Origin of the sequence: Bartonella sp. AP1QHHD, assembly GCF_042196265.1 — a bacterium.
Classification (GTDB): Bacteria; Pseudomonadota; Alphaproteobacteria; order Rhizobiales; family Rhizobiaceae; genus Bartonella.
The window spans coordinates 57,672-115,342 of record NZ_JBHIPW010000054.1 but is presented as its reverse complement, the minus strand read 5'-3'; the positions used below and the strand labels follow the sequence as shown (position 1 = coordinate 115,342).

Below are 57,671 nucleotides of genomic sequence, written 5' to 3'. Positions count from 1 at the left end.
AGGAAATATCAAAAACACCTTGAGAAGAATTTTGGAATTGATAGGTCACGTGATGAAATTGTATGGCGCCTTTAACATTTTGGAGGGAAGGAAGATTTTGCGGTTCGTTGATATGAAAGGTTGAGTCTTCCATTTCAAAAAATTCTTGCAGTTTTGCTTGTGAGGATATTGCACAATTAATAAAACTGCTCATTTGGTCTAGGCGGCTAATCATGAGTTGTGCAAATCCAACAAAAGCAACGACTTCACCTACTCGTAATTGATCTTTTGCAACAAAAAAAGCTCCAAGGAGAAGAACACAAACGATTGAAATTGTTGAAGCCATTCGATTTAAGCCACTGGCGAGCGCCCACCAATTGAGAACAGGATTTTGTGCTTTAAGAAGAGCATTTGTATGTTGATGCAGTATGGAAGTTTCTTCTTTTATTCGGTTATAACTTTGTACAATGGAAACATTAGAGATTGAATCACTGACATGCTTAAAAAGGTTATGATGATAGCATTCTACAGCGGCTTGTCCGTCTTTTGTTTTTCGCATCACTAAACGTGCAATTAATACATAAATGATGGCAAGCACAACCAAGACTATTGAAAGACGCCAATTCATATTAAACGCTATGGGGATGAGAACCAATAAGGCGACAAGCGTTGAGAGGTGTTGGCGCATAAAATCAAGCCATATGGTTGACATGGAATCTATTGCGCGCAAAAGTGTATGGAGTGCGTTGGAAGTTCCACGTTGTTGATGCCAAATTAAAGGCATGGCAATGATACGTTCGAAAGATTCCGTTAAAACCGTTAAGCGGCGTCTATGGGCTAAGCGGTCAGCACCGCGAGCAACAAGGACATAAGCAATAATATGTGAAAGTCCAAAACAAACCCAAATGGCAAGAGTAGAGATGATACCTGTTTTTTCTGTAATAGAATCAATAACCTGTCCAAATAAAATAGGTTCTGCAATAGTGATAATAGCTAATATAACATTAGCGGTACAGATTAAAAGGGATGCATTTTTTTCTCTATTTAGGTAAGTGAGAACACGTGCATAGGTTTTGAATAAGGACACGGTTAATTATCTCCATTCGCTATTAAGCGTAAAGGCTGTTGATTTTTACAACGCTTAGTTTTTAGCTAATAAAATTTGGACGTTAAGAAAAGGAAATTTTGGATACTAACTGTAATATGGTGTGATAAAACCAACTAAAATATGAATTTTTGTGTTTATAAAGGCGCAAAAATAGATCAATAAAATTATCAGGTAAGGGAATTTTCATGGCAGGCATAGAAATAAAAAAAGTTGAGGCAGATGAAAATGGAATGCGCTTAGATCGCTGGTTTAAAGTGCATTATCCAGGACTTGGTTTTGGAGCTTTGCAAAAATTGTTGCGTTCTGGTCAGATACGGGTTGATAGTGGACGTGTTAAAGCCGATACGCGTCTTTGTATAGGGCAAGCTGTTCGTATTCCACCTCTCCCTATTAATGACAAGGAAAATCTTTCAATAACGGATAAAACACTTCGTGGGCAGGATGATGGGACCGTTTTGAAAAAAATGCTGCTTTATGAAGATCCAAAGGTATTTGTTTTTAATAAACCAGCTGGGTTGGCTGTACAAGGAGGCTCTGGTTTAACACGTCATATGGATAGTATGCTTGAGGTATGGCGCAATAAAAAAGGTGAAAAGCCGCGTTTGGTTCATCGTCTTGATCGTGAGACGTCGGGTGTGCTTATTGTTGCGCGATCAAGGGGAGCTGCTCAGTCCTTAACTGCTGCTTTTAGAGCGCGAGAAACAAAAAAGACTTATTGGGCGTTGGTTCGGGGTGTGCCTAAAAAAAAGCAGGACAAAATTTCAACGTGGATGGTTAAGGAAATGACTGCACAAGGTGACAAAATGCGTGTTTGTGAACATGGGGAGCCAGATTCACATCATGCGGTTTCCTACTATCGCGTTTTAGATACGCGAGGGCGGGCTCTTTCGTGGCTTGAAATGGAACCCTATACAGGGAGAACACATCAGCTTCGTGTGCATGCTGCCCATATGGATCATCCGATCATTGGCGATACAAAGTATTTTTTTTCTGATAGTAATTGGACATTACCAGGAGGAATTCAAAATCGTCTTCATCTTCATGCACGTCGTATTCGTATTCCTCATCCTTCAGGAGGAATATTGGACATTGTTGCACCTTTACCACCTCATATGGTCCAAAGTTTTAATCTTTTATCTTTTAATGAGAGTGATGCTGAAACCAACTAAACAAACTTCATTTGTTCTTTTTGATTGATACAAATTTTGTCTATAAATTTGATAAGATGAATAGGGCATCATTTGAAGAAAGTTTTTGATAAGTCAATCGCTATGAGAAAATTGTGTTTTTGAGTGATGAAATTTTCGAATATCATGGCTTTCTTTCTACAGATCTTTATCCATAATTGATTGTATTGTTATTTTTGGATATGATGTATCGTTTAATAATCTGAGTTTATGAAGCTGCTCCTTTGAATTATCTACAGAGGTCATATATTGGGGAGGCGTGTCTGTTGAGGGAGATGAGTTAGATAAAATCTGAAAGATATTTACTAAAATAGTGAAAGCAATTTTAGTTTTTTCATGGGGAATAATGGAGGCATTTTATAGTAATGCTGAGGGAAAGTAGCCTCTCAAAAAATTCCTGTTGTCAAGGATTTTTGTTTTGTTATCAATGTGGTTTGATATGCTTATAGTATAGATTTATGCTTTGTATCTTTGCTTACACAATGAAGCCTTCTTAGCAAAGCTCTCCTTTCAATGACCAATTATTTTTCTACTTACTTAGTTTATCCAAAAGATTATCTTTCATAAAAGAAGAAATAAGTTTTTAGTATCTTAATGCTTCATTGAAGTGAACTCATCACATTGAAAAAATATCTAGACAAAAAATTGGAGATAAAACGTCAGGTGCGTTTTATTGCTCTAGGGAGGGCTTGAACACTTTTGTTTTTTCTAGTGAACAAAAACAGATATTTATTATGGGAACATTCAAAGGGGGGATAAGTTGAAATTAGGAGTGACTGATGGGATCATTATTGATTGACGTTAATAACGTCTCAAAAATATATCGCAACATTGACAGAGAAATTGGTTTTAAAAACAAGGTGTTTTCTCTCTTCAAGCCGGATTATACAAATCATTATGTGTTAAAAGATATGAGTTTCACCCTCTTTTCAGGGCAATCGTTAGCAATTCTTGGCCCTAACGGAGCGGGTAAATCGACACTGATTAAAATACTTTCTGGTATACAATACGCTGATGAGGGATGTGTTAAAGTCCTTGGTGTTGATCCTTATAAAGCGAAGAAAAATCTGTTCAAGTCTTTGGGTGTGGTCTTTGGTCATAAGAATTGTTTATGGTGGGATTTGCCCTTACGCTACAGTCTGGATATGGTTCAACCATTATATGGTCTTGAACGCGCCTCTTTTACCCGTGATCTTAAAGAGATCGCTGAGTTACTGGGTCTTGAGCATATTATGGATAAGCCAGTGCGGATGCTTAGTCTGGGTGAGAGAGTGAAAAGTGAATTGGCATTTAATCTCTCCTTTAGACCTAAACTGTTGTTTCTCGATGAGCCAAGTATTGGTCTTGATCTTACATCTAAGCATGAAATCAGGGAGCTTCTTAAAAAACTGAAAAGGGAGCGTGGCACTGGGTATATCATCACAAGTCATGATATGGGAGATATTGATGGATACGTCGATGATATTATTCTCTTGCATAAAGGAAAGAAAACAGTTTCATGGTAATCTTCATGCGCTTAAAAATGTCATTCCTTCTTTGGTGAGAATGACACTTTTTTGTGAACACTTGGCGGCACCTTCAGCTGTTGTAGAAAAAATTGATGAGATTGCGTTGAAATTATCTACTCCTTTAAAAGATAAGCACTTTAACGCTGAAGAATGCTCGCTGGAGGTTTCGTTGCCCCGTGAGGATTTTGCGCGTTTTGTACGCGAAATTACAACCAAATTGAACTGTACGTTCTCTGTATCCACTCCCTCGCTTGAAGAGATGCTCCGTGTTAAATTTAAAGAATTTATCTAACCACTGCTTTGGTATGTTTCTTTTTGCCAAGAATGGATTACTGACTGTTCTAAGTGATAGAGCAATGTTTTTTACCGATATTATCATTGGGACACTTTCGCCATTTGTTATTCAACTTCTATTATGGAATGCACTTTTCTCTGATACGGGCAACACCATAAATGGCTTTAGCTTTTATGATATGATGTATTATTATGCTTTTGCTTTAGTCCTAGGTCGCTTAAATAATGGTTATAATGTGATTAAGTTTTTCTCTCATCATGTTAAAGAAGGTCAATTAGAAGTATATCTTACAAAGCCCTTTAGTTATATGACACAAATGCTTTTTACTTTTTTAGGGGAGAGTGTATTATATAGCATTCCCTTATTGGCTCTTTTTGTTGTTAAGCTTGTTTTATCCTATGAAAATATTCTGGGATTGGTCATCGCTTTTCTGTTCTTTTTTCTGGTTGTTATTCTATCACAATTGCTTTGTTTTTTAATCTCTTTTGGAATTGCCTTATTAAGCTTTTGGGTGATTGAGTACAATATATTACTTTCTTTCAGTATTCTCAGTTCAGCGCTTCTTGGGGGTGTTCTTTTACCACCATCTTTTTGGCCGGTGTGGCTTATTCCGCTTATGCAATTTAATCCTTATCGTTTCATGATATCAGCTCCTGCCGAGTTTTTCGCGACGCAAAATTTAGCGTTGTTTCAGCAGTTTATTTTCGGAAGTTTTACTTATATTTTGTGTTTTTTATTCTTAATTTATATTGCTTGGAATAAAGGGATGAAAGCATATAATGGAGCAGGTGGTTGAGATGAAAATCATCCTTCATTTTATCAGTCTGAATATCCGCCGACAGATTGTTTATGGTAAGAATTTGGCTGGGGAGTTTATTCTTTCTCTATGCTATTATTTTATTCAATTCATATTTATTGATAGAATATCTTCTTTTTCAGGAAAGATCGGTAACTATAGCAGAGATGAAATCCATTTTATCTTTGTTGTCTTTGTTTTACTTGGAATATTTTTGAATATTTTTACTAATTCTATTGAAACGTTTTTTGAAAAAGTAGCGGATGGTAAAATTGAACCATACTTGATAAAGCCCGTTTCAATTTGGTTGTTGATGTTGTTTGGTTGGTGTAAACCTCTTAATTTGATCAAGCTCTTTGTCCTTTATGTTAGTGCCTATTTATTTGTATCATTACCGAATATTTCTGATCTTAAGCTAAGATGGATCTCTTTTATTGTTGCAATATTTTGTGTTTTTATCGTCAATATTTGTTTTTTCATGATGTTCAATTTTATAACATTTATTATTAGCAGTAAGATGCCTGTCGAATATTTTCATGAAATGATTTACGAGCTTTCATTTGTGCCAATAGGAATTTATCCTTTAAGCATCGTAAAATGGCTTTTGTTTATGCTTCCCATGGCTTTTTCTGCTTCCTTGCCTGTGTCATTGTTGCTTGGTAAAGACGAATGGAATATTGGATATCTTCTGTTGAGCGCTTTTCTTTCCATGGTCATGACTTTCATAAGTTATAAGAAAACAATGCGTAAATTTAATGGATTAGGGGGATAATATAAAAGTCATCATGATTATAAAAATAAAAAATTGAGTGAAAATTCTATCGTACTGTAAAATATCGTTATTTATGCTGGCGGTATAAGTCATGTAAAATTTACACATGAAGATTTTTTATTAGACATATTCATGCATAAAATCGGTTGTATTTCTATAGCTATGAGCAAAGAATTTACAATAAAAATCAGAGAGTTAAATTTCTTGGTTTTAGATTAGTTTGAGTTTAGATGGCTGCTTGATGACACAAGCCAATGGTAAGATGGTGTACAATATTAGTAGTGCTTTCTCCTCCGAGCAAAATTTATTTTTGTTGCGTTTATAGTGCTAAAAAATTGTCAAAGATGGGTAATTTTTATATGTGCAGAATGTGGTTATTCGTGCGGATTTTGTTGGTGCATTCAATATATTATTACATGGATGAGTTTTTGCTTAAACAATAAGAAAATTGACAGAATAAAGCTTTTAAGTTGCCCGATAGAAAGCTAAGAGCTTCGCCAAACAACATGATAGCAATTATCAAGACAACAATCACATAGAGATTTTTCAGCATGCTGAGCAGTCAAAATTCAGTTAATAATTGCTTGGAAATAAAAGGATCCACTAAGCCAAGCAGGAAAAAACGATGGCAACGCAACTGAGTTCAATAACATAATTAAATATATTTCTTTGTTGTTCTTGTAAATAAAGAGAATTATACTTGATTTTTCTTGTAAATTTCTTATTATATTTAATATAAAGATAATTATTATGTAATATTTTAGTGTTATTATAAATATTATTATTTAATTAAAAATATACAATTTAAACATATACAATATAAACATAATATATTTATATTATTTTAAATAGTTTATTTTAAAAAGTAATTAAATAATATATTATTTTGTAAAAAATATTTTCTATTTTTTAAATATTAATAAGCTCATTTTTCAATTTTTCTTAACAATGATAAGAGTAAAATGGAGTTTTACATACTCTTTTACAATAAATAAAAATTATACTTTAATCTGGTGTTGCTCTCTAAGCTTAGAGCTATACAGATGTTATTGCTTATCATTAATAAAACTAATGTGATTGATGGCGTAGAGATTACAAAGGGCTAAATTTTTTTGCATGTAATTCATATCTTTTACAAGACTTTAAAAATAACACAGAAAAAATGAGAGAGGAAGGAATAGTGAACAAGAGTGATAAGCTTTTTCATTTTCTAGTGTTATGATTACTTTTGTATTTTACGGTTCATTCATTGTATGTATGATCAATTCCAAAATTTTTATTTTAAGATTATAGTGAATCTATATTTTAGTCTGTTATTGAAGTGTTGTAGTGATTGAGATTAAAATATCACAATAGTGAACACTCTGATTTAATAGAGAAGATTGTTTGCTAGCAAATAATCTATCCATATCAACGTTATTTAAATTTTTTATGATTTATATTTTTAATCATTTTATCTTAAAGTCGTGGAATTATATTAATGTTAGAAAGTTATAATTCTGGAAGACAATGAACTTTATTAAAATTATTCCACGTTCTTGTAGAAACGCATGGCTGTGAAATCGTTGAAATGTGTAATAGCTTATGGCATTAGATTTGGCGCATTCACCAAAGTTATCCCTTATCTTACCTAATTTAGCTTTTTCAATCAAAGAGTTAAGCTGGTGCTTACGCTAATTGTAGCTGGGGCAAATATTTTTTCTCAATCTATACTAAGGAAAAATTATTTTATAAAAATATTTATTTTACTATATTATACAAAAAATAAAAATATTACGTGTAACAAAAAACAACATATTGATATTTTTTATATTATAAAATCATAATAATATTTATGATAATAAATCTAAATTTATAATAAAAACAATAAAATAATTTTATTTTTAATATATTTTTATCATTAAACATACATAATGTAAAGTATAAATAAAATAATTGACAATTATTAATAAACATGTAGCGGATATATTATAAGTGTAATATAATACAAAAATAACAATTAAAATAAAATTATTAATTAAATTTTGTATTATATTTTTATTATAAGAAGATAAATATAATTTATCGATATATGATGGAATGTTTTCTATTTAGAGGGGGCGGTAAAGAAAATTTATTTTATTAAATATTGTAATTAGGTGGTTATGATGAAAATATTCAAGCATTGTATAGTATGTTTTGTTGCAGTAGCGATTTTCTTTTCACAGATTTTAAGAGCCAATGCTGATTCTTTAAATGGTAGATTTCAAAATGCTGGTTTTATTTCTGTAATGACACAGGAAAATAGAGTTATTAAAGCTGTTGATATGGTTATTAGCCAGTTTGGAGGACAAGGGGGTGAGAAAAATGTCCAAAAAGTCGCGGGTTTAATGGGGATGGAGATAGCAATTTTTGCTTTAATCGCATATTTTGTATATTTCTTTACTAAAAAGCCGCCGAGTCCTAACAGAGAGACAGGTGGAAGAACATTCGATGCTTTTGCTCATAGTTCATGGGCTTTGAATTAAAAGATATTATCCTTGATAAACTTTGAATTATTCTGTTATTGAATGTTTTATATTAAATAAACCGTGATATTTAATCACGGTTTATTTATTTTTTTACTCTTAATGACATTGATAAGTTTATCCTTTTATATCATTAAGATATTGTTTTGTGGATGCCAGTATATGGTGCATTAAATTCAGCTAATCAGTTGCTTTTTAAATTTACTTAAATTTTTTCCTCTTCAAAATGCGCATTTGAGCTAAGTTTGTGGTTGATATTTTTTTATGATGAAAACGCGAATGCATTAATTGAGACATCCATAAACTTTGTATATCAACTCAAAAAATACAAGGTCACACAATCTTACGACTATTTGTGGGTTTTATGTTGATGAACTGAATAAGTATAGCGATGCGTCTTACAAATATTTGCAAAAATGCTTTTATTGGAATCTTTTAATCTCTTTGTGGTTTACAATTCATTTTATCATTTTATCTTAAGCAAAGAGAATGTGGATTCATTTCTATTTCTCTATTTTATCTGAGAAGGGTGGAGTTATACGAATGTCAAAAAAAGTCATGATCGTGGAAGATAATGAGCTTAATATGAAGTTATTTCGCGATCTTGTAGAAGCGAGTGGTTATGAAACCGTTGAAACGCGTAATGGTCTTATGGCATTAGATTTGGCGCGTTCATCAATGCCATCTCTTATTCTTGTGGATATCCAGTTGCCAGAGGTCTCTGGAATAGATGTTATTAAACAATTAAAAGAAGATGAAAAACTTCGATCAATCCCCGTTGTTGCTGTAACAGCTTTTGCTATGAAAGGCGATGAGGAGCGAATTCGTGCCAGTGGATGTGAAGAATATATGTCAAAGCCTATTTCTGTCCCTCATTTTATCACAATGGTAAAGCATTTCTTGGACTAAAGCTTGTTAAGTGATGATAGAAAAAACATTGAAAAGCTTATAAGATTGCTAAAGTCGTCGCGTAAATGTTTTTGTGCTTCAGCACGTGGATATATTCAAGTTAGTAAAACAGATTTTAAAAATTGAAACTGAAGTTTTGAATTTTTTCGGTCTATTTTTCTTGCCTTTTATCTTAAGAGAAGAGGTTGTTCTGCATTCTTGTTTTTTCTAATCGGTATAGATTTGTTCCTACATTCATCTAAAAGTCTGTTTTAGCAGTTTAAAAAAGCCCCGTTTTTGTCCGAGGCTTTATGCATTGCAAAAATTGAAATTAACGCTTTGAGAATTGGAAAGAACGACGTGCTTTTGCTTTACCGTATTTTTTACGTTCAACAACACGACTATCACGGGTAAGAAACCCACCTTTTTTCAAGATTGAGCGAAGTTCTGGTTCGTAATAGGTTAAAGCTTTGGAAATGCCATGGCGCACTGCACCGGCTTGTCCGGAAAGACCACCGCCTGCAACGGTTGCAATAATATCAAACTGGGTATCCCTATTTGTTGCAACAATTGGTTGACGAAGAATCATTCTAAGAACAGGACGAGCAAAATATTTGTCAAATTCCTTATTGTTGATCGTGATTTTTCCAGAACCTGGTTTAATCCATACACGTGCAACAGCGTCTTTACGCTTTCCTGTTGCGTAAGCACGTCCTTGTGAATCAAGCTTTTGCACGTGAACAGGAACAACATTTTCATGTGTTTCTGTAATACTTGTTACTATGCTAAGCTCAGAAAGAGAATTAATTTCAGCCATAATCAAGCAATCCTTTTGTTTTTGCGGTTTAAAGCACCAACGTCAAGAGATTCAGGCTGTTGTGCTTCATGTGGATGTTGGCTTCCAGCGTAAACACGTAGATTCTTCAATTGACGGCGACCAAGAGGTCCACGAGGAATCATACGCTCTACCGCTTTTTCAATAACGCGTTCGGGAAAACGCCCCTCAAGAAGTTGACGTGCTGTACGTTGTTTGATTCCACCAATATAGCCGGTATGCCAATAATATTTTTTATCCGTATATTTTTTGCCAGTGAGAGCTATTTTATCTGCATTAATGACAATAACGTTGTCACCATCATCAACATGTGGAGTAAATGTAGCTTTATGTTTGCCACGTAAGCGGTTAGCAACAAATGTGGCAAGACGACCTAAAACAAGGTTTTCTGCGTCAATAATAACCCATTTTTTCACCACTTCAGTTGGCTTTTGTGAAAAAGTTGCCATAGAAGTATCCTTTATTAGAACCCTTTTAATATAAGGGAATTTTTACTGTTTTGCGTTGAAAATTGTTACCATAGCGAAATATTTAACGCATACTACTTGCTCTGATATAATGTCTTTTGATTGACGTCAAGAGAAAATAAAAACTTTATAAAACAACATGTTATGAGAAAGGTATTATAATACTACATTAAAGAAGTTTGTGGACCATTTAAATTTAAAATGAATGTTGCAAAAGACTATTTTATCTTTAACGCATGATTGTATTTTATCGTTCTTCATTATAAAATAAGTAATAATGCAGTGGTCTCGTTATTTTCTCAATGTTGAATCTTCTGCTTGTGGTCAAGCTTGGTTAGATGCCCTTGATGTTCAAGGGATAAATAATGCGCGCGCTATTTCTCAAAAATTTGGTTTTCCAGATCAGTTAGCTCGAGTACTTTCAGCAAGAGATGTGGATGAAGCTGAGGCTGTTGCTTTTATTAATCCAACATTACGTACGCTTATGCCTGATCCAGAAAGTTTTAGAGATATGCAATGCGCTGCAGAGCGTATTGTTAAGGCTCTTCTCAATCAAGAACAGGTTGCTGTTTTTGGTGATTATGATGTTGATGGTGCTTGTTCTTCAGCACTCATAGCGCGTTTTTTTCGTTATTTTGGTATTGAAGTCAAAATTTATATTCCTGATCGTATTGTTGAAGGCTATGGTCCGAATGAACAAGCAATGAGGATGCTTGTGCAAGAAGGTGCTCGGTTAATTATCACTGTTGATTGTGGCGCAAATAGTCCAGATGCGGTAAAAGCAGCGAGGCTTGCTGGTGCTGATGTTGTGATTTTAGATCATCATCAAATGTCAGAGATTCATCAAGAAGCTGTTGCTCTTGTCAATCCTAATCGTCCTGATGATTTTTCTAAACAGGGGCATTTATGTGCAGCTGGCGTTGTTTTTGTTACGTTAGCTTGGGTTCATCATTTGCTGCGGAAAAAACAATTCCAAGGACCGCTGCCTGATCTTTTAAGTATGCTTGATCTTGTTGCATTGGCAACCATATGTGATGTCGTTCCATTACAGGGGGTTAACCGTGCTTTTGTGTTAAAAGGGCTTCAAGTTGCTCGTTCTATGCATAATCTAGGAATAACAGCTTTAACAAAGGTTGCACGAATAGGGGAGCCGCTTAATAGTTTTCATTTAGGTTTTTTATTAGGTCCTAGAATTAATGCAGGAGGGCGCATTGGTGATCAAGCTTTGGGAGCACGTTTGCTTAGCTGTGAGAATAAAGATGAAGCGGACAGAATAGCAGAACAATTAGATCGGCTTAATCAAGAACGCCAAGAAATGGAGAACATTCAATTAGCACAAGCGGAATCTTACATTTCTTCTCTTTATCAAGATCAAGAAATACCATTGTCACTTGTGATTTCTCATAAAGAATGGCATCCGGGAATTATTGGTATTCTTGCTTCCCGTCTCAAAGAGCGTTTTTTTTGCCCTGTTTTTGCTATTGCTTTGAAAGAAGATGGAAATGGCGTAGGGTCGGGACGCTCAATTAATGGTATAGATTTAGGAGCACTCGTTCGTGAAGCTGTTACATTAAATTTATTAGAAAAAGGAGGGGGACATAGTATGGCAGCAGGAATTACAATTCAATCAACAAAAATTGAAATTTTTCGAAAATGGCTAGAAGAAAAAGTTTCTTTAATGGTTTCACAGTTGCGTGCAAAAAAATCTCTTAGTATAGATGGTTCTCTTTCTGCTTCTGGTGTTAATGAAGCGCTGTTTGAATTGCTTGAAAAAGCAGGGCCATTTGGGGCAGGGAATGCAACACCTGTTTTTGTTCTTCCCTCTCATCGACTGGTGAATCTATCTGAAGTTGGTAAAGGACATCTTCGCCTCATTGTATCTAATGTTGAAGGAAAAAAACTACAAGGAATAGCTTTTCGTGCTGTAGGGACATCGCTTGGTGATTTTCTTTTTGAAAATATTGGTGAAATGATTCATTTAGCTGGTCATCTTAGTTTGAATTATTGGAATGGAACGATCAATCCGCAACTGCGCGTGATTGACGCAGCTGCAGTGGTTTGACAGGGATATTTTTTACATTAGATGTCTAGATTAGAAGCAAAAGTAGAGTTTTCTTGTATGAAACGAAATCGTGCTTCTGGTTTTGTTCCCATGAGACTTTCTACAGTCTTTTTCGTTTCTTGCATTTCCACGGCATCAATAGAAACACGAAGCAATGTACGTTTTTGAGGATGCATAGTCGTTTCTTTAAGTTGTTCTGCGCGCATTTCACCCAGCCCTTTAAAACGCCCGATTTCGATTTTAGCTTTTCCAGTAAATTCAGTTTTGAGCAATTCATCCTTATGAATGTCGTCACGAGCATAAGCAACTTTTCCTCCTTGCGATATTCTATAAAGGGGAGGGACGGCAAGATATAAATGTCCCTGATGAATAAGGTCAGGCATTTCTTGAAAGAAGAAGGTAATGAGCAGTGACGCAATATGAGCACCATCAACATCAGCATCTGTCATGATGATAATACGTTCATATCTGAGATCTTTTTCACGATACTTGGAGCGTGTTCCACATCCAAGAGCAAGGATAAGATCGCTAATTGTTTGGCTTGAGTTCATTTTTTCATGTGCAGCATTGGCGACATTTAAGATTTTACCACGAAGAGGTAAAATTGCTTGGTTTGCTCTATTTCTTGCTTGTTTAGCAGATCCTCCTGCAGAATCTCCTTCAACAATGAATAGTTCAGCACCCAAAGCATGGTTCTGGCTACAATCTGCAAGTTTACCGGGCAGACGTAATTTACGGACAGCAGTTTTTCGACTTATTTCTCTATCTTGGCGTCGTTTAACACGTTCTTCAGCACGTTCAATAACCCAATCGAGAAGTTTTGTTGCTTCTTGTGGGGAATTTGCTAACCAATGATCAAAAGGATCGCGGATTGCATTCTCAACGATACGCTGTGCTTCAATGGTTGCTAATCGATCTTTTGTTTGTCCAACAAATTCAGGGTTACTGATAAAGACTGAAAGTATTGCGGCTGTTGAAATCATAATATCGTCAGACGTAATAATCGTTGCGCGCTTGTTTCCTATTAACTCAGCGTAGGATTTCAATCCACGCAAAAGAGCTTGACGTAATCCTATTTCATGTGTTCCGCCTTCTCCTGTAGGAATCGTATTGCAGTAAGATTGCACACAAGAATCACCACCATGCCAAGCGATAGCCCACTCAACGGAGCCATGGCCATTATTGTGTTGTGTTTTGCCAGAAAAAATTTCTGACGTTACTCGATATTCATCTTTTAGTGACGAAAGTAAATAGTCTTTAAGCCCATCGGGAAAATGAAAAACAGCTTTTTCAGGAATATTTTTTGCGCCTTCAAGTATGACGGGATCACAAGACCAGCGAATTTTTACGCCACCAAAAAGATAGGCTTTGGAGCATGTCATCTTATAGATTTTTTCTGGATCAAAAGCTGCTTTTTCACCAAAAATTTCATGATCAGGATGAAAACGAACGCGCGTACCACGACGATTATAAACATCTCCCAGATCTTCCAATCCAGATTGAGGAATACCACGTGAGAAACGTTGGCGGTAAAGTTTTCGTTCTCGTGCAACTTCAACTTCCATATCATCAGAAAGAGCATTGACGACAGAAATTCCTACTCCATGAAGTCCACCTGCAGTTTGATAAGCCTTTCCATCAAATTTTCCCCCTGAGTGGAGTTGTGTCATAATAACTTCAAGAGTCGATTTCTCAGGCATTTGAGGATGATTTTCAACAGGAATACCGCGTCCATTATCTGTAACGGTTATATAACCGTTCCTATCTAATGAGACCTCAATAGAATCTGCATAACCCGCAACAGCTTCATCCATCGCGTTATCAATAATTTCGGCAAATAAATGATGAAGCGCTTTACTGTCTGTTCCACCAATATACATTCCAGGGCGTAAACGTACAGGCTCTAAACCCTCAAGAACTCGAATAGAGAGGGCATTATAGTCATCTTCTTGCGTATCTTTTGCACTTTTTCTTGAAATCATCGCGTTTGATTTCATTGGAGACTGCAGAGTGTTTTCTTTTGTATTTACCCGAGATTGGGCTTTATTTAAAACACTAAAAAGATCCTTTTTGTTATCGCTCATAGCGTTTAACTATCCACCTCATAAAATCAAATATTTATTAAAATAATTTTATGCCTGTTTTTTATTTAAAAATCAATGCACTTAGGAAACATCGATTGTTGGGCCAAAAATTTGTTCAAAAGCGTGTTTGAGAGCAATATCAACATCATGCATTGCTACATGGCAACCGAGATTAAGAAAGCTTGTTACACCGTGGTTTGTAATTCCACAAGGAACAATTCCTGAATAATGGGCTAAGTTAGGATTAACATTGATAGAAACTCCATGAAAACTTATCCATTTGCGCACTCGAATGCCAATAGCTGCAATTTTATCTTCGGAAGAAAGATCATTTTGTTTTGATGGGCAATGAGACTGTTTAACCCAGACACCAACGCGATCTTCTCTGCGTTCGCCTTTAATATTAAAGTTGGCAAGCATCTGTATGATCCATTCTTCTAATGCACTAATGAAAGCACGAATGTCTTGTTTTCGGCGTTTAAGATCAAGCATGATATAAGCAATACGCTGTCCTGGACCGTGATATGTAAATTCACCTCCACGTCCTGCTTCATAAACAGGGAATAAATTAGGCGCTAAAAGATCTTTTTTATTTGCACTCGTTCCCGCTGTATAAAGGGAAGGGTGTTCAAGAAGCCAAACTTGTTCATGCGCGGTTTTTGCAAGAATTTTTTCTACACGTTCTTGCATATAACGCAGAGCTTCAGGATACTCAACTAGATGATCACTTATCTTCCATTCAACGGGTGGATTTCCTAGAATTGCATTAAAATGATGTGATAAGTGATTACGATCCGTATGTTTCAATTCAAATGTCATTGGTAATATTTATCTTGATGTTTGAGTTTATTTTGTAATCAATAAAAGTGATTACAGAGTAAGGTATAGAATTGTTGAATAAAAGAGAATACGTTCATAAATTTTATCTTAAGAAGATTTGCTACGCTTAAAAATCCACGTTCCTTTTACCATCTTCCTGTTGCACCACCACCACCTGATGATCCACCACCACCCCTAAATCCCCCTCCACCTCGAGGACCACCGAACCTTCCACCAGGATATCTGCCACCGGCACTTAAGTTAAGAAACCAAGGTGTGAAGATGATCCCCAGCCAGAGATACTTTTGTGGACCCACTTTTTTACCAAAAATCATTGCAAGAATGGGCAAACCAACGACTATAAAGAGAATGAGAAACATGATTGTATTTATAATTATTTCTTCTTTTTCAGCTTGTTTACGTTGTTCTTCAACGATTTTAGCTTTTTCTTTGATGCGAAAAGTAAAATCAGAATCACTTTCTGTAATAACTTTGATAATTGCATCAACTGCTTCAGCAATTCCTTTTTGATAATTTCCTTCACGAAAATTAGGAATCATGAAGCTATTAATAATGACAGAGGAAAGAGCATCTGTTAGCTCTCCTTCCAAACCATATCCTACTTCGATACGTGCTGTGCGTTCATTCGGTGCAATGACCAGTAATACACCATTATTGATCTTCTTTTGGCCTAATCCCCATGTACGAAAAAGAGAATTGCTGTATGTTTCTATATCATTGCCAGAAAGAGTAGGGAGTGTCACAAGAACAATTTGATCTCCCGTTTTCTCTTCGAGTGCTGCCAGTTTTTTTGTCAAGTCTTCCTTGGTTGCATTATCGAGCAAATGAGCCACATCATTAACATAACCTGTTAAATGAGGAAATTTTATTTGCGAACAAGCGATACTTCCCAATGCAGCAACTAAATACAGAGAGCAGATAAAAGCCCATAATTTTGGAAATACAATACGTTGCAAAGAGTATCGAAATGATTTCATTAATTAAAATTAACCTTTGGTGTTTGTTGGCTATCAGTATCGATGGTAAAAGTTGGCATAGGTTTAGCATCACGAAACCATAATTTTGCCCAAATCATCGTCGGCATTGTTTTGAGTGCAGTATTGTAGGCACGTACTGTTTCAATATAATCGCGGCGCGCAACGGAAATACGGTTTTCTGTTCCTTCTAATTGTGATTGAAGAGCAAGAAAGTTTTGGTTTGCTTTAAGATCCGGATAGTTTTCAACAACAGCCATAAGCCGCGAAAGTGCACTTGATAAATTTGCTTGATTTTTGAGATATTGCTGCATAACTTCTGGATTATTCAACATATCTGCATTAATGTTGACTTGCGTTGCTTTGGCGCGTGCTTCAATTACATTTGTGAAAACGCTTTGTTCATGAGCTGCGTAAGCTTTAACTGTTTCTACAAGATTGGGAATGAGATCTGTACGACGTTGATATTGATTGAGCACTTCACTCCATGCTGCATGTGCTTTTTCTTCATTTGTTGGTATCGTATTAAATCCGCACCCACTTAAAAATGGCACTAACCATGCCAAAAAAATCACGATTGGAAATTTTTTTAATATTTTAAACATTGAAGAAGTTTGTACATTTAACATAAAGATGTCTCCACAGATATTTTATGTATTATATAGGGTTTATTTTCTTGGTGGAAAGTATTTTGAACTTTATAAACAGGCGTATTTATCAATAAATTGATATCTCTATGCGTTTTAGGTACGCTTAAGTGACTTGTTGATATTAAAATAATAATAGTAATATAGATGTCATCTTATAAAAGATCAATAATATTTATATCAATTATTATTACAGAAAATTATATTATTTTCGTAGGAGTTTGGATTTCGCAACGTGCAGATAACAATTGGAAAAGAGAAAAATGTAAGTATCAATCTTATGGAAAGATAGAAGGTCAGGGCAGTTCTTATTTTCCTCCTTTAGAAGTTTTAATACATTGGATAAAAAAGGCTTTTTTATTATGTATGGTAGTAATTGAGAAGGAGGGTGAAAGTCCTATGATAGAAAGTGTTCAGCGGCAAAGTGAAAAGTTTGATGGATTGGCTAATGATTATGATCGTTATCGTCCTCGCTATCCCCTTACTTTATTTAAAACCATGCTTCATCCTTTTAAGAACAAAAAGCATTTGTCCATTGTGGATGTGGGTGCTGGGACAGGCATCGCATTAGAGGGAATTGTTAAATTTTTAGGAAATGAGCACCAATATCATGCTATCGATGTATCGGCAGATATGATTAAGCAGGGGCGAAAAAAATTTCCTACGGTGCAGTGGTATCAGGGCCGTGCCGAAGACCTATTGCCTCAAATTGGCGAGGTTGATCTTGTCATTGCAGCGCAAGCGTTTCAGTGGATGGATCGTTCTAAGTTGCTTTGTTCTGTTTCAGATCAACTTCGGGTCAATGGTGTCATGGCGGTTATTCAAAATAATCGCGATTTCCAGCATAGCGAATTTCTAGAGGCTTATGAGACATTGTTAGAGAAAATGAGTCCGAACTATTCTCGGTATTATCGTAATTTTGATTTTTTACAGGAAATGAGTGATGGCTTTGGGGTAGATCCAGAAAAGATTTTTTTTCATACGCACAATTGGACGATGATGATCCCATCTGAAGCTTTTATTGGAATGAGCCGCTCTTCAACGCAAGCGCAACGCGCTATTGCTTTCTATGGGGAAGAATATTTGCGGCAATTGGTCGCATTGATAAAGAAATATGAAGTGCAAGGCAATTTGGAGCTTTTGTATCGAAGTGAGCTCTATATGTATGCAGGATAATCCGATATCGATGATTGCTTTTGCTCTTTTAGCACATCAGAGTGGGCGGTATTCAGGAAATTAACGCATTATTAAGGCAGACTTTGAGGGGGAAAGTTTTTTCTTCAGCATTCACATTGACATCTTATTACCGCTGATTTTCATTATTCATTTAATATGAGAGAGTTTAAATAGAAAATTTATGCACTGCATTATAGCATCGAAGCGCTTTCTTTACTGCAGTTTAACAACAGATTATTTTATAAAATGGAAAGAGGTAGATTGAATAGAAATGTTTGATAATTCTTTGTTTTTATGATTGCTTTTTATTATTAAATGAGAGTGTTTTTAATAAATTTTGACAAAAATAACTGAAAAGGTACAAAAAATTATCATAATCAGAAATTTGTAGTAAAAAAGGTAATGGCTTGGAAGAACCTTTAAAAAACAACTCATTTTGAAATTATCTCTAAATTCAGATTGAATATAACAAAAAGTAAAATATAAATATGCTATATGAAGCATTTCTCTTTTTAGAAGATATAATATAAAAACAATATATTAATTAATTTTTTTTGATATAAGAAAACTTCTTTTATTTTCTATTTTAAATAACGGGTTAGTCCGAGTCTTATGTGGTTTTATTGAAGATGTGTTTTTCAAGGTTTAATCTGGCGCTTTAAATACAATTTTAGAAGTGGCAAATAAGCTCAATTTTTCTCTGTTGTGATGTGTTGAATAAGTTTTTTAATTTTCTATAGAGTTTAATTTTTGCAATCATGATAGATTGTGGCAGCTATCTATTTAAGGTTTTTATAAGTTTAGTAGGAATAGCTTGATGATAAATCCATTGAGTTCTCCATCTTTACGCTTCATAAAAGAATAAGCCTGCACCATCACACACTTTGTCATTTTCCAATGTTGCGACAGCCCTTGACATGGTTTATAAGAGGAGTTTTTAGTCCTTTTTTGTACAGTTTTATCCATACGACAATCTCGCTTATGACGTGCAAGCGAATGGTTTTGATTGATTCAACATACACAGATTTGGAATGAAAGAATCTTAAGATATTCCGCTCTCTCATTTAATATTAATAATGCTAGATCATGATTATAAATTAATGTGTTGTCTATTTTTGAAATCCATGACCTTGGTTGAGCTTGTCAATATTTCATTTTCATTTATCGTAAACTATTCTACTTTTGAATAATGACTCCACTGTAAGGAATGTCTTTAAGAAAGCATTCTCGTTTTAAAGAGTCGTTATAGTTTTTTTGTTTTATAGAAGGATCAATAATGCTAAACATTATACTTTGATAAAAAAAGAAAGTAAATTATGACTATTATACTGAAACCGAGCGAAGTGACGCTTAGTGAACTTGCAGCTATTTATTTTAATGGTGAAGTGAGTAAACTTCATAATGACACGCATTTAGCTATCAAGAAAGGGGCTCAGCGCATTGCTGAAATTGCTGCTGGAAGTGAGCCTGTGTACGGTATTAATACTGGTTTTGGGAAGTTGGCTTCCATTAAAATTGATGCGGACGATGTCGCTGTTTTACAGAGAAACCTTATTTTGTCCCATTGTTGTGGGGTAGGAGAGCCTTTAGCTGAAAATATTGTGCGTTTGATAATGAGCTTAAAGCTTATCTCTTTAGGAAGAGGGGCTTCAGGAGTTCGTCTAGAATTAGTAAATTTGCTGGAAAATATGCTTGCAAAGGGCGTCATTCCTGTCATCCCTGAAAAAGGGTCTGTAGGTGCTTCAGGTGATCTAGCTCCACTTGCTCACATGGCGGCTGTTATGATGGGAGAAGGGGAAGCATTTTTTCAAAATATTCGTATGAGTGGGGCGGTTGCATTAGAGAAAGCGGGATTGTCCCCTATTATTTTAGAGGCAAAGGAAGGTCTAGCTCTTATTAATGGGACTCAAACATCAACAGCCCTTGCACTTGCTGGTCTTTTTCGAGGTTATCGGGCATTGTGTGGTGGATTGTTGGCAGGGGCTTTGACGACAGATGCTATCATGGGATCAACGGCGCCATTTCATCCTGATATCCATATTTTACGAGGACATTATGGGCAGATTGCTGTATCGAAAACATTAGAAAAGCTTGTAGAGGATTCAGAAATTCGTGCAGCACATTTACGGGGGGATGAGCGTGTACAAGATCCTTATTGTATACGTTGCCAGCCACAGGTCATGGGGGCATGTTTTGATATTTTGCTGGCAGCAGCAAAAACACTGATTATTGAAGCAAATGCTGTTACAGATAATCCATTGATTTTAAGGAATGGTGAAGTTGTATCAGGTGGGAATTTTCATGCTGAACCTGTAGCGTTTGCTGCTGATCAGATTGCTCTTGCTTTATGTGAAATAGGATCTATTTCTCAACGGCGTATTGCTCTTATGGTTGATCCAGCAGTTTCTTATGGACTTCCAGCTTTTTTAGCACATAATGCGGGTCTTAATTCAGGTTTTATGATTGCTGAAGTAACAGCGGCAGCTTTAATGTCTGAAAATAAGCAAATGGCCCATCCTGCTTCCGTTGATTCAACCCCAACTTCTGCCAATCAAGAAGATCATGTTTCAATGGCTTGCCATGGAGCGCGTCGGTTATTGGTAATGAGCGAAAATCTTTTTACACTTATTGGCATTGAAACGCTTGTTGCAGCACAAGGAATTGAATATCGTGCACCTTTAAAAACAAGTACTTTTTTGCAATCTGTTATGGAATGTCTACGAAAAAATGTTGCTTCTCTTAAGGAAGATCGCTATCTGGCTCCAGATCTTCATCAAGCACATATACTTGTGCGTGAAGGGCACTTATTATCTGTTTTACCAGAAACAATTTTTCCTTCATTAAGTTTTCAATAGTATTTGTTTTAAGGTCAATGCTGAAGGGCGGATATTGAATTTTAAAACTTCCTCATATGAAAATATAGAGGAGCGATACTATATTTGAATTATTTAATAAATTATATATTTTTTACTGTATATATCTGATTTTTGTAGTTAACTAGATATTTTGTTATTTTATAGAAACTATAAACTTAAAGCACCTATATTTTCTGATTTATATCAGAAATTTTAATATAAGTTAAATAATATCCACGAATTATATATTATTGATATTATATTTCTATAAATATAAATTATAATATATGTATTGTATCGAGTAAAAATAAAAGTTTTATTTTATATTCTTCTTATTTGTTAATACTTTATGAATTTTATAGTTCATTTTTGATATTTATAATAAAAAAGGAGAAAGGAATGTTTAAAAGTGCTAAATTATGTGTTTCAATAACAGTTCTTTTTTTTTCTCAAATTCTTGAGATTCATGCAAATTTTAGGAGAGGTAGCTTTCCAGAGGAAGTTTTCATTATGATAGTGGCCCAAGAGAAAGAGCCTCTTATTTCAGCGAAAAACAAAGATTTTATTGCTATCTCAGGGCAAATTTCCAGAGGTAAGGAGAACGCTATCATCGGACCAACAATCAAAGATGCTCTTTTTACCGTATATTTTTTTTTCATTGGAAAGCTTGTCGTTAAGGCAGCTGGAGTCCTTAAAAGATGGGTTGTAGATAGATTTTCTCATGCTTTTGAAAACTTGCGAGATTCGTATTATCATTAATTGAGCTATTTAATTGGCGTAAAAAGTTTTTTTTTATAAGCTCAAAGAAAGTTGGCTTAAAGTAACAAAAAATTAATTGTATGCATAGTTAATGTGTTTGTTATGAATTTTTAGGCTTCTATTTCAGTACACTGAAATAGAAGCCTAAAAGTTTAGATTACATTAAGGTTAATTTTCTCTGTAAAAAACTAGAGAATACGAAATGAATTAAATGACAATTATGAAAAAATTCATTATCACTTTATTTGAATAAAATAATACGAAATTGCAGGCTATAAAAGCTGAATAATTCGCAATAAAAGTATTTTTTCATTGTTTAGAGCAAAGTGTTGGACTGGCTGGTCTTCGATGTTTTTTGAAATATATTTGTGAAAGAAACATAAGGCTTTATTTCTCATAGAGCTGTTATCGTGGTGTGGATTGTCAGCATTTCAAAAAGTAAGGAAAGAAATGGCAATAAATGAACTGAAAAGAGGGATGAGTAAGCGCCAAGTTATTTTTTTAGCTCTTGGTTCTGCTATTGGAACAGGTCTTTTTTATGGGTCTGCACAGGCAATTAAGCTTGCGGGTCCCAGTGTTTTGATTGCCTATTGTATTGCTGGTTTAGCTATTTTTATGGTTATGCGGGCTCTAGGAGAGATGATACTTCATAATCCATTGCCTGGTTCTTTTGCTCGTTATGCGGCAAATTACATATCACCATTAGCAGGTTTTTTAACGGGATGGACATATGTATTTGAGATGATTCTTGTTGGTTTGGCTGATATTACAGCTTTTGCGACTTATATGGGGTTTTGGTATCCTGATGTTGCTCCTTGGGTATGGGCACTGAGTATTACATTAATCATCACAGGTATTAATTTAGCTGCTGTAGAAGTCTATGGTGAACTAGAGTTTTGGCTATCTTCTATTAAAGTTATCGCTATCATTGCGATGATTATTTTAGGAATAGCAATTATTTTTTGGGGGTGGGGTGAAGGTGCAGATTTTTCTACCGTTACTGTTCATAATTTATGGAAAAATGGTGGACTTTTTCCCAATGGTTGGTTTGGTTTTTTAGCTTGCTTTAGTGTTGTTGTTTTTGCTTTTGGTGGCATAGAAATCATTGGCATGGCAGTCATGGAAGTTCAAAACCCTCATCAAACGATTTCAAAGGCAATTAATTCTACTCCAGTTCGTATTTTGCTTTTTTACGTCATGACGTTAGCTATTTTAATGTCTCTTTATCCTTGGAATGAGATTGGTCTCATGGATAGCCCTTTTGTATCCATTTTTGAAAATCTTGGGATTTCATATGCAGCAAATATTTTAAATATTGTTGTTGTTACAGCGGCTATTTCAGCAATGAATAGTGGAATGTATGGTGCTTGTCGTATGATCCATGGTTTATCGCAGGAAGGTTATGCTTTAAAAAAGTTTCAATATTTATCAAAAAACGGTATACCAGTTTTTGTTATTTTGATGATCTTTGGTATTTTTCTTCTTGGTGCTGTCCTTAATTATTTTTATCATGAAAAGCTTTTTTTTCTTATTGCTGCAATGGCAACATTTGCGACAGTTTTTGTTTGGATGATGATTCTACTTTCACAATTTTTTATGCGAATTAAGATGCCTAAAGAAGCTCAGAATGGTTTAAAATTTCCCATTCCATTTTGGCCAATAGGATCGATTTTTTCTATTTTATTTATGGTTTTTATTTTTATTCTCCTATGGTACTTTGATGAGACACGACCAGTTTTAATTATAGGTGTTATTTGGATTGCTTGGCTTGTTATTTGTTTCTATGCACTTAAACTTTATAATTTTAAGCAAAAGAAGCTGAATAAAATGTGAATAGAGAAAAAACTCAAAACAAATAGCTGATGTCATCAGGAGAACAGGTGTTTGATTGTTTTCTCTAAAGGTTAGAACAATCTAGATTGAAAAAATCTGCTCGTTATTATTTTGCTTTGGAAGTTTTTGTGAGCCATTGCTTACGGTAACGACAAAATCATATAAATATTAGGCGTTTTTTTGATGGTGAGCTGTGCCATCAATATAAGTCTTTCAGGTTAAAATGCCTAACAGTGCAAATAGATTTTACCAGATACATGATTATAGGCAGATATATTTTTCTAAACGTATTAATGAAGTTCTGTTTCACGAAAGAAGTTATTGTAAGAATTGTTTTTTAAGCTCTTTAAAAAATTGGTTGTTTAAATTTTGTTGTTTAGAAAATTACTATTGCTTTTAGAAGCGAAGATAAAGTTCTTTATGTATTTTTTCTCAAAGAGGATTGGCGTTGGTAGAAAATAGTGGATAACAAAGTTACATGAGGCATTGTATCATTGTTTTTACAAAAACTTTAATAAACAGCAGCAAGGTATTACAATAAAATCTCATAGAAGAGTAAATTAAAGAGAACAATGAACGTGTGACAGTTTTACGATTCTTATTGTTATTGTTCTCACAAGAGGAAGGATCAAACTTATTTTTTTAATATTGATACAAGAGTAATTTTTATTACAAGTGGAGGCGGACAAAATGCACTCCGCAACTGTATTTCGGTGCAAAATTATTCAATATTACCATAAAAGGCGCTCAAGAACACTACGACTAGCAAAAACAATCATCGGAAAATGGCTTTTTACACGAGAAATCTTCCAATAGCTCTGAAACACACACAACAACAATTCTCTCTATCCTTGAGGCAACAGGCAATGTTGATATGGATGTACAATGAGATGCTACGATTATTGCTTCTCATCTGATTTCCGGTCAAGATATCAATGTAATGGGAGAAAGTATGACGATTGTTGGCATGACAGACCATCATAGCAGCCATTCACAGACGCGTGAAACAGGTTTTGATGGGAATAGATTTGACTTTGTAAGCAGAATTATTAGCGGTAATGGCTATACCTACGAGACGATACCTGCTGGCAGTAACGTTTGGATAGAATGGTAGAGAGTGGCTACAAATCCCATAAATCCCCATACTTGCCTTGGAGATGCGAGCCAAGCATGTCGGTATGTTCATGGCTCATTCAATCGAGTACAAGTCCCTTTAAGGAGGAAAAAATGAAACAAAGCTTAAAATTATTGAGTATAATAGTTCTGTTAAGTATCGCTGGATGTCAGTTTAATAAAACTCCTGGAGGGTATTTGAGTGCTTGGGAAAAGCCAGGAGCAGATTTTACTGAAATAGGAAAAGCATTATTAGAATGTGGTATGCCAACTCCTTATGATGTCGATCCAGAAAACAGAAAGCAGAGCGTCAATGCAAAAGCAACAACTTATGCTTGCATGCTTCAATCAGGTTTCCGCTATAAAGATGAAGAGGTAGCAAGAGCGGGTGGGCCATGTTATACTTTTAGAGCCGAAAACTTGCCCATTTGTCGTCCGGGCGCTGTCATCCCGAGGCGCAGTGTCAAGAAGCGCTTAAACAGCCCTTTTTGTAAAAAGCATCCAGAACAATATGAATGCTATCCTTAAATCTTGCAGCTAGTGATAAGCAACAATCCGCTATCCTTGCCTTCGCTTGGAATGGCGGGATTGTTCCCTCTCTTTCATTATTTAACGTATGAAGAAAAGCAGCATTTGCAAGAAGGTTCTGATGGCAAGGTGCATGTATCCTTTAATGGCATCTTTACTCCACCAGAGGAAGCCGCTGTTTATACAGAGCAACATGCGAAGGATAAAAATAATCCGCTTTATTTTGTTGTGTTCCCAGAAGCTGATTCTGCTATCTCAGAACTTCTGGTCGCGGGTTATCAGAAGTTTATGGAAAATAACTTTTGGGGTTTGACCAATTCCACACAAGAAGCAAAAGATTTGGTGTATAGCCATGGTATTACAGGGTTGGAACTTTATGGACATAGCCGCGGTACCATAACATTGAGGAATATGCTGTATTATTTCAAACAAGAAGGTGTTCGCGGGATAGCCGACAACACGAATATCAATTTCTATGGACCAGCCTTTAATGTTTTAGTTGCATCCGGTCTGTTAGGTTATGTGAGTGATGGCAAACAAACCACTATTGGCTTTGATGGGAATAGATATGACTTTGTAAGCAGAATTATTGGCGGTAATGGCTATACCTACGAGACGATACCTGCTGGTAGTAACGTTTGGAAAGAATGGTGGAGAGTGATCATGAATCCCATAAGCTTCCATACTTGTCTTGGAGATGTGGGTTATAAATGCCAAAAGTTTTATGGCACATCTCATTTAGAACAAAAGCCTTGAATTAAATCATGGAGTAAAAATGAAACAAACTCTAAAATTATTAAGCGCGATAACTCTATTGAGTATAGCTGGGTGCCAGTTTAATAAAACTCCTCCAGGAGAGATAGCTACGTGGGAGAAACCTGGAGCAGATTTTACTGAGGTAGCAAAAGCATTATTAGAATGTGGTATGCCAACGCCTTATGATGTTGATCCAGAAAGCAGAAAGCTCAGCTACAATGCAATAGCAACCATAGAAGCTTGTATGCTCCAATCAGGTTTCCGTGATAAAGTGGGGGGGACTTGGTGCGAGAATCATAGAGCCGAAAACTTGCCCATTTGTCGTCCGGGTGCTGTCATCCCGAGGCACAGTGTCAAGAAGCGCGTGAACAGCCCTTTTTGTAAAAAATATAAAAATGCACCTGAATGCAAACCTTAAGTCTTGCTGTTTGTGACGATCACAATCCCTACCTTCATGTTTCTCATACCCGTACGCGGGGGGCTTAATTCAGCATGTCAATGCTATTTATTTATGGGGACCACAACTGTTGGCGCAATAATATAAAATATCTATTTTGGTTGTAATCAAAATATTGATAATAATTATAAGCATATCGTTGATAGATATATGATTTTAGTAATAATTTTACCGTATTTTTGATATAATAATTATGGCATAATCTTCGGAAAGATAAAATAATATAGGTTGATAATGTTCATCATTGTTTTGGAAATAAAAAACAGCATGTAAAATATTTATAGATTGTTTCGTAATATCAAAATTACTCAAGGATAGGAAAATGAAGCAGATTTTAAAATTATTAAGCGGGATAACCTTATTTGTTATGGCTGGATGCTACCCTGAGCAGCCTTCTCGAACAGCTGTAGATGCATGGGAAAAATCCGGTACTGATCAGCTTGAGATCAAAAAAGCTCTGTTAGAATGTGGAATACAGCATCTTGATGGTCGTCTTGATACAGAAACAAGTACGGATGAGAAATTCAATGCTGAGGAGTCTGTGAATGCATGTATGATCCAAGCAGGTTTCCAAGATAAATTGGGAAGAATGAAGTGGTGTGAGAAATATAAAAATCTTCCAATTTGTCAGCCTGATGCAGTTATTCCTCAGCGAAGTGTAGAGAGGCGTTTGAATAGTCCTCATTGTCAAGAGCATAAAGAACAACCTGAATGTCAACCTTAAGTATTGAGGCTGCTGTAATCAAAAATCCTTACATTCTTGTTTTTCCATGGGGGGGTGGGATTGTTTCTTCAATATCTATATGCTAACAAAAGTCATCTTGCGTGTGAGTAAATATTAGAAGACTTATCAGTCTTTCTATCGTAAATATTGACGGAGGGGGAAATGAAAAAAACATTGAAATTATTGAGTGCTATAATTTTATTAAGCTCTGCTGGGTGTATTAGCAAACCTCCCCCATCGACGTTAGAATTATGGGAAAAGTCTGGTGTCAGTAAGTCTATGGTCCAACAAGCACTGTCAAAATGTGGTTGGAAACCAATCTACGCTTCTTCTAAAAATATGGATTCGCGTGCAAGTGATTTTGCAGCAGTTTATGAGTGCATGACTAAAGCAGGTTATCGGTACAAATTACAAGATTCAAAGGGAATCTATTTTTCATCAACGCCGCGAAGTGATTCATTTTTAGTCAATTTAATGGTAGCAGGGTATCAGCAGGTTATGGACAATGATACTTTTGGTGTAACCAATTCGACAAAACAAGAGCGAGATTTGATGTTACGTTTTGAAAATGATAAAAAGCGCCAGAAAATAAAAAAAGCTTTGCACAAGTGATCATCAACAGTAGAACGTTGATTTTTAAAGCAATAATTAAATAAAAATATTAAACGGGAGAAGAGAGAAATATAGCTCTTTTGTCTCCAATGTAGTTATATTCATCAGCTACGAGATTGGCAATAGTGTTGTGGTCAGATGATGCTAGCGGAGGATAGTGGGTTGTTGTTTAGAGAAATTTATTCAATATAAAGAATGGCAAATAATAGCTTTGCTAAAATATCTGCTTTAACGATAATAAACAGATAGCTTTCATAGAGCTAATTTTGATGAAATTTTATTTTGGTGTTTTTTAAGTTCAGAATGGTGAGTGTTTTACTGTATTTTAGATTTTATCAAAAGATCTAAAATATTACATTTATTAATTCAAATCATTGATGATAGGGTATTAGGAGAAGTTTTTTATTTATTCAAATTTCTTTGTTAGATATTTAACATTTTTAATATAGAAATTGTGTACATTAGCTTATACATTAGTGTGCAATTTCTTGTTTTTTTGTTGTGGTCGAAGAGATGATGCGGTTATAGATTTCGTATATTGTATCTTTTTGTGCTGTGTTTTATTAAAACGTTTTAATCGTTTAATCTTAAAAGTTATTCTCATGTTGTTGTATTTTTATTTTTTTGTGGTGAGATAAATTGAATATTATATCTCTTCAAAATTCGCATTTTTTCACGTTTTTTTAAGATTGGTTTTTGGGCCTTTTGTAATTACAGTTTTCAGCGGTTTTTGAGATGCCTTCTTTAAAGGGATTTTCATCCTAAATGGTATTTTTAAACTTTTTGTTCTTTCTTTACATAAAACACAAAACATATTATTGAATGCTATGATTTTATCATAAAAAAATAAAATAATTTTGTTTGTTTTGTTCTTATTGTGTTTAATTTGTGGTTTATTTTTTTTCCAGCATTTTTTGTTTTTGTTGAAAAAAGAAAGTTTTGAGAAACAATGATAGTCAAGGTATCTAACAATCACTTGTATTCGTGCTTTTTTACAGCAGCTATTTTTTCTTTTTTGTTAAATATAAATATTGAGGCACATTCTCATTCATATACATCACTGTCATGTGATGAAAACAAATTACCTTACGGATGCAGTGATGGTTCAAAGCATACAATTAGTGATAAAGTATATAAATTCACGGCGCCTGTTAAAGAAAAGAATGGGGAGGGTCGTTCTCTCATGTTACCTGCTGCTATAGTAGTGCAGGAGCCAAATACAGTTATTCAGGCAACGCGTGTAGAGGTTGAAGCTACTGCGGGTATAGAAGATATTTATGGTGTTTTTGTATCACGAGGGGGAAAAATTGTTTTGAGCGATTCAGCTTTTAAAAATGTATCAATAGGTCTTAAAGCTGACAGTGGAATGATTGAGGTTAATCGTGGAACAATTGAGGCTTCTCAGATTGCTGCTTATGCAGAGAAGCGAGGAGCATCTGTTACGTTAACGAATACAAAAATTAAAGTGGAAGGTTTGGGTATCGGTCAAGAGAGTGCTCTTTTCGTTAGTGCTGATGCGGATATTCAGATGAAAAGTGGATTTATTGATGTGAATGATGCTGCTGCGCTTTATGTGGGGAGAGGGGGGAGTGCGACTTTAGATGGTGTTACCATTGCTTCAAAATATCAAAAAACAGAAGACAAAGAAAATACAAGTGAAAAAAGTACACATACAGTTTTCAATGTAAAACATCAGGGTTCTGTTTATGTAAAAAATACGAATATTATTTCTACGGATGTTCATGTTTTAACAGTTGGACAAGATTCTAACACGCCATCCAATAACGGCAGGGAAGGAAATATTTTAATTTCGCGGGTTAATATTGAAGATTCAACAATTAAAGCAATAGGTAACAAACATGGTATGTATTTTGAGAGGGATGGGGAAAATGATGCGTATGAACAGGGGCTTATCTTTTTGAAAAGGACGATTTTTGAGGTTCCAGATGGGACAGCTGTTCATAGTAATAACAGTCGTAGTTATATTGGAGTAACAGAAGGTACAAAAATTTTTGGTGACTTATTATTAACAGTTGAAAAGGGGGGGAGTGTAGCGATTTTGGCTAATTCTTCTTCATTGATAGGAGGGACTCGTGTTGCCGATGATTCTATTGCTGAGCTTTATTTAACAGGGGGATCAAAATGGTTTTTGACAAAAAGAAGAGAGATCGATTTGCAAGTTGCAAACCGTACAAGTTCGTCTATTTCATTTGTGAAAGTTTCTGATAGTTTTATTGCTTTTGAGACTCCAATGTTTCAGGAGTATCAGACACTTCATATTGGGAAGGGAGAAAAAGAAGTTTATAGTGCGCAAGATAGGGCAGATATTTATCTCAATACGCATCTCAGTAGTGATGGTTTGCTCGATAATACAAAAACTGATCGGCTTTTAATACATGGTGATGTTTCTGGAAAAACAACAGTTTATGTGCAATTTGTTGCAGGAAATCAGGGTGAGATAGCAACCGGTGAAAATGCTCATAGTATTTCACTTATTCAGGTTTCTGGAAAAGCGGCAGAGGATTCTTTTCAGTTAAATCGTGCTTATATCGCATTAGAGGGTTTGCCTTACCAATATTATCTTCATGCTTATGGTCCAGCTTCTGCTCTTGGAAATGCACAAACTTCTCAAAGATTGGTTGAAGGAGATGGAGATTTTTGGGATTTTCGCCTTGAAAGTAAATATATTCAGCCTGCTTTAGAGGTGTCTGCTATTCCCCCTTCCGAGTTAAAGGTCAGAGAGGTTGTTCCACAAGTTCCAACTTATCTTTTGTTACCAAATGCTTTATTTCATGTTGGTCTCATGGATATTAGTCATCAACAAAAGCAGTTGCAAGTTAGGCGGTCTATTCCTCGTAAATTATTAAAAGTTGAAGGGAACTTTGCTTTATCTGTCCACGATTATGGTGGGAGTTATCGTTATGTCTCAGATCTTTCTACACTTAAATATGGGTACGATGGTCATGTTGATTATAACGCTATAAAAACAGATATTTTGCTCAAAACAATAGAGAGCGCATATAGTACGACATCTTTTGGGATTATGGGAACCTATGGAAAGCTTTCTTTACAACCTCATAACGTGGAACAAAGTCAAAAGAGTACATTTAATAAATGGTCATTTACGGCATACGGTAGTGTGGAACACAAAACTGGTTTTTATATAGATAGTCTTTTATCTTATGGTTTGTTTAAAGGGGATGTGCGTAGCCATGTTTGGGGTAAGACGGCGACATTAAAAGCAAATCCTTTGAACGTTTCGTTTTCTGCTGGTAAAACGTTTATGACAGGATATAAAGATCTTATTTTTGATCCGCAACTTCAGCTTATTTATCAACATCTTCAATTTGATAAGTTTCGTGATATTGATGGATTTGATGTTGATATGAAAAAAATGAGTCAATGGTTTGTGCGTGTTGGTGGGCGTTTAAGTAAAACATTTACAGCCTCTGATAAGGATCTTATCACTTCTTTTTATGGCAATATTCATCTTGCTCATTGTTTTGGTAAAGAACAATTTGTTCATTTTAAAGATGTTTTTCAGTTGAGTGCTTTCGGTTCTTCCTTAGAAACAGGTTTGGGTATCAATTCCCAGTTTTCTTCTAAAGTTACACTTTACAGTGATCTTAGCTATCAGCATAGGTTAACCAAGGCTGGTTTTTCTGGAGTTCATTTTTCTGGTGGTTTGCGCTATCATTTTTAATAAATCTTTTAAAAAAATAATAAATGTGATTTTCAAAGTCTTGTTCTACTATCGGAATTAAAACCATTGTTTGTGCAGAATTTTAGTTGCTTCTTTTAATAATGATATCATGTGTTTTAATAAATATGAAAATATTGTGTTGATTTATTTTTATCTACTATAGCATTTTTCAAATGCTTTAAAAAATTTGTTCATCTGATAAACAGATTTAAAATGAGAAAATCCTACGATATCGGCGTTCTCATTCAATATGAATAACGATAAATTATCATTATAAATCAGTATTTTGCCATATGATGCTTAAGGTATCATCGAGCCATTTATGGTAATTGCGTGCTTCTTCGTTTGAGTTATGAACAGAGAAAATAAAACCAGGATATCCACCAAATGCTGGTGGAGGTGGTGAAATGTGATTGGTTTCAAAAAAATGATAGTTCTGGCGGTTTGAGGATGCTGTGCAACCTTATCTAGACCTGAAAATCCAGAAAACCGTCCATACCCATGAAGAGGAATAATATAATTTGCCGCCACTTTTTTAGCTAGGAGTATATCGGGAAGGTCTAAGTTTTTTTCAGCTAAAGCGGCATTCATACATAGTTTTGCAAATGAAATTCCTGTGCCTTGCTCAGCAATAAAATGGGAAACACCTGATCCACCTATACGAGCGCCTATCTCAATGATATAAGGTAAATTATTAGCATCTAGGCGTAGCTCTACATGGGCAGCTCCCATATTTATACCAAGAGCTTTAACTCCAGAGCATGCAGCCTCACATAAAGCAATAATTAAAGGATCATCTATATCACAGCGTTGACGATAAATTGTTTCTTCAAACCATGGTCCCTCAGGCTGTCCCTTGTCTCCAACGGATAGAACGTGTACACCTGCTGTATCAACAAAGCATTCTACGACAAACTCTTTTCCTGGCAAATACTGTTCTACGACTAAACCTACAGGTTTATTTTTATCATTAAAACGTGCCATGTCTTTATGCTGAACATTCCATACGGCTTTAATGAGATCAGGAAGTTCGGTGGAATTTTTAGCTAACATGACGCCTGCACTTGCCCATCCAGAGACGGGTTTAATAACGAGTGGACAGTCTAAGGCATGTACTTGTGATAGGTCTTCTGGATTATCTATATAAAAGAATCCTGGTGTTCTTAAGCCTGCTTTAGCAAAAGCTTGACGCATGAGATATTTATTTCTGGTTAATGCTGCTACTTCTGGTTCAATACTTGGAGTATTGATTTTTTTTGCAGCCAAAGCTGTCCATAGAATGGCTTCTTCGCGAAGGGTCATAACCCCAGCAATATTGCGTTCTTTTGCTCCTGTTGCAAAAGTGTCTAGAGCTAGCTCTGGGTTATCAAAAACAGGAAGTTGCCAAGTTGAAGTGACTGCTGCGGGGTGTTGAGTGGGAGCGCTTTCAGCGGTATCATAGATCATTACTAATTCGATATTAGCTGCTTGTGCTGCTTCAAATATAAATGGTAATTTTGCATTGCGCTGGCAAACTAACGCGAGTTTTTTCATTTTGTTTCCTTATTAAATTTGGAGTTTTGAGAATGGCGTTTATGTTGCCATGTAGATACCTTTGATGCATCTATAAATAAGAGTGTTATCCCTATAACAACTACAATCATAGCAATTATTTTGATAATGTTGAGAGAAGGGCTCGAGTCGATTATCCATTCACATGCAACCACTGCAAAAGGGGATAATACGCCGATAGTGTTGGCGTATAATACGCCTCCTTCGGCTAAAACTTTTTAGTATAATACGTAAACTGGTGCCGAGCAAACAGTTCCTAAAATCAATATTTTAAATATATCTTCTAACTTAAGATATAAGAGTGGGGCAGGATCAAAAATAAATAATGGCATAAATGATGCTGCAGAAATTGTCGTGATCCAAGCCAGTGAGGTGAGCAAAGGTAGATTTTTAAGATAACGTTTAGACAATAAGCCATAAGCAGAGTAAGAAAGGGCTGCTGTTAAAGCAAGAGCTATTCCTATTAGGCTGTATCCACCTTCTCCACTGTTTATATTGAATACTACAGCTGCTACACTGACAATTATCACTCCACTAAGCTTCAGCCATGAGAATTTAAGGACATTTGTCAATGCACCTAATATATAAGTAATTCCTGGAATAGTAGCGAGCACCATGGTTAAATCACTGGCTTTGAGTGATTTTAATGCACCAAAGCTGCATACAAAATACAGCGAGAATCCTAACACTGATAGAATTAAAAAAGAAGGTATCATGGAAAGCAATGGTAGGGATCTGAAAGCAGCTTTCTCACGAAATACTGCAATCAGCCATAAGGTGGCAGCGGTGGCAAACAACCTAAGTCCAACCGCATGCATGACGGGTATATTGCTAACCAAATTCTTAGATAATAACCAACTTATGGAAAACAATGCTAGAATGGCAAAAGTAAATAATAGTAACCGTCCTTTTATAAAACTCAATGATTTAATCCTCTAATCACTCGCTGTGCATAAGATGATGTTGAAAAATTAAATCGTGACTGTGAAGTTTGCGGCTTTCCAAGATTATTTTGGATATAATCCTTAGCTCTTGCCAAATAAGCGTCATCATCTAATGCTTCAAGTGCTTCTATATCTGCTATCATCAATATTATTACTTTTTCAAGACGCTCCAAATCAAATTGAAGATAACCTTGATTTGTTTCAATCAATGCTTTGTTCCGCATCAATATTTCAAAAAGCAAGATCCCTGTAGCAGCATCGAATGTCATATGCTGATCAGAATCTTTTGGATAACGGAATATGCGTTCTAATAGGACAAATTCAGTTATTTCTTTCCAAAATTTTGGATGATTTTGTAGCATAATACGCACTGTAATTAAATCAACTTTAGTTTCTTCTAGAAGACCAGTGAACCAATTTAATTTTATATATAGATTTTTATCCAATGGCCGCGGTCCAGTATGATGTCCATAGTCATGATAATAGCCCCACAAACAGCGAGCATCGTAAATGTCTTCTTTAGATAAGTTTCGACTATGCAATTGACCGAACAGGAATTTACTATCACGGCCGAGTAAACGTTCAGCTTCCACAATTGTTTGCTTATTGTAAATATCAAAGAATTTACTGAAAAAAAACAAAGCAAATGCTTGCTTATCAATTTTTTGAGCAGTCGCTACAGATTCTGGGAATAGAACAATGCAATTGCCTTCTAAAAACCCCCTTGACGCTAGTCCCATTTTTATACATTGAAAAGGTGATAGATAATTATTTGTATATTTTGAGGCGTCAGCAAGATAGGCCGTTTCATGACGATATCCTGTAACTAATTCCAGCCGGAATCCTTCTGGATCAGGTCCATTTGTTGCACGCATTGGAGCCAAGAAAAACAAGGGAGCATCTGGTAATGGGGCTTTGAAAGCAGCCAAAGTGTTATCAAATTGAGGAGGGGTCGTTAAACCGCTGATCATCCACTGATGAAGATCATCAGAAATGGTCGCTAAAAGTTTTGGAGATAATCCGTCAAGAATATTAGCATGGTGGTTCAGCAGAGTGATCAATTCATTGATCATATTATTATCTGCTGAAGTTGGTTCTTTAATGCTCCCATCTCGTTCTTGGCGCATACGGAATTTGTCAACTAAGTTAACAATGGAAAGAAGCGCTTCAGATTTTTTCATGATTAGTTGACTTTAGTGAGTGGAGCAAAAAGGCCATTGGCACTTGTCCAAAATTTTCGACAATACTCAGCCTATAGCGATTTGCCGCAACCGATGTTGTGATACAAGCATCGGCTTTTTCAGCCTTACAAAGAAACGGCTGCATCAGCATTGCTGTTGGCAAATACTTTGTCATATTGATGAGCTACCAGAGATTGCGGGGCAGGATGAGTCGCTACGGTTTTAATTTCATCAATGTTATTGCGTTTAGCTAAAACCATAGAGTGAGTAGGCATGATAAAGCTGTCAAATAATTGCATATCACCTAAACGGGTAAATATGAGTGTATGCAAATCAGGGTAAGCAGCACAGCTTAAGAGATATCCATCCTTTTTCTGAGCAAATTCATTAAATGCTTCTTCAAGAGTTGCGTATAAGATAATACGGGATCTCGAGTCAGTGAACAAAACACTTCTATTGTGATTGTCAAGCCACCACTGTGCTGCTGCTGCACAGTTAGTATCTGCAGGGCCAAGTGTATAGATAAAAGTATTATTTTCAGATTGCATGATCTCTATTCTTTATAATTATATGCCTAAATTTAAACTATTGTAATATGTAGAGTATATCAAGCACAATGCGTTAAGTAATTTAGTGCTTTATAAAATAATGTATATATGAAAGAAAATTTACAATTATAATTTTGTCTGTTCATTATTCTATCATGCCGTAAAACATTGTCTTTTAGGGGAGTAATTGAGCAGAAAAATTCTATGCAGGGTATTTATTGGATATGTTAGAGAATTATTGGAATGGTTAAGCGAAGGTGAATGACACGTAAACCGTACTGCTCTATCATTTTTTGGATGAGCAGCGTTTTTGAATCTGTTCATATTGATAATACTATTATAGGTGAATAATAAGCAAATTGGTAAGGCGTGAACATCTTTGCCATAAAACTCAATATATTTAACTTCTTAATTAAGATAATACTTTTAAAAATTGTTTTACTATTATGATTGTATTAAATATATAAAAGGCAATCATCATTGTCTTGTTTGTAAAAGAAACATGAAATATAACTCTTAAGTTAGATTGAGATTGGCAAGATTTTTTTCTTCTTTGGAATCGTTAAGAAGGTCAGATTAAACCTTATTGAAGCTACAGAACCTAAAGAAACAGTCGCTTTCTTGAAAAAATCAGAGGTAAACAAATATGCGTGAGATTTTGGATCATTTTGATATGCCATTGAATAAAAAGAGTTCTGTTCAAAAGATTCAAAATCTTTCATTCCAATCACACCCAAAACGGTTTTATAAGCAAGTGAAGATCGCTTGTGAGGAGGGCGGCTTTACGATTTTGTTGGATGAACGTCCTGTAAAAACGCCCGCAAGGCGTCATTTTCATGTGCCAACAGAAGTGTTTGCTGAATACGTTGCTCAGGAATTTGAGAACCAAAAGCACGTTGTTGATCCTGCAAAAATGCCGATGACGCGTTTGGTTAATACTGTTATTGATGGTATCGCTGATGATATGCAGGCGGTTTTTGAAGATTTATTGCGTTTCGTTGCATGTGATATGATCTTTTATCGTGCACAGACACCTAAAGAGTTGGTGCAAAAACAATCTGAACAATGGGATCCTTTATTAGATTGGGCAGAAAAAAAACTGGGTGCGCGGTTTTATTTGACAGAAGGGCTGATGCATGTGGAACAATCACCAGAAGCACTTCAAGCTGTGAGTCATTATTTACGTAGAGTTGAGTCTGCTTATATGCTTGCGGCACTTCATATGATGACAACATTAACGGGATCTGCTCTCATTGCTCTTGCTGTTGCTGCGGGAAACATTGATGCTGATCATGCTTGGTCTATTGCCCATTTAGATGAAGATTGGATGATGGAGCAATGGGGAACGGATAAAGACACAATAGCACGCCGTGCTCATAAAAAAGTTGAATTTAATGCTGCTGCTACAATTGTTACAACTTGTTTATAGGGGAAAATCTTTTATTTACGTGCATTCTTTTCGCTCAGAGTATTTTTGTGACTTTTTGAGGATTGGTTTTTACTTTATCAAGTCCAGGAAATAGTTCATTGGTTATGGTTAAGAGCGCTTCGTCATTGCCACGGATAAAATACCATTGGTTATCGTGAAGTAGGGCAATAATTTCAGTTTGAATAGAGCATTTTTTTCCAGCATTTGTTGTGGTTACAAGCTCCACGGGTATAACAAAATAAGGGGTACCATTATCAAGGGTACCTTCACGTTTTTGTTTTTGATCAATGTTGATTGTTTCAATCTTGTAACTTTCTGCCAACCGTTCTATTTGGCTTTTCATGATTTGTAGAAATTGTGATTGATTAAGATTTTTTTTGGCGGTTAAGCGGTTGATGACTTGGGGAGGAATAGCATTTAAGATGGCATTTGCATCGGCATTTTTAAGTGCTTTACTATAAGCAGATGTTGCTTTCTCAAGAGTTGTAAGTTTTTGGTTGGTTATTGTATGTGCTTTAGTTGTTGATGTGATAAAGACAATGCATAAAAGAACGGGAACGAGAAAACAAATTCGCGGCATTAGAAACCTTTGTTAATTCATTTAAAGAGATTCAACACATTATAAAGGAAAAGCGGACGAGCAAAAAGCCTCTTGCGCTTTTGCATGAGAAGAATATCCACAAAAATGGAGGCTTTTGCCTCCATTTTTAAAATCAAAAGAATGCGTATTGATTGTTTAAACAGAATAGTACATATCAAATTCAACAGGATGGGGTGTTGTTTCGTAACGCAAGACTTCTTGCATCTTTACTTGAATGAAGGAATTAATCTGATCATCATCAAAAACGTCGCCAGCTTTAAGAAAGCCACGATCTTTGTCAAGTGCTTCAAGCGCTTCACGCAGGCTTCCTGAAACAGTAGGGATTTCTTTAAGTTCCTTTAAGGGAAGATCATAAAGATCTTTATCCATAGCATGTCCGGGATGAATTTTGTTTTTGATACCGTCAAGACCAGCCATTAAAAGGGCTGCAAATGCCAAATAGGGATTTGCTGTTGGGTCTGGAAAACGAACTTCTACGCGTTTTGAATTTGGTGAGGAGCTCATAGGAATACGGCAAGATGCAGAACGATTACGTGCTGAATAGGCAAGAAGAACAGGAGCTTCATAACCAGGAACCAAACGTTTATAGGAGTTTGTGGATGGGTTGGTAAAAGCATTTATTGCTTTTGCGTGCTTAATAACACCACCGATAAAAAACAGACAGGTTTCTGATAGTCCGGCATATTCATTTCCTGCAAAAATGGGTTTACCATCTTTCCAAATGGAAATGTGGACATGCATTCCAGAGCCGTTATCACCAAAAACTGGTTTTGGCATGAAGGTTGCTGTTTTCCCATAGCTGTTTGCTATTTGATGTACAACATATTTAAAAATTTGCATCTTGTCAGCCTCGCGAACAAGTGTATCAAAACGAATACCCAATTCATGTTGGCCTGCTGCTACTTCGTGATGGTGTTTTTCGACCTGTACGCCCATATCCTTGAGTGCTGTGAGCATTTCAGAACGCATATCTTGGCAGGAATCAATCGGCGGAACAGGAAAGTAGCCTCCCTTTATTCGTGGGCGATGCCCTAGATTTCCTGTTTCATATTCCGTATCATCATTAGAGGGAAGTTCACTTGAATCGAGTTTAAACCCTGTGTTGTAAGGGTCCGTTTTATAGCGCACATCATCAAAGATAAAAAACTCTGCTTCTGGACCCACATTGATTGTATCTCCAATGTTTAAAGATTTCATATAAACCTCAGCCCTTTTGGCGATAGAACGAGGATCTCTACGATAAAACTCACCAGAGACAGGATCAAGTACATCACAAAATATGACCAAAGTAGATTGAGCAAAAAAAGGATCAATATGTGCTGTTGCTGGATCTGGCATTAAAACCATGTCAGATTCATTAATTGTTTTCCAACCAGCAATTGAAGAACCATCAAACATGACACCATCACTAAAAGTATCCTCGCTGATCTCTGCGATATCCATTGTAATGTGATGCAATTTTCCTCGTGGATCAGTAAAACGTAAATCAACAAAACGGATTTCGTTGTCTGTAATCTGTTTGATAATATCTGATGCGGTTGTCATATTCAATTTCCTTAATATGGCGTTGAGGTGGATAAAAAAGTGAATTTTCTCGTTATTTATTAAAGGGCATCGATACCGGTTTCGTCCGTGTCTATACGAATTGCATCATCAATGGAAAAGACAAATATCTTTCCATCCCCTATATGTTTGGTTTGAGCTGCTTTACGTATTGCATCAACAGTTTGTTCCAGTTTTTCATCGGACACAACAATTTCAATCTTTACTTTAGGTAGAAAGTCAACAACATATTTCGTACCACGATAAAGTTCTGTATGTTCCCTTTGACGACCAAAACCTTTCGCTTCTGTTACTGTAATACCATGTAACCCAATTTTTTGAAGCGCTTCTTTCACTTCATCAAGTTTGAAAGGTTTTATAATGGCTTCAATTTTTTTCATGCTGAAATTATCTCCAACGTTATTTTGTCTTTTTAGACTGCATCACATTATATTGACAACTGTAAGATGTCCAACAGATACTTTGTGCACAAAAAGTCGAAAATAATGATACTCTAAGCTCTTTTAGGAGAGTTTCTTTTGTAGAATACAGCCAAATACTGTTTTTTGGGAAAAAAACTTACAATTCTTATACAAGAATTCAAATAATATAATAAAAGAGTTTTGTTTCTTTTTTGTTAGATAATATCTTGACTTATAAGGATAATTAGACTCTCTCCACATTAAATGAGAAACTCTAATAGCGTAAGATTTTCTCATTTTAGATCTTTTTATCGTCAATCAATCAAAACGATACTTTTATATATCATAAATAGTTATGAGTGTGTGGATAACAACATTTGAAAAAAGAAATAAAATGCTTTTTATGAAAGCTTTCGATAACTAAAGGCTTTACAATATTAGGGAGTAGGGAAGACAAATATTGGAAAAGAGTGTGATGCTGCCGATTCATAAATGTAAAGATGGTGGTATACAATAATGAGTTTATCATTATAGCATTCATAGGAGCCGTCGTGAAATAGGCTTGAGAGCATTGAGAAATGTTTCTTTAAAACAGATGTGGGAATTGGCAACGCAAATATATTCCGTTTGGGGCGTTTTGTCCCTTCGTGAGGAATGTGATCTTTATTAAGGAACGCGATAAATAAAAGCGTGAAGCAATGGCAATCTTCATTATAAGATATTGCTGTGGATGTCTTTGAAAATCATAAAGATAAATTAAAAGGAAATGGAAAGATAGGAACTTATTTATACCCTTAAAACTTCGTATTCTTCCCAGTTTAGGCTGTCTGGTCGTTTCAGGTATAAACAAAACAGAGAATAAATACGCAATTATGCGCCCATTCTTATTTGATAATACGACAACTGAAACAGCTTATAAAGCGCTAAATTGTTTTTAGTCTTTGCTTCAAACATGTTGCACCACTGGAATTAGGTGTTGGTTTACAGGTAATAATAAAAGTACAGGCTTTGTTAGTATGCTGTATTTTACAATGGAAAGCGTTTCTAAGAATTGGAATTATAGAGAGATGGGCGCAGTAAAACATCTTTTAGAAATTTTCCCGTATAGGAAGCGGGAACCTTAATGATGTCTTCAGGGCGTCCAATTGCAACAATTTCACCACCGCGATCTCCACCTTCTGGCCCTAAATCAATAATCCAGTCGGCTGTCTTTATAACATCAAGGTTATGTTCAATGACTATAACTGTGTTGCCTTGCTCGACTAGTTCGTGAAGCACTTCAAGAAGTTTGGAAATATCATGAAAATGTAAACCTGTTGTCGGTTCATCCAAAATATAGAGTGTACGTCCCGTTGTTTTACGAGAAAGTTCTTTCGCAAGTTTTACACGTTGTGCTTCCCCACCAGAAAGTGTGGTTGCTTGCTGTCCTACTTTTATGTAACCCAATCCTACTTTAATGAGAGTTTCCATTTTATTATGAATAGCGGGAATAGCTTGGAAAAATTCCTCTGCCTTTTCAATTGTCATATCCAAAATATCGGCTATAGACTGTCCTTTGAATTTTATTTCTAGTGTTTCTCGGTTATAGCGTTTTCCTTTACAGACATCGCAAGTAACATAGACATCAGGTAAAAAGTGCATTTCAATTTTGATGACTCCATCACCTTGACATGCTTCGCAACGTCCTCCTTTAACATTAAATGAAAAACGCCCAGCTTTGTAACCGCGGGCTTTTGATTCTGGAAGATCGGCAAACCACTCACGAATCGGTGTAAAAGCGCCTGTATAGGTTGCGGGATTAGAGCGTGGGGTGCGTCCAATAGGGGACTGGTTGATATCGATGACTTTATCAAGAAATTCTAATCCTTCAATTTTGTCATAGCTGGCAGGAGTATGATGAGAGCCCATGATATGATGTGATGCTGCTTTGAAAAGCGTTTCAATAAGAAATGTTGATTTTCCTCCTCCAGAAACACCAGTTATGCATGTGAAGGTTCCAAGAGGAATATTCGCATTGATATTTTTGAGGTTATTGCCTTTGGCGCCGATGATTTTAAGTGTTTTCGTTTTTGATATTTTGCGTCGCTCTGTCGGCATTTTAACAGCCATTTTTCCTGAAAGGTATTGGCCTGTGAGAGAGGCTGAATTTTCTATAATTTCCTGCGGTGTCCCTTGCGCTATGATTTCTCCACCATGAACGCCCGCGGCAGGCCCCATATCGACAACATAGTCTGCTGTGAGAATAGCATCTTCATCATGTTCAACAACAATAACTGTATTGCCAAGATTGCGCAAATGGCGCAGCATTTCCAAAAGGCGTTCGTTATCGCGTTGGTGTAAACCGATAGATGGTTCATCTAAAATATAAAGAACGCCTGTAAGACCAGAACCAATTTGAGATGCCAACCGAATGCGTTGGCTTTCTCCACCTGAAAGCGTTCCTGAATTTCGAGACAAGGTAAGATATTCCAATCCTACATGATTTAAAAAAGCCAAACGTTCACGAATTTCTTTTAAAATACGTACGGCGATATTACGTTGTTTTTCTGTGAGATATTGATGAACATTGGCAAACCAATCATCTGCTTTTAGAATAGAAAGATCTGATATTTGCCCAATATGCATTCCGTTGATTTTTACAGCAAGTGCCTCTGGTTTTAAACGATAACCGTGACAAGCTGGGCAGGGCGAAGAAGACATATAACGTTCGATTTCTTCTCGAGACCAAGCAGAATCGGTTTCTTTCCAGCGTCTCTCCATATTAGGGATGATTCCTTCAAAAGGTTGGGTCGTTTTATGCGAACCAGAATTATTTTTATAGATAAAAGAAATTTCATCTCTTTTTGTACCGTAGAGAATAGCCTGTTGTGCTTCATTAGAGAGTTCACACCATTGATCTGTGAGTTTGAAACCGTAAGCTTTTCCTAATGCTTCTAGGGTTTGGCTATAATAAAGTGAATCCGATTTAGCCCAAGGAGCAATGGCGCCATTTTTGAGGGTAAGATTTTTATTGGGCACAATTTTCAGTGGATCCATTGCTTTTTTGATGCCCAGTCCATCGCAGAGAGGACAGGCGCCAAAAGGATTATTGAACGAAAAAAGGCGTGGTTCAATTTCAGGAATAGAAAAACCCGATACAGGGCAGGAAAACTTTTCTGAAAAAATGAGCCGTTTGTGTGTATTATTTTTCGACTTATGAGCAGATTCCTTTATCGTTTCTTTTTGTGCTAAGGGTTGGTCTGCCATTTCAGCAATGGCAAGCCCATTTGCTAGCTGTAAACAGGTTTCTATACTATCAGCCAAGCGAGAGGTGATATCCTTCTGTACAACAATGCGGTCTACCACGACATCGATGTCGTGTTTATATTTTTTATCAAGAGGTGGAATATCAGCGATTTCATAGAATTTTCCATCAACTTTAGCGCGTTGAAATCCTCTTTTTAAAAGTTCTGTTAGCTCTTTTTTATATTCTCCCTTTCGTCCTCGCACCAAAGGGGCCATAATAAAAATTCGCGTTCCTTCTGGTAAGGACATAATTTGATCCACCATTTGGCTTACTGTCTGGCTTTCAATAGGAAGTCCTGTCACAGGAGAATGAGGAATACCAATACGTGCAAAGAGAAGACGCATGTAATCGTGGATTTCAGTAACGGTACCTACCGTTGAACGAGGATTGCGACTGGTTGTTTTTTGTTCAATGGAGATAGCTGGAGAGAGACCGTCTATGCGGTCGACATCGGGTTTTTGCATGACTTCCAAAAATTGGCGTGCATAGGCTGAAAGGCTTTCGACATAGCGACGTTGTCCTTCAGCGTAAATTGTATCAAACGCTAAGGATGATTTCCCTGATCCAGAAAGTCCTGTTATAACAATGAGTTTATCACGAGGAAGATCGAGATCAATATTTTTAAGGTTATGCTCACGTGCACCGCGAATGGAGATATATTTTTGATGAGTCATACTTTATCCTTGGCATATGTGGCAAAAATTGAGCACCTAAAATGGAATAAAACTGTTTTTTTAGAATTATAATGTGTTTAACTGCTTTAATGCAAAAGGAAGGTATAAGTTTTGTGAAAAAAATACAAATGAGCAGCTTTTTATTCTCTCGTGGTGGAATAAACTATGCGTTTTTATCATCTTTTGTTATAATTACACTGAATACAATATTGGTAAAGGATAGCAATACCCATATTGATGGTCAATTGCGACATGTAAATTGAAGCTCAAGATGGTTATAACTGTTATAGAACAGAGTATTTTACAAATTAAAATTTTGGAGTTTATGCGATGGCTGGTAGCCTTAATAAAGTTATTTTGATTGGTAATCTTGGTGCGGATCCTGAAATCCGCCGTTTGAATTCTGGTGATCAAGTGGCAAATTTGCGTATTGCTACTTCAGAAAGTTGGCGCGATCGGAATACAAATGAGCGAAAAGAACGCACTGAGTGGCATAATATTGTTATTTTTAATGAAAACCTTGTCAAAGTTGCAGAGCAATATTTAAAAAAAGGCAGCAAAATTTATATTGAGGGGCAGTTACAGACAAGAAAATGGCAAGATCAAAATGGAAATGATCGTTATACAACAGAGATTGTTTTGCAAAAGTACCGTGGCGAATTACAAATGCTTGATGGTCGGGGAGCTGCGAGCGGGGAGCAAGGAGCAAGTCAAGGGGGGAGTTATAGTGGTGGCTTTGCCGATAGTCACTCAAATCAGAGAAATGCTTTTGGTCAAAATAATAATCAATTGGGAGAAAGTTTTTCACACAAATTAGATGATGACGTCCCTTTTTAAGAGTCTTTAAATTGCAGTATTATGATCATTTTATGGTTTGCTTGTTTCAGATTTTTGAAGTTTATCGAAGTGAAAATTGTTAATTATTATTGGTAATTTAAAATATAAATTAATAACATCTTGAAAAATATTGTTAAATTTCTTTTTTGTCATGGGAGAGAAATTAGCATTTTTGTGTATTTTTCGCTATAAATAAAGTGAAATGATTCTTTTTTGAAAGTTTTGAAATTGTGACCGATCTTACTCCACACCCAGAACGTGATGTGCTAACCGGTATTGAACCAATCAGTATTATTGATGAAATGCAACGCTCCTATCTCGATTATGCGATGAGCGTGATTGTTTCACGTGCACTCCCTGATGTTCGTGATGGTCTTAAGCCTGTTCATCGACGTATCCTTTATGCTATGAATGAGATGGGGCTTTCTTTTAATAAGTCATATCGTAAATCTGCTGGTGTTGTTGGTGAGGTTATGGGGAAATTCCATCCCCATGGTGATGCTTCAATTTATGATGCTTTAGTGCGTATGGCGCAGGACTTTTCTTTAAGAAATCCATTGATTGATGGTCAGGGAAATTTTGGTTCCGTTGATGGTGATCCACCCGCGGCTATGCGCTATACTGAGTGTCGTTTAGAAAAAGTTTCAGAAGAACTTTTAGCTGATATTGATAAAGATACTGTTGATTTTCAGGATAATTACGATGGGCGTGAGCGTGAACCGGTTGTCTTGCCAGCGCGTTTTCCCAATCTTTTGGTTAATGGGTCAGGGGGGATTGCTGTGGGAATGGCAACCAATATTCCTCCCCATAATCTTGGTGAAGTCGTTGATGGTTGTATCGCTTTGATTGATAATCCCGATATCACACTCGATAAAATAATTGAAATTATTCCTGGTCCGGATTTTCCTACAGGGGGTATTATCCTTGGCCACTCTGGTGTTCGTGCAGCTTATGAAACAGGGCGTGGCTCAATCATTATGCGTGCTAAAGTTGAGATCGAAGAAATTCGCAGTGGTCGACAAGCAATTATTGTGAGTGAGATCCCTTATCAAGTTAATAAGGCAACAATGATTGAGAAAATGGCTGAATTGGTGCGCGATAAACGCATTGAGGGAATCTCTGATTTGCGCGACGAATCTGATCGTGATGGATATCGCGTTGTTATTGAGCTGAAGAAAGATGTTGTTGCGGAAGTTGTTTTAAACCAATTATATCGGTATACGCCGCTACAAACTTCCTTTGGTTGTAATATGGTTGCTTTGAATGGGGGAAAACCCGAACAGATGACGTTGCTTGATATGCTTCGTGCATTTGTTTCTTTTCGGGAAGAAGTTGTCAGTCGGCGAACAAAATATCTTTTGCGTAAAGCGCGTGAGCGAGCACATGTTTTGGTTGGTCTTGCCCTTGCTGTTGCCAATATTGATGAAATTATAGCGCTTATTCGCAAAGCTCCTGATCCGCAGACAGCACGTGCACAGTTAATGGAGCGACGCTGGCCAGCAATGGATGTCGCGCCTTTGATTAAACTTATTGATGATCCTCGTCATATTATTCATGAGGATGGTACTTATAATCTCTCTGAAGAACAGGCGCGTGCTATTTTAGAATTGCGTTTGCAACGATTGACAGCCCTTGGGCGTGATGAAATCGCTGATGAATTGAATAAAATTGGTGTGGATATTGCTGACTATCTTGAGATCTTGGCATCACGTGTACGCATTATGTGTATTGTTAAGGATGAGTTGAGTGCTCTTCGTGAGGAATTTGCAACGCCGCGACGTACCGTATTTGGTTTTGGTAGCGCTGAGATGGAGAGTGAAGATCTGATCGCATCAGAGGATATGGTGGTAACGGTAAGCCATAGTGGCTATATTAAGCGTGTGCCTCTTAATACCTATCGTGCACAGCGACGTGGTGGTAAGGGGCGTTCTGGTATGTCCACGAAGGATGAGGATTTTGTAACGCGGTTGTTTGTTGCCAATACGCATACTCCGGTTCTTTTCTTTTCATCACGTGGGATTGTTTATAAGGAAAAAGTTTGGCGACTGCCGCTGGGGACACCCCAATCGCGTGGGCGGGCTTTGATCAATATGCTTCCCTTACAACAAGGTGAGCGTATTACAACGATTATGCCTTTGCCTGAAAATGAAGCGAGCTGGAGTGCATTAGATATTATGTTCGCGACAACACGTGGAACTGTGCGTCGTAATAAATTATCAGATTTCGTTCAGGTTAATCGTAATGGTAAAATTGCGATGAAACTTGATGAAGAAGATGAAATTCTTTCTGTTGAAACCTGTACAGAACATGATGATGTTGTTCTAACAACAGCCAATGGACAATGTATCCGTTTTCCAGTTGTTGATGTTCGGGTCTTTGCTGGGCGTAATTCTGTGGGAGTTCGTGGTATCAATTTAGCTAAAGGCGATAAAGTCATTTCGATGACAATTTTAGAGCATGTCGAGGCGACGTCCATTGAGCGTTCTGCTTATATTAAACGTGTAATGAATGAACGGCGTGCTTCTGGTACAGATGCTGATATTGAAGATATTATAACTCTTGATGAGGAAGATGGGGGTGCTGAAACAGAGTTAACAGATGAACGTTATGCAGAACTTCATGCACGTGAACAAATGCTTTTGACGGTGAGTGAGTTTGGTTATGGTAAACGCTCTTCTTCCTATGAGTTCCGGATTTCGGGACGTGGCGGAAAAGGGATTCGCGCAACAGATCCATCTAAAACAGCTGAAATTGGTAAATTAGTAGCGGCTTTTCCGGTGAAGGCGCAAGATCAAATTATGTTGGTATCAGATGGGGGGCAGCTTATTCGTGTCCCTGTTGAGGGAATTCGTACTGCTGGGCGCTCAACTAAGGGCGTTACGATTTTTAATACAGCTGAAGGTGAAAGAGTCGTATCGGTTGAACGTATTTCTGAACCTGAAGATGATACGAGTTCATTAGATGATGAAAGTGTGAAGCATTCTGATACGATTGATATGAGCGAAGAAAAATAATTTTGAAGAGGAAGGAGTAAAGTCATGAAAATTGCTCTTTACGCGGGTTCTTTTGATCCTCTTACAAATGGTCATCTTGATGTTTTGAAAGGGTGTTTTGTGTTAGCTGATAAGGTGGTCGTCGCTATAGGGATACAGGCTGACAAAAAAACACTCTTTAGCTTCGAAGAGCGTGTTGATTTCATTACGCAGGTCGGGAAGGACTTATTTGGTGCAGATTCTAATCGATTGCAGGTTCTTTCATTTAGTAACCTTCTCATTGAAAAGGCGCGTGAAGTTGGTGCTTCATTTCTCGTTCGTGGATTGCGTGATGGTACTGATCTTGATTATGAAATGCAAATGGCAGGGATGAATGGCATTCTAGCTCCTGAATTGCAAACTGTTTTTTTGCCGGCAAGTGTTTCTGGGCGTGCGATAACTTCTACATTGGTACGCCAAATTGCCTCTATGGGAGGTGATGTGACACCATTTGTACCGCCCAATGTTGCACACGCTTTAAGCTTGAAATACCAATCTTTTAAGGGAGAATAAGTGTGTCTCGTAGAATTTTTGCTGTTTTGATATGTGTATTTTGTTTTTTTTCATTGTCCCCTGTCGCTGGTAATCCTAGCCCAGCAAGTGATGCAAGCCTTCTTGTTTTATCTCTCAACAATGGTGATGTTGTTATTCGTCTGCGTCCTGATTTGGCGCCAAAACATGTTGCGCAAATCAAAAGATTAACAGAGGAAGGGGCCTATAATAATGTTGTTTTTCATCGTGTAATTCCTGGCTTTATGGCACAAACTGGTGATGTAGAATTTGGAAAAAAGGGCAGTAGAGATTTTGATCTGAAACGCGTTGGTATGGGTGGCTCAAATTATCCTAATATACCGGCAGAGTTTTCAAAACAGCCGTTTAAGCGTGGTACAGTTGGGATGGCACGATCACAAGATCCGGATTCCGCGAATTCTCAATTCTTCATTTGTTTTGATGATACTGCTTTTTTAAACGGTCAGTATACGGTTGTTGGAGAGGTTATAAAGGGGATGGATGTTGTTGATAAAATAAAAAAAGGTACGACAAGTAATAATGGATCTGTAAAAAATCCTGATGTTATTAATGCTGCTACTTTACAAGTTGAGAAATGAATCAAGGGAGCTTTCCATATGGCTGAGAATAAAAATCCAGAGAATACTTTAATTCTTGAAACAACAAAGGGCAGAGTTGTTATTGAGCTTTTTGCTGATTTAGCACCTTGTCATGTTGCACGTATTAAAGAACTGGTACGTGAAGGTGCTTATGATAATGTTATTTTCCATCGCGTTATTGATGGTTTTATGGCGCAAACAGGGGATGTGCAATTTGGAAAGAAGGATAGTGATAAATTCGATTTATCACGTGCTGGTATGGGGGGGGCAGAAAAAACAAATTTAACAGCAGAGTTTTCAAATCTTTCTCATAAGCGTGGTACAGTTTCTATGGCACGTAGTCAGAATCCAAATTCTGCTAATTCTCAGTTTTTTATTTGTTTTGCAGATGCTCCGTGGCTTGATCGTCAATATTCCATATGGGGACAGGTTGTTGAAGGTATGGAAAATGTTGACAAAATTAAACGTGGTGAACCTGTTGCAGATCCAGATTCAATTACCAAAGCCGTTATTGCTGCGGATGCAAAATAGTATAAATTATACTGACTTCAATTGTAAGTTTCTAAGAAAAAATACTCTTTTCTGATCAATAAAGGCACACAAAACTATTTTGTAGTATCACGCTTACCTTTTATAATTTCGAGCTAAGAATTGTCCATATATTTACTTCAATCGGATCTTCCTGAAGAGTATAATGTAAAGGATTTGTACAAACACCTGTCAGAATAAGAAAACGCAAAGTCTGTTATGTTATGGTTTTTGTTTGGAAAAGTGTTTTATAAAAAATTCAGCATTTCTCTTCAATTCATTGTTGGTCTATTAATGGTTTTATGATGTTACTTTCCTGGGAGAGCGTGTGCTTTTGTTGCTGCTTGTAAATCAACATCCAATCCTAATGCAGCAGCACACATATTAATACGGATAAGAGCCTTACTAGCTGCTCCAGTTTTGCCTAGCAAGGTGGAAAATCAGCGTTTATGTATATTGGTGTAATCTTTAAAATAAGAATTAATCTTAGAAGAATATAATAAAGGCGCAGAAGTGAAACAAATGGCTAGTCTTGCCATCTCCTTTTTAATTCAACTTTACTTTTTTTTAAGTATCTAATGCAATATCTTTTAAATAATGAAGATTATGCATGGACTTACGCTTTTATTTTTCTCGTTTTTTAATAGAGGAACGCTCCAAATAGAATATACTTAATGTTGCACATTTACGTGTTTTTTAAGAAGCATTTCTCAGTACATATCAACATTCACTTCCATAATGACGTTCGTGGCGTGTATAGTTTTAAAGCTATAAATCTATTATGCACCACCATCTTTAAAGCTTGTGAAGGAGCAAGAGGGGGCCATCATACGCTTTTTCAGCCTCTAATGTTACGATAGAGCTTTTGATATTTGAGAATCTTTACAAAAAGCATTTTTAGTTTTTTTAAGTGTTTTTACACGTTAATTCCTTTTGTGAATTATCTCAAGTGCCAAGAGCTATCTCAATATTGTAAGGGGATAAATGATTATGCTCATTTGCGCTTTTATTAAGCGTGGGGATCGCCGTGCTCAGCAGATGAAAAATTTTTATCTGTAAAAGTAAACAATATTGTAGGCTGTACAATGCGTTCAGAATTTTCTTCTATGCGTACAAAGTTATTGCTTATGGAAGTATGTGAAGATGAGATTATTGTGATAATAATTTTGTAGTTCTATCAAGGCTTTAGTGCGTTAAGCGTAGGTATTTTGAGGTATGATATTATAAGGATTTTACTATTTTTCTGGAGCTAGATTATTACTTTTATTATGGTGATTTCTTAACAAGAAATGTTCTTTTATCTCGTTTAATTTTTTATGCTGGTTACAATATTGAGCGAATCAAAAATTAATTCATAAAGCTTATGACAATGCTCGTAAGGGGATATCTTTTTTCTTTCTATAGAGATATGCAGTGATGGAATCAAAAAGACGAGAGTTATGATAAAGACATTTCATTATAGAAAAATTGCTCAAGATGGGTATGCACGTCGAGGCGAAATTATAACGGGGCGAGGATGTGTTCGTACACCCGCATTTATGCCTGTTGGAACGGCAGGAACCGTTAAGGCTATGTATATGGATCAGATACGTGATCTTGGTGCAGATATCATTTTAGGGAATACTTATCATTTAATGTTACGTCCAGGAGCTGAACGTGTTGCGCGTTTGGGAGGATTACATGAATTTTCACGCTGGAGCGGACCTATTTTAACCGATTCTGGTGGCTTTCAGGTTATGTCATTGGCGGGAATCCGTAAAATTACTGAACAAGGTGTGATTTTTCGCTCTTACATTAATGGAGCTTACTATGAAATGAGTCCAGAGCGTTCTATCGAAATTCAAGAACTTCTTGGTGCGGATATCCAGATGCAGTTGGATCAATGTATTGCGTTACCTGCAACTGAAAAAGAAATGGAAAAAGCTATGGAACTTTCATTGCGGTGGGCGCAGCGTTGTAAAACAGCTTTTGGAGATCAGCCCAATAAAGCATTGTTTGGTATTGTTCAAGGTGGTGATAATATGAAACTACGTGAACGTTCTGCTCAAGCATTAAAAGAAATGGATTTAAAAGGTTACGCTATTGGAGGGCTTGCTGTTGGTGAGCCGCAGAGTGTTATGACAGCAGTATTGGATACTACTTGTCCGATTTTACCAGAGGATAAACCACGCTATCTTATGGGGGTAGGGACACCTGATGATATTTTACAAAGTGTTGCTCGTGGTGTTGATATGTTTGATTGTGTTATGCCGACGCGTGCAGGACGTCATGGTTTAGCTTTTACCCGCTTTGGTAGAATTAATTTGCGTAATGCGCGTTATGCAGAAGATCCACATCCTCTTGATCCGCAGTCACTTTGTCCAGCAGCACATGATTATAGTTGTGCTTATTTGCATCATTTGATCAAATCTGGTGAATCTCTTGGGGGGATGTTGTTGACTTGGAATAATCTTTTTTATTATCAACAACTGATGCAGGGAATTCGTGATGCCATTGAAGAAGGCTGTTATGCTGATTTTTGCGCTGAAACGCGCGCTCTATGGGCACAAGGACGCTAAAATATTAATCGTAATATAGCGTTTCATTTTTTTATTGAATTTATTCTTGCATTTACAAATTTAGCTAAAAATATGAAATTAGAAACACCTTCCAAAATTATAAATTCCACTATCCTAAGATATAGAAGTGCAGTTTTATAGGGCATATATTCTTTTTCTAATTACTATATAAAACAGAAACTGTTACTCCGGTACGCGCTACCTGATCCGGAGAAAAACAGTTTATTTCTGTTTCTGATGACTGTTTAAAGCAACAATGTTAATGAGGCGTTAGCGAACTCTTAAAGAAGTATGAAAATTGTATTTTTATGAGATAATTTGTGTTTTTTATTACTAAAGGTAAAGAATAGGTTATATACAATCGAATAGATAAATTTTTAGAAAATTAAAAGAAAACTAAAATAAGATTACAACATTTTAAATATTATAATTATATATTTTATGTCATAAAAAATTAAATATTAATCACGATAATTAGCACATTTATAAAATATCGATGAATATATTGAGATAAAAATTATTATATTTGTTTTATGCTCTGTTTATAGAATTTATCTGAAAATAAGTACAATATATTTACGTGAATATTTTAATTTAAAGATAATGAGTTAGATATCTGATGCGATTCCTCTGTTAGAGGAGGGAGGGGTAAAGATGCCTAAAAGAGGATATTTAATAAATCTAGAAACCAAGTACTATTATCATGAGAATTTTTAAAAGACTCTATAATAATTTATAAGAATGGCGTAAAGTTGAAATTATAGCTTATCGATTTGGAGGATCTGCATTCAGGTAGCAAAAACAAAGAAACAATAAGTTTTGGAGAAGTTTAATCCTTATATCAAGATAATAATGAGATGTGGTTCACTTGTTTGAAGTGCATTATTCGACAAATTTTAGAATTATTTATAGGGTATAGTATATAGTTGCAAAAAAAGGTTTCACTGTAAAATTGGAACTGCTGAAAATAGGAGACAAAGTTTATTATTTGGCAGATCTGATAGAAATAGGTGAATACGTCTATGATCTTGAGGTTTTCAAAGATTTTCCATTAAAGAATCTTACTTAAAACTCCATAAAATGCTTTATATATCAAAATATTTCTAAAACTTTATTGGGGACTATTGGGCATGCGTATAACAATGTTTTGAATTTTTGTTTGTGTGTATTACAGATATTTACAGTTAAAACTCCTATTCAGAAGTGATGATATGAGGGATTCTTATCAACAAAAGGTTCTTGTATTGGGAATTGATTCGAGAATACGACGTTTAATAATTTTAGCTCTTGCCGTGGGCAGTTTTGCTATTGGTACTGCAGAGTTTGTTGCAATGGGGCTACTGCCAGAGATGGCACGAAGTTCCTATGTTGATATTCCTACCGCTGGTCAATATATTTCTGCTTATGCATTAGGAGTTGTGATTGGAGCACCTCTTTTAGCTGTGGCAACAGCTCAGGTATCACGCAAAACTGTTTTGATAGGATTGATGCTTTTTTATGCTTTAGCAAATATTGCTAGTGCCTTTGTTTCTGATTTTAGCATATTAGTAGTATTACGCTTTCTCAGTGGACTTCCCCATGGAATCTATTTTGGACTTGCGGCTATGGTTGCCTCTTCAATGGTAGAAATGAAAGAACGTTCTAAAGCTGTTGGATATGTTATGCTTGGCTTAACAATTGCAACCGTTTTGGGAGCACCCAGTGCTACTTGGATTGGTCAACTTATTGGTTGGCAGATTGCTTTTGTCCTTGTGGGTATGATTGCTTTATTATGTTGTTTGCTTATTTGGAATTTTTTACCTTGTGATTTAAGTTTTCCAAAAACGAATCCTTTGCACGAAATGGGTGCATTAAAGCAAAAGCAGGTGTGGCTTCTTTTGTTGATGGTTTCGGTGGGAGCGTCAGGATTATTTTCTGTTTTCACTTATATCAAGCCAACGTTAATGCATATTTCTGGTGTTTCACTTGAGTTGGTACCATTTATCATGCCGTTAGTTGGATTGGGTATGGTGGTAGGAAATCTCTTGGGGCCTAAATTGGCCGTTAAAATTGGTATTTCGCCGATGATATTTTTTTCTATGCTTTGGAGCGTATTTGTTTTTTTTCTTTTTTTCTTTTTATCTTATGCTCCGTTAACAGCGGCAATAGGATGCTTTTTTGTTGGAACTTCTTTTGCTGCTATGCCTTCTATACAAACAAAAATTATGGATGTTGCACTACAGGGACAGATTTTGGCAGGAGCATTAATGCAGTCTGCTTTTAATATTGCTAATGCTCTTGGTACAGAATCTGGAGCATTAGTTTTAAAATTGGGCTATAGTTATGAATATACAGCTATTTTAGGAAGTGTTCTAACTTTGTGTGGATTAGTGATTTTTTGCGTCTCATGGTATATGGAAAAGCATGCTTAATACTTTCATTTTTTTAATGAAGAAGGTATTTTTATGTTTATTTAATTATTGGAATGTCCTGTTGGATTTTTTAATATGCAGTAAGAAATGCGCAGCGCTAATGGAATAGCAAAACACAATAAAAAACCAATGAGCACTATAAGAAGAGTTTTTGCTGCTAAGATCATTCCTATTGTTCCTCCAGGATTAAAGAGACCGGCAAGATTGGTTATCACTCCGGCTAGAGTTGCACTCAATGCAGCTGAAAATAGTTGTACGGAGGTAAGGGATTCACTGGCACGTAGAGCATCTTCATCATTTGTACATTGCAAGATCCGTGTGAGCAAATGTGGCCATGCTATGCCCGCACTGATTCCAATAGAAAATAGTGCTAAGCAAATAATAAAAATATATTCGAGTGTGGAAACTTCTGTTGGGATGAGCCATAAAAGAATCGCTATGCCTAACAGTTTAAATAGGGGCGAGTATATAATGATGTTGCGAATTTTTTTTGTGGAGACAGCAGCACTTGAGAGGGCTCCACATGTCCACCCTAGGCTCATAAGTGCTGCTATATAACCGGCTATAAGGGGAGCTTGTCCATGAAGCTCTTGAAGAAAAAGTGGTAAATAAAGTTCTATACTGTACACGACTGTTGTCATCACGAGTATTAATGCGTAAACGGGAAAAATTTCAGAAGAGAAAGAAAAGGATTTGCGCGGCAACATAGGATGAAAGCTATATGATTCGATTTTTGCTAGAACAAAGAGAAGACTAAGTCCGATAACTAATCCGCAAATTTTTGCCATTGTTGTGTCCATAGCTCCTCCAACAGAAATGATAAAAATCAATAAGGTGAGTATGAAAAGCTGGAGAAGAGGGAGGGGGGATGTTGGAACATAGTTTTCATTCTTTTTAGGTAAAACTCTAAGAGCTATGAGCAAGAAGATTATCGCTAATATGCCGATAACCCAAAATGATGCTCTCCATACGCCATAATGTACAGAAATGCCACCGATAGCTGGTCCTAACAAGGTTGATATTCCCCACATTCCAGAGATAACACTTAATGCGTGTGACCATAAAGAGGGGCTGAAAATAATACGTACCATGGAATAGGATAGAGATAACAAAGAACCACTTCCCAATCCTTGAATAAAGCGTCCTATTAAAAATAATGACATAGACGAAGAAATGCTGCAGAGGAAAGTGCCTAGGGTAAAGATAAGTCCAGAGATAACATAAGCGTTGCGAGGACCTAATTTTCCTAATATTTTTGTTGCAAGTGAAGTACCAAGGAGTGAAGCTGTAATAAAGACAGTCGCTACCCAAGAATAATATATCTCACTGCCAATATGATTCATAAGGGAGGGTAAAATAGTAATAACAATATAGACGTTGGTGGCGTGTAATACAACACCACCTGTAAACGTTAAAAAGCAAAGACCATTTTTACCTAATAAAAGCGCAGACCAGCTTTGTTTTTTCACTGTTTTTTGCTATTTAATTTAATAAAAATTTACCCTATTTTTACTTATAAGGTACTTCTTTGAATTTGCCAAGAGAAATTCAAAGCTCTGTTTAGAGCTTTGAATTTTAATTTAAGTAATAACTTAATTGCCCATTGCTTTTTTGAGATTCTCATCAATTTTTTCGAGGAAACCTGTTGTAGAAAGCCATTTCTGTTTAGGCCCAATCAAAAGTGCGAGATCTTTAGTCATAAAACCCTCTTCGACGGTTTTAATACAAACTTCTTCCAATGTCGCGGAAAAGCTTTTTAATTTCTCATTGTTATCTAGTTTAGCACGGTGTGCCAGTCCACGCGTCCATGCGAAAATAGATGCAATAGAATTTGTTGATGTTTCTTCGCCTCTTTGATGCTGACGGTAATGGCGTGTTACGGTGCCGTGTGCTGCCTCTGCTTCAACAATTTTACCATCTGGTGTCATAAGAACAGAAGTCATGAGACCGAGAGAACCAAAGCCTTGGGCAACAATATCAGATTGAACATCACCATCATAGTTTTTACATGCCCATACATAGCCTCCTGACCATTTAATTGCAGAAGCAACCATATCATCAATGAGGCGGTGTTCGTAATATAATTTACGATTTTCAAATTCAGTTTTAAATTCCGTATCAAATATTTCTTGAAAGATATCTTTAAAACGACCATCGTAAGTTTTTAGAATGGTATTTTTTGTTGAAAGATAAACTGGGACATTCCTTTGTAGTCCATAATTAAAGGATGCTCGAGCAAAATCACGAATTGACTCATCAAGGTTATACATAGCCATAGCAACCCCTGCGCTTGGGGCATCAAAAACATCATGTTCAATAACTTGATTGTCATCACCTACAAATTTAATACTTAATTTCCCTTTTCCTGGAAATTTAAAATCTGTTGCCTTGTACTGATCACCAAAAGCGTGACGTCCAATAATAATTGGCTTTGTCCAGTTAGGAACAAGGCGAGGGACATTTTTACAGATAATGGGTTCGCGAAAAATGACTCCTCCTAAAATATTGCGGATTGTGCCATTAGGTGATTTCCACATTTTTTTTAGGTTAAATTCTTTAACGCGTGCCTCATCAGGTGTGATGGTTGCACATTTTATACCAACCCCATATTTTTTGATAGCATTGGCAGAATCGATAGTGACCTGATCATTGGTTGCATCACGATTTTCGACGGAAAGATCATAATATTTGAGATCAATGTTGAGATAGGGATGGATTAATTTATCTTTGATATATTTCCAGATGATACGGGTCATCTCATCCCCATCAAGTTCAACAACGGGGTTTTCTACTTTGATCTTTGCCATTAGAAGTCCTTTTTTTTAAGCGATACTACTTTATAGCATTTTCAAGTTTATAATGAAAAGTAAAAACAAGGGAAAAAAGCACTCAAATATGATCTTTTAGAATCTATGATCAATAGAGTGTAAATTTTGTTGGAGGGTTTAATTTTTGAAAAGAAGTGATGTGTTTGCAAATCTATAATTATTCTATGATTGATGAAGAATCTGTTTAATAGATAAGGTAGTTAGATCACTGGGGGTCAAGGATTATGCATTTTTATTATCAGAGTTTCCATTTAATAAGTTGATTGTATTCTAAATTATAGTTTCTTGATTTGTTGTGTTAGGTGAATAAGAATCTATTTTTATATCGCATTTCAATTCTAAGATTACGGTCTGTTTGTTTATAGAAAAGTTTAATGTGAAAAGGCACCGTAATTAAAAATGCTTCATATAAGATGTGTTTTGGGGTGAATTTTAGTTTTGAAGGTTGGAAGAAACGTATAAATGATGTGGCTGGTTTTAATTTAAAAATTAACGGTATACGCAAGAATATGGCTTATAAACTCACCGGATCACGAGCTAGAACCTTCTAATTTTTATATTTTATCGATTTTTATTGTTATTAACTTTGCGCAGTAAAACACTATCCTCGAAATGCAACAAAGAAATCAATTATCTAATGATTCTTGTATCTTTTTTACGAAGAGATCCCTTTAAAAATCTTATTCCCTCGTTTTTATTTATGCATTCCTCATTTTTAAGAATAC

Annotated in this window: 45 protein-coding genes (1 of these 45 only partly in view); 27 read left to right on the top strand and 18 right to left on the bottom strand. The window is 36.0% G+C overall.

The window, feature by feature from the left end:
- Window positions 1–1,066 carry the 5' portion of a glucan ABC transporter ATP-binding protein/ permease gene (locus ACFIME_RS05635; RefSeq protein ID WP_375684630.1) on the bottom strand. Its footprint begins 716 nt before the window's first position, so only the first 1,066 of its 1,782 coding nucleotides appear in the window; it begins with the start codon at window positions 1,064–1,066; its stop codon lies off the left edge, out of view.
- A gap of 206 nt (window positions 1,067–1,272) precedes the next feature.
- Here ACFIME_RS05635 and ACFIME_RS05630 point away from each other — a divergent pair, with 206 nt between their 5' ends.
- The 7 genes from ACFIME_RS05630 to ACFIME_RS05600 all read left to right on the top strand — a co-directional run bounded on the left by ACFIME_RS05630 (window position 1,273) and on the right by ACFIME_RS05600 (window position 9,061).
- Window positions 1,273–2,256, top strand: coding sequence for an RluA family pseudouridine synthase (locus tag ACFIME_RS05630; RefSeq protein ID WP_375633788.1), 984 nt, complete (start codon window positions 1,273–1,275; stop codon window positions 2,254–2,256).
- 797 nt (window positions 2,257–3,053) lie between these two features.
- Window positions 3,054–3,779, top strand: coding sequence for an ATP-binding cassette domain-containing protein (locus ACFIME_RS05625; RefSeq protein WP_375684629.1), 726 nt, complete (start codon window positions 3,054–3,056; stop codon window positions 3,777–3,779).
- A complete protein-coding gene (locus ACFIME_RS05620) occupies window positions 3,721–4,074 on the top strand; it encodes a hypothetical protein (RefSeq protein WP_375684628.1) in 354 nt (117 codons plus the stop codon). The genes ACFIME_RS05625 and ACFIME_RS05620 overlap by 59 nt, the downstream gene beginning before the upstream one ends.
- Window positions 4,049–4,873 (top strand): ABC-2 family transporter protein, encoded by an 825-nt coding sequence (locus tag ACFIME_RS05615; protein WP_375634737.1) that lies wholly within the window; start codon window positions 4,049–4,051, stop codon window positions 4,871–4,873. Before ACFIME_RS05620 ends, ACFIME_RS05615 begins: the two co-directional genes overlap by 26 nt.
- Entirely contained in the window at window positions 4,857–5,645 is a 789-nt protein-coding gene (locus tag ACFIME_RS05610; RefSeq protein ID WP_375662247.1) for an ABC-2 family transporter protein, read from the top strand. Before ACFIME_RS05615 ends, ACFIME_RS05610 begins: the two co-directional genes overlap by 17 nt.
- A gap of 2,147 nt (window positions 5,646–7,792) precedes the next feature.
- Window positions 7,793–8,152: a hypothetical protein gene (locus tag ACFIME_RS05605; protein ID WP_375684627.1), complete on the top strand. Its 360-nt coding sequence runs from the start codon at window positions 7,793–7,795 to the stop codon at window positions 8,150–8,152.
- A 543-nt stretch (window positions 8,153–8,695) separates the two neighbouring features.
- Window positions 8,696–9,061: a response regulator gene (locus ACFIME_RS05600; protein ID WP_345096953.1), complete on the top strand. Its 366-nt coding sequence runs from the start codon at window positions 8,696–8,698 to the stop codon at window positions 9,059–9,061.
- A 310-nt stretch (window positions 9,062–9,371) separates the two neighbouring features.
- Here ACFIME_RS05600 and rpsI read toward each other — a convergent pair whose 3' ends face one another.
- On the bottom strand, window positions 9,372–9,857 hold the full coding sequence (gene rpsI / locus ACFIME_RS05595) for a 30S ribosomal protein S9 (protein ID WP_015856545.1): 486 nt from the start codon (window positions 9,855–9,857) through the stop codon (window positions 9,372–9,374).
- A gap of 2 nt (window positions 9,858–9,859) precedes the next feature.
- On the bottom strand, window positions 9,860–10,324 hold the full coding sequence (gene rplM / locus ACFIME_RS05590) for a 50S ribosomal protein L13 (protein ID WP_015856544.1): 465 nt from the start codon (window positions 10,322–10,324) through the stop codon (window positions 9,860–9,862).
- Window positions 10,325–10,619: 295 nt separating this feature from the next.
- On the opposite strand from rplM, the gene recJ reads away from it, so the two are divergent.
- A complete protein-coding gene (gene recJ, locus ACFIME_RS05585; RefSeq protein ID WP_375611494.1) occupies window positions 10,620–12,404 on the top strand; it encodes a single-stranded-DNA-specific exonuclease RecJ in 1,785 nt (594 codons plus the stop codon).
- A 17-nt stretch (window positions 12,405–12,421) separates the two neighbouring features.
- On the opposite strand, the gene parE is transcribed toward recJ, so the two are convergent.
- From parE to ACFIME_RS05565, 4 genes are all read right to left on the bottom strand, one after another.
- Entirely contained in the window at window positions 12,422–14,488 is a 2,067-nt protein-coding gene (parE, locus tag ACFIME_RS05580) for a DNA topoisomerase IV subunit B (RefSeq protein ID WP_375662449.1), read from the bottom strand.
- Window positions 14,489–14,569: 81 nt separating this feature from the next.
- Window positions 14,570–15,307 carry a lipoyl(octanoyl) transferase LipB gene (lipB, locus tag ACFIME_RS05575; RefSeq protein WP_375662448.1) on the bottom strand — a complete coding sequence of 246 codons (738 nt, stop codon included), beginning with the start codon at window positions 15,305–15,307 and terminating at the stop codon, window positions 14,570–14,572.
- 146 nt (window positions 15,308–15,453) lie between these two features.
- Window positions 15,454–16,305: a TPM domain-containing protein gene (locus ACFIME_RS05570; protein ID WP_375633781.1), complete on the bottom strand. Its 852-nt coding sequence runs from the start codon at window positions 16,303–16,305 to the stop codon at window positions 15,454–15,456.
- Window positions 16,305–16,931, bottom strand: a complete 627-nt coding sequence (locus ACFIME_RS05565) for a LemA family protein (RefSeq protein ID WP_375633780.1) — start codon at window positions 16,929–16,931, stop codon at window positions 16,305–16,307. The genes ACFIME_RS05570 and ACFIME_RS05565 overlap by 1 nt, the downstream gene beginning before the upstream one ends.
- Window positions 16,932–17,348: 417 nt before the next feature.
- Here ACFIME_RS05565 and ACFIME_RS05560 point away from each other — a divergent pair, with 417 nt between their 5' ends.
- From ACFIME_RS05560 to ACFIME_RS05510, 11 genes are all read left to right on the top strand, one after another.
- On the top strand, window positions 17,349–18,125 hold the full coding sequence (locus ACFIME_RS05560; RefSeq protein WP_375636973.1) for a class I SAM-dependent methyltransferase: 777 nt from the start codon (window positions 17,349–17,351) through the stop codon (window positions 18,123–18,125).
- A gap of 1,316 nt (window positions 18,126–19,441) precedes the next feature.
- Window positions 19,442–20,980, top strand: coding sequence for a histidine ammonia-lyase (gene hutH, locus ACFIME_RS05555; RefSeq protein ID WP_375633778.1), 1,539 nt, complete (start codon window positions 19,442–19,444; stop codon window positions 20,978–20,980).
- 399 nt (window positions 20,981–21,379) lie between these two features.
- Window positions 21,380–21,739, top strand: a complete 360-nt coding sequence (locus ACFIME_RS05550) for a hypothetical protein (RefSeq protein WP_375662447.1) — start codon at window positions 21,380–21,382, stop codon at window positions 21,737–21,739.
- Window positions 21,740–22,189: 450 nt separating this feature from the next.
- Complete coding sequence (locus tag ACFIME_RS05545) at window positions 22,190–23,572, top strand: amino acid permease (protein ID WP_375613124.1); 1,383 nt, start codon at window positions 22,190–22,192, stop codon at window positions 23,570–23,572.
- Window positions 23,573–24,524: 952 nt separating this feature from the next.
- Window positions 24,525–24,686 (top strand): hypothetical protein, encoded by a 162-nt coding sequence (locus ACFIME_RS05540; RefSeq protein ID WP_375617748.1) that lies wholly within the window; start codon window positions 24,525–24,527, stop codon window positions 24,684–24,686.
- A 113-nt stretch (window positions 24,687–24,799) separates the two neighbouring features.
- Entirely contained in the window at window positions 24,800–25,213 is a 414-nt protein-coding gene (locus tag ACFIME_RS05535; RefSeq protein WP_375662446.1) for a hypothetical protein, read from the top strand.
- 51 nt (window positions 25,214–25,264) lie between these two features.
- A complete protein-coding gene (locus tag ACFIME_RS05530) occupies window positions 25,265–25,969 on the top strand; it encodes a filamentous hemagglutinin (RefSeq protein ID WP_375684626.1) in 705 nt (234 codons plus the stop codon).
- 19 nt (window positions 25,970–25,988) lie between these two features.
- The gene (locus ACFIME_RS05525) at window positions 25,989–26,387 is read left to right on the top strand and encodes a hypothetical protein (protein WP_375662444.1); all 399 of its coding nucleotides are present in this window, start codon (window positions 25,989–25,991) and stop codon (window positions 26,385–26,387) included.
- A gap of 361 nt (window positions 26,388–26,748) precedes the next feature.
- A complete protein-coding gene (locus ACFIME_RS05520) occupies window positions 26,749–27,150 on the top strand; it encodes a hypothetical protein (RefSeq protein WP_375633850.1) in 402 nt (133 codons plus the stop codon).
- Between the two features lie 162 nt (window positions 27,151–27,312).
- The gene (locus ACFIME_RS05515; protein ID WP_375662443.1) at window positions 27,313–27,762 is read left to right on the top strand and encodes a hypothetical protein; all 450 of its coding nucleotides are present in this window, start codon (window positions 27,313–27,315) and stop codon (window positions 27,760–27,762) included.
- Between the two features lie 949 nt (window positions 27,763–28,711).
- Window positions 28,712–31,465, top strand: coding sequence for an autotransporter outer membrane beta-barrel domain-containing protein (locus tag ACFIME_RS05510; protein WP_375684625.1), 2,754 nt, complete (start codon window positions 28,712–28,714; stop codon window positions 31,463–31,465).
- A gap of 300 nt (window positions 31,466–31,765) precedes the next feature.
- Here ACFIME_RS05510 and ACFIME_RS05505 read toward each other — a convergent pair whose 3' ends face one another.
- The 4 genes from ACFIME_RS05505 to ACFIME_RS05490 form a co-directional block, all read right to left on the bottom strand.
- On the bottom strand, window positions 31,766–32,998 hold the full coding sequence (locus ACFIME_RS05505; protein WP_375684624.1) for an acetyl-CoA carboxylase biotin carboxylase subunit family protein: 1,233 nt from the start codon (window positions 32,996–32,998) through the stop codon (window positions 31,766–31,768).
- Window positions 32,999–33,234: 236 nt separating this feature from the next.
- The gene (locus tag ACFIME_RS05500) at window positions 33,235–33,855 is read right to left on the bottom strand and encodes an EamA family transporter (RefSeq protein WP_375684636.1); all 621 of its coding nucleotides are present in this window, start codon (window positions 33,853–33,855) and stop codon (window positions 33,235–33,237) included.
- Window positions 33,856–33,935: 80 nt separating this feature from the next.
- Window positions 33,936–35,141 carry a DUF6421 family protein gene (locus tag ACFIME_RS05495; RefSeq protein ID WP_375684623.1) on the bottom strand — a complete coding sequence of 402 codons (1,206 nt, stop codon included), beginning with the start codon at window positions 35,139–35,141 and terminating at the stop codon, window positions 33,936–33,938.
- Between the two features lie 125 nt (window positions 35,142–35,266).
- Complete coding sequence (locus ACFIME_RS05490; protein ID WP_375634453.1) at window positions 35,267–35,689, bottom strand: hypothetical protein; 423 nt, start codon at window positions 35,687–35,689, stop codon at window positions 35,267–35,269.
- 646 nt (window positions 35,690–36,335) lie between these two features.
- Here ACFIME_RS05490 and ACFIME_RS05485 point away from each other — a divergent pair.
- On the top strand, window positions 36,336–37,118 hold the full coding sequence (locus ACFIME_RS05485) for an ATP12 family chaperone protein (RefSeq protein ID WP_375633843.1): 783 nt from the start codon (window positions 36,336–36,338) through the stop codon (window positions 37,116–37,118).
- A 34-nt stretch (window positions 37,119–37,152) separates the two neighbouring features.
- On the opposite strand, the gene ACFIME_RS05480 is transcribed toward ACFIME_RS05485, so the two are convergent.
- The 4 genes from ACFIME_RS05480 to uvrA form a co-directional block, all read right to left on the bottom strand.
- Window positions 37,153–37,698, bottom strand: a complete 546-nt coding sequence (locus ACFIME_RS05480) for a hypothetical protein (RefSeq protein ID WP_375621407.1) — start codon at window positions 37,696–37,698, stop codon at window positions 37,153–37,155.
- Window positions 37,699–37,854: 156 nt separating this feature from the next.
- Window positions 37,855–39,264 (bottom strand): type I glutamate--ammonia ligase, encoded by a 1,410-nt coding sequence (gene glnA / locus ACFIME_RS05475; RefSeq protein WP_375662437.1) that lies wholly within the window; start codon window positions 39,262–39,264, stop codon window positions 37,855–37,857.
- Between the two features lie 59 nt (window positions 39,265–39,323).
- Window positions 39,324–39,662, bottom strand: a complete 339-nt coding sequence (locus ACFIME_RS05470) for a P-II family nitrogen regulator (RefSeq protein ID WP_375662436.1) — start codon at window positions 39,660–39,662, stop codon at window positions 39,324–39,326.
- Window positions 39,663–40,727: 1,065 nt separating this feature from the next.
- Complete coding sequence (gene uvrA / locus ACFIME_RS05465; protein ID WP_375684622.1) at window positions 40,728–43,643, bottom strand: excinuclease ABC subunit UvrA; 2,916 nt, start codon at window positions 43,641–43,643, stop codon at window positions 40,728–40,730.
- Between the two features lie 330 nt (window positions 43,644–43,973).
- On the opposite strand from uvrA, the gene ssb reads away from it, so the two are divergent.
- The 5 genes from ssb to ACFIME_RS05440 all read left to right on the top strand — a co-directional run bounded on the left by ssb (window position 43,974) and on the right by ACFIME_RS05440 (window position 49,152).
- The gene (gene ssb, locus ACFIME_RS05460) at window positions 43,974–44,480 is read left to right on the top strand and encodes a single-stranded DNA-binding protein (protein ID WP_375617760.1); all 507 of its coding nucleotides are present in this window, start codon (window positions 43,974–43,976) and stop codon (window positions 44,478–44,480) included.
- A gap of 230 nt (window positions 44,481–44,710) precedes the next feature.
- On the top strand, window positions 44,711–47,494 hold the full coding sequence (gene gyrA / locus ACFIME_RS05455) for a DNA gyrase subunit A (RefSeq protein WP_375684621.1): 2,784 nt from the start codon (window positions 44,711–44,713) through the stop codon (window positions 47,492–47,494).
- 24 nt (window positions 47,495–47,518) lie between these two features.
- Window positions 47,519–48,025: a pantetheine-phosphate adenylyltransferase gene (coaD, locus tag ACFIME_RS05450; RefSeq protein ID WP_375684620.1), complete on the top strand. Its 507-nt coding sequence runs from the start codon at window positions 47,519–47,521 to the stop codon at window positions 48,023–48,025.
- Between the two features lie 2 nt (window positions 48,026–48,027).
- Window positions 48,028–48,621, top strand: coding sequence for a peptidylprolyl isomerase (locus ACFIME_RS05445; RefSeq protein ID WP_375654998.1), 594 nt, complete (start codon window positions 48,028–48,030; stop codon window positions 48,619–48,621).
- 18 nt (window positions 48,622–48,639) lie between these two features.
- Entirely contained in the window at window positions 48,640–49,152 is a 513-nt protein-coding gene (locus tag ACFIME_RS05440; RefSeq protein WP_375662432.1) for a peptidylprolyl isomerase, read from the top strand.
- Window positions 49,153–49,457: 305 nt separating this feature from the next.
- On the opposite strand, the gene ACFIME_RS05435 is transcribed toward ACFIME_RS05440, so the two are convergent.
- Window positions 49,458–49,580, bottom strand: a complete 123-nt coding sequence (locus tag ACFIME_RS05435; RefSeq protein WP_375662431.1) for a hypothetical protein — start codon at window positions 49,578–49,580, stop codon at window positions 49,458–49,460.
- A 1,008-nt stretch (window positions 49,581–50,588) separates the two neighbouring features.
- Between ACFIME_RS05435 and tgt the strand changes: the two genes are divergently transcribed.
- Window positions 50,589–51,707, top strand: a complete 1,119-nt coding sequence (gene tgt / locus ACFIME_RS05430; protein ID WP_375634460.1) for a tRNA guanosine(34) transglycosylase Tgt — start codon at window positions 50,589–50,591, stop codon at window positions 51,705–51,707.
- Window positions 51,708–52,918: 1,211 nt separating this feature from the next.
- Complete coding sequence (locus ACFIME_RS05425) at window positions 52,919–54,118, top strand: MFS transporter (RefSeq protein ID WP_375684619.1); 1,200 nt, start codon at window positions 52,919–52,921, stop codon at window positions 54,116–54,118.
- Window positions 54,119–54,159: 41 nt separating this feature from the next.
- On the opposite strand, the gene ACFIME_RS05420 is transcribed toward ACFIME_RS05425, so the two are convergent.
- Window positions 54,160–55,587, bottom strand: coding sequence for an MFS transporter (locus ACFIME_RS05420; RefSeq protein WP_375684618.1), 1,428 nt, complete (start codon window positions 55,585–55,587; stop codon window positions 54,160–54,162).
- A gap of 123 nt (window positions 55,588–55,710) precedes the next feature.
- On the bottom strand, window positions 55,711–56,925 hold the full coding sequence (locus ACFIME_RS05415; protein ID WP_375662428.1) for an NADP-dependent isocitrate dehydrogenase: 1,215 nt from the start codon (window positions 56,923–56,925) through the stop codon (window positions 55,711–55,713).
- Window positions 56,926–57,671: the final 746 nt, after the last annotated feature.

Coding starts and splice junctions, on each gene's coding strand:
- ACFIME_RS05630 (WP_375633788.1), top strand. CDS start 1,273: ATGGCAGGCATAGAAATAAAAAAAGTTGAGGCAGATGAAAATGGAATG.
- ACFIME_RS05625 (WP_375684629.1), top strand. CDS start 3,054: ATGGGATCATTATTGATTGACGTTAATAACGTCTCAAAAATATATCGC.
- ACFIME_RS05620 (WP_375684628.1), top strand. CDS start 3,721: ATGGATACGTCGATGATATTATTCTCTTGCATAAAGGAAAGAAAACAG.
- ACFIME_RS05610 (WP_375662247.1), top strand. CDS start 4,857: ATGGAGCAGGTGGTTGAGATGAAAATCATCCTTCATTTTATCAGTCTG.
- ACFIME_RS05605 (WP_375684627.1), top strand. CDS start 7,793: ATGAAAATATTCAAGCATTGTATAGTATGTTTTGTTGCAGTAGCGATT.
- ACFIME_RS05600 (WP_345096953.1), top strand. CDS start 8,696: ATGTCAAAAAAAGTCATGATCGTGGAAGATAATGAGCTTAATATGAAG.
- rpsI (WP_015856545.1), bottom strand. CDS start 9,857: ATGGCTGAAATTAATTCTCTTTCTGAGCTTAGCATAGTAACAAGTATT.
- rplM (WP_015856544.1), bottom strand. CDS start 10,324: ATGGCAACTTTTTCACAAAAGCCAACTGAAGTGGTGAAAAAATGGGTT.
- recJ (WP_375611494.1), top strand. CDS start 10,620: ATGCAGTGGTCTCGTTATTTTCTCAATGTTGAATCTTCTGCTTGTGGT.
- parE (WP_375662449.1), bottom strand. CDS start 14,488: ATGAGCGATAACAAAAAGGATCTTTTTAGTGTTTTAAATAAAGCCCAA.
- lipB (WP_375662448.1), bottom strand. CDS start 15,307: ATGACATTTGAATTGAAACATACGGATCGTAATCACTTATCACATCAT.
- ACFIME_RS05570 (WP_375633781.1), bottom strand. CDS start 16,305: ATGAAATCATTTCGATACTCTTTGCAACGTATTGTATTTCCAAAATTA.
- ACFIME_RS05565 (WP_375633780.1), bottom strand. CDS start 16,931: ATGTTAAATGTACAAACTTCTTCAATGTTTAAAATATTAAAAAAATTT.
- ACFIME_RS05560 (WP_375636973.1), top strand. CDS start 17,349: ATGATAGAAAGTGTTCAGCGGCAAAGTGAAAAGTTTGATGGATTGGCT.
- hutH (WP_375633778.1), top strand. CDS start 19,442: ATGACTATTATACTGAAACCGAGCGAAGTGACGCTTAGTGAACTTGCA.
- ACFIME_RS05550 (WP_375662447.1), top strand. CDS start 21,380: ATGTTTAAAAGTGCTAAATTATGTGTTTCAATAACAGTTCTTTTTTTT.
- ACFIME_RS05545 (WP_375613124.1), top strand. CDS start 22,190: ATGGCAATAAATGAACTGAAAAGAGGGATGAGTAAGCGCCAAGTTATT.
- ACFIME_RS05540 (WP_375617748.1), top strand. CDS start 24,525: ATGACGATTGTTGGCATGACAGACCATCATAGCAGCCATTCACAGACG.
- ACFIME_RS05535 (WP_375662446.1), top strand. CDS start 24,800: ATGAAACAAAGCTTAAAATTATTGAGTATAATAGTTCTGTTAAGTATC.
- ACFIME_RS05530 (WP_375684626.1), top strand. CDS start 25,265: ATGGCGGGATTGTTCCCTCTCTTTCATTATTTAACGTATGAAGAAAAG.
- ACFIME_RS05525 (WP_375662444.1), top strand. CDS start 25,989: ATGAAACAAACTCTAAAATTATTAAGCGCGATAACTCTATTGAGTATA.
- ACFIME_RS05520 (WP_375633850.1), top strand. CDS start 26,749: ATGAAGCAGATTTTAAAATTATTAAGCGGGATAACCTTATTTGTTATG.
- ACFIME_RS05515 (WP_375662443.1), top strand. CDS start 27,313: ATGAAAAAAACATTGAAATTATTGAGTGCTATAATTTTATTAAGCTCT.
- ACFIME_RS05510 (WP_375684625.1), top strand. CDS start 28,712: ATGATAGTCAAGGTATCTAACAATCACTTGTATTCGTGCTTTTTTACA.
- ACFIME_RS05505 (WP_375684624.1), bottom strand. CDS start 32,998: ATGAAAAAACTCGCGTTAGTTTGCCAGCGCAATGCAAAATTACCATTT.
- ACFIME_RS05495 (WP_375684623.1), bottom strand. CDS start 35,141: ATGAAAAAATCTGAAGCGCTTCTTTCCATTGTTAACTTAGTTGACAAA.
- ACFIME_RS05490 (WP_375634453.1), bottom strand. CDS start 35,689: ATGCAATCTGAAAATAATACTTTTATCTATACACTTGGCCCTGCAGAT.
- ACFIME_RS05485 (WP_375633843.1), top strand. CDS start 36,336: ATGCGTGAGATTTTGGATCATTTTGATATGCCATTGAATAAAAAGAGT.
- ACFIME_RS05480 (WP_375621407.1), bottom strand. CDS start 37,698: ATGCCGCGAATTTGTTTTCTCGTTCCCGTTCTTTTATGCATTGTCTTT.
- glnA (WP_375662437.1), bottom strand. CDS start 39,264: ATGACAACCGCATCAGATATTATCAAACAGATTACAGACAACGAAATC.
- ACFIME_RS05470 (WP_375662436.1), bottom strand. CDS start 39,662: ATGAAAAAAATTGAAGCCATTATAAAACCTTTCAAACTTGATGAAGTG.
- uvrA (WP_375684622.1), bottom strand. CDS start 43,643: ATGACTCATCAAAAATATATCTCCATTCGCGGTGCACGTGAGCATAAC.
- ssb (WP_375617760.1), top strand. CDS start 43,974: ATGGCTGGTAGCCTTAATAAAGTTATTTTGATTGGTAATCTTGGTGCG.
- coaD (WP_375684620.1), top strand. CDS start 47,519: ATGAAAATTGCTCTTTACGCGGGTTCTTTTGATCCTCTTACAAATGGT.
- ACFIME_RS05440 (WP_375662432.1), top strand. CDS start 48,640: ATGGCTGAGAATAAAAATCCAGAGAATACTTTAATTCTTGAAACAACA.
- tgt (WP_375634460.1), top strand. CDS start 50,589: ATGATAAAGACATTTCATTATAGAAAAATTGCTCAAGATGGGTATGCA.
- ACFIME_RS05425 (WP_375684619.1), top strand. CDS start 52,919: ATGAGGGATTCTTATCAACAAAAGGTTCTTGTATTGGGAATTGATTCG.
- ACFIME_RS05415 (WP_375662428.1), bottom strand. CDS start 56,925: ATGGCAAAGATCAAAGTAGAAAACCCCGTTGTTGAACTTGATGGGGAT.